We start from the raw sequence: 56039 nt of genomic DNA, 5'->3' as shown, positions 1-56039 counted from the left end.
ACCCACCACGTGACAGCGATCGTCGTCCAGGCCGGCGCCGCCCAGTTCCTCACCGCCGACCCCGCCCGCACCACCGAAAGCCTCACCACCATCGCCGACACCGGCCGCCGAGCCCTGACCGAACTCCGCGACCTCCTCGGCGTCCTCGACCCCGCCCGCCTCCCCGCCGCCACGCCCACGTTCGCCGGTCCACCCTCGCCGTCTCCCGCGAGCCGAACCTCCCGCTCCGCCCCTCCCAGCCACCCTTCCCCCTGGCCCGACCACTCTTCCCCTGCCAGCCACCCCTCTCCCGCTTCCAGCCACCCCTCTCCTGTTGCGAGCCACCCCTCTCCCGCTTCCAGCCACCCCTCTCCCGCTTCCAGCCACCCCTCTCCGCTCCACCCCTCTCCTGCTGCGAGCCACCCCTCTCCGCTTCCCAGCCGCCCCTCCTCATTTAATCGACAGCCTGGAATATCCGATATTTCGCTTCTTATTGACCGGAATCGCGCCTCAGGACAGCCGGTCGAGCTGATCGAAGACGGACAAGCGCCGGAGCTGAGCGAAGGGCGGCAGATCACCGCCTATCGCGTGGTGCAGGAATCGCTGACCAACGCCATGAAATACGCGACCGGCGGCCGGACCGTCGTGCGGCTCGGCTATCGGCCCGACGGCGTGCACATCGAGGTCACCACCGAGCCGGTCGCGGTCTCGGCCGGCAATCCGGTCGGCGGTTCCGGGCGCGGGCTGGCCGGGCTGCGCGAGCGGGTCGAGGTGTTCGGCGGCGAGCTGACCGCCGGCCCGCGGCGCGATCGGGTCTTCGCCGTCAACGCCCACATCCCCGCGGAGGCATCGTCGTGACGCTCAAGGTGCTGGTCTGTGACGACCAGGCCCTCGTACGCACCGGGTTCGTCACCATCTTCGACGCCCAGCCCGACATGACCGTGGTCGGCGAGGCCTCCGACGGCAGGGCGGGCGTCGACCTGGCCCGGCGGCTGCGGCCCGACGTCGTGGTGATGGACGTGCGCATGCCCGTGCTGGACGGCATCGCGGCCACGACCGAGCTGGCCGGCCCCGCCGTCGCCGACCCGATCAAGGTCCTGGTGGTCACGACCTTCAACCTCGACGAGTACGTCTACGCGGCGCTCAACGCCGGGGCCAGCGGTTTCCTGCTCAAGGACGCGACCCCGCCCGACCTCGTGGCGGCGGTCCGCACCGTGGCGGCCGGCGAATCGCTGCTGGCGCCCGCGGTCACCGGCCGGCTGATCGGCCGCTTCGCCCAGCGCATCCGCCCGGCCACGGTCTCGGACGGCTCCGCGGCGGCCGAGGCGCTCACGCCGCGCGAGCTCGAGGTGCTGCGCCTGCTGGCCACCGGCATGTCGAACAACGAGATCGCGGGCGCGCTGGTGATCGGCGCCGAGACCGTGAAGACGTACGTCTCCCGCATCCTGACCAAACTCGCCCTGCGCGACCGGGTGCACGCCGTGGTCTACGCCTACGAGACCGGGCTGGTGCGCCCGCAGTAGCTAACTCTTGCCCGCGCCGACCGTCTCGACCGGGGTCGGCTCGGGGGTGTCGAAGCCGGTGCGGGTCATCGTGCCCCAGACCGCGGGCCGGCCGTGCCACGCCGCGATCGCGCCCCACACCTGCCAGACGGCCAGCACTTGGCGATAACCGAAGTTCTCCAGCACCGCCGCCACCACCCCGCGCAGCATGTCGCTCCAGCGCGGATACCGGTGGAACGACACCTCCTCGATGAACAGCGCGACCAGACTGACGAGCAACCCATAGCCGTACGCGACCAGCGCGAAGCGCCACGCGAAACCGATGTCGATCGCCTCCGCCCAGAGCCCGAGGGGCAGCAGCACCAGCGCCGCGAGCTCGACGAACGGCGCCAGCAACTCGAAGATCAGGTAGTACGGCAGCGCCACCAGCCCGATCCGCCCGTAGCGCGGGTTGAACACCATGTGCCGGTGCTTGGTCAGGATCTCGGCGATCCCGCGATGCCAGCGGCGGCGCTGCGACCCGAGGACCTTCCAGTGCGACGGCGCCTCGCTCCAGCTCACCGGCTCGGCCACGAAGATCACCCGGTAGTCCTCGCCCCGATCACGCAGGTAGTGGTGCAGGCGGACGACCAGTTCCGCGTCCTCGCCGATCGTGTCGGTCGCCATCCCGCCGATCGCCACCAGCAGGTCGCGCCGGAACACGCCGAACGCGCCGCTGATCACGACGAGGCCGCCGATCCGGGACCACCCCGTACGGCTCATCAGGAACGCCCGCAGGTACTCGACGATCTGGATGCGCACCAGCCACGTACGGGGCATCCGGACGTCGACGACACGCCCCGCGACCACCTTGCAGCCGTTGGCGATCCGCACCACGCCACCGCACGCGGCCACCCGCAGCGGGTCGTCGGCGAACGGCTTGGCCACCGAGAGCAGCGCGTCCGGGTCGAGCACCGAGTCGGCGTCGACCATGCACACGAGCGGATGCCGGGCCAGGTTGATCCCGACGTTGAGGGCGTCCGACTTGCCGCCGTTGGTTTTGCGGACCACGGTCAGCGACCCGGTGTCGCCCCGCGGGACGTGCACGGAGAGCACCTGAGACTCGTACGGGACCTCGGACGGCACCACCCGGGGCACCTCCACCAGATCGAAGTGCTCGCGGAGCTTGTCGAACGTGTCGTCCGAGGAGCCGTCGTCGACCACCACGATCTCGTAGCGGGGGTAGCGCAGCGCGGTCATCGCCTGCACGGCCGGGACGATGCCGGCGCCCTCGTTGTAGGCGGGGACGATCACCGTGACGGGCAGGGTGAGCGGGCTGCGGAACATGTCGTCGGAACCGGCGAACGCGGCCCGCCGCAGGTGCTTGGCGAACTCGACCGACGCCAGCACGATCATGATCAGGTAGCTGCTGTTGAGCGCGATGAAATACGCGAACACTGCGTAGTCGGCGCCGCGCAGCACGGCAAGCACGTAGTCGCGGGTCACTGCGCATTCACCAGCTCGGGCTGCATCAGGGCCAGCGCCTCGCGGCAGTGGTCGTTGTCGCGTTCGCGCAGCTCGGACTGCCCGGGCGGGCCCAGGCGGCGCAGGCTCTGGGCGGCCTCGTGGGCGATCTGGAACTCGGCGTCGTCGAGATGGGCGGCCAGGGCCGGGACGGCGGCCGGGGCGCCGAGGTCACCCAGCGCGCGGGCGGCCGCGGCCCGCAGCAGGTCGGGGGCGGGCGGGTCGAGCGAGTCGATCAGCGGTTTCAGGGCCCCGCGGGCGCCGAGCCGGCCGAGGTTGGCCGCGGCCGCGACCCGCACGTCGAGAACCTCGTCGTCGGCCAGCACACGCGCCATGCGGGCGACGGCGCCGGTCGCCCCGATCAGGCCGAGCGCGTCCAGGCAGACCGCACGCACCCGCGCCTGCGGATGGTCGAGCGCCGCCGACAGCACCACCTCGGCCTCGCGCCCCATCTGCACCAACGCGTGCGTGGCCAGCAGCGAGGGCACCGGGTCGTGCTGATCCAGGCTGGCGATCATGCGCCAGGCCGCCTTGGCATCCCCGATCCGGCCCAGAGCCCGTACGGCCACCACCCGCACCTCATGATCTCGATCGGTCAGCAGCCCGCACAGCTCCGGCACGGCCTCGCGCAACTCGAGATCGCCCAGCAACTGCGCCGCCCGCGCCCGCCGGACGCCGCTGCGCGCATGCAGATCGTCCAGCGCCGCCCGGGCCGCGCCGCGGTGCAGGAACACCGACACGAGCGCCGAATGCGCGTCGCCGCGCAACTTGCCCAGCAGCCCCAGCGCGGCGGGCAGGGCGGCCTGCCAGGCGTCATCAGGGATGGCGATCAGATCCTCGGAGCCCTCCTCGCCGTTGTCGGCCACGAACGCCAGCAACGATCGGCGCGGGCCGGCGGCGAGCGCGGCCAGGCGGCGGTTCCGGATCCGGCGCCAGACCCTGACGACCACGATGCCGGCCGCCGTCCCGGCCACCACGGCGAGCAGAACCAGCATGGTCACGCTGAACAGCTCGAACAAAGCCAACCTCCCCGCAGGCGGCCCCCATCGGGCTAATACGAGAAATATATCCGTTTCGCGCCGATAGGACCGGGCTTAGCCGGGGCTCGCCCACCACTCGCCGATCGTTCGACTCCGCCGCCGATACGCAGACCCCACCCGCCACGTCGTGACCGCACACAGTCCGCCACTGCGCAAGCCGCCCCCGCTTCGCGACCGCACACGGTCCGCCAATGCGCGGGCCGCCCCGCTTCGCGACCCCACATGTCCGCCTCTGCGCAGGCCCCCGTCCGCCGCGTCGCGATCGCGCACGATCCGCCGGTCGCGGCGCTCGGCGTCGGGCACGGCAGCACCATGCCGTCGGCCGGCTCGGTGCAGCGGTCACAGTGGGCTAGCCATCCTAGGAACCTAGTTTGCTATCTGCCCGGCTCCTCCCCCGCGGTTTATTCAGCGCTTGGGGCGGGGTTCCCTCGGGCTCGGGCGGGATCCGGGGGCGAATCTTGCGCGGCTCGGCCGAATTTTGGACGGAAGTTGTACCGGGCTCGGGCAGCACTCAAGGGCTCGGGTGAGTTCGGGGTAGGACTTCCGCGAGGTTTAGGCGGCGCTCGGGGCGGGCTCAGACGGGCTCCGACGGGAGCGTGATCGTGACCGTCGTGCCGACGTTCTCGGTGGATTGCACGGTGATCGTGCCGCCGTGGTTGTCGATGATTGTGCGGACGATGGCCAGGCCCAGCCCGGTGCCCGGCACGGCCTGTTTGATCGCGTTCGTGGCTCGGAAGAAGCGTACGAACAAAGCCTGCTGCTCGTCGGCGGGGATGCCCATCCCGGTGTCGGCGACCGTCAGCACCGCCCGGTTGTCCAGGCATTCGGCGCGGACTGTGACCGTGCCGTCGGCCGGGGTGAACTTGACGGCGTTCGAGAGCACGTTGTCGAGCACCCGGTCGAGCTGGGCGCCGTCGCCGTGCACCGGTAGCGGGCCGCGGATGTCGAGGTGCAGGCCGACCGAGCTCTTCGCCGCGACCGGCCCCACCCCGATCAGCGCCTTGTCGATCGCCTTGGCCAGGTCGAGCGGGGTGCGGTCGCTGCTGTAGCTGCCCGACTCGATCTTCGACAGGGTCAGGATGTCCTCGATCAGGTCGCGCAGCCGCTTGGTGTTGCGCGTGATCACCTCGAGCATCCGCTGCTGCGCGTCGCTCAGTTCGCCCGGCTCGCTGTCGCGCATCAGCTCCAGATAGCCGGAGATGCTGGTCAGCGGCGTGCGCAGCTCGTGCGAGACCGTCGACATGAAGTCGGTCTTGACCGTGTCGAGGGCCTGCAGGCGGGCGCTGACCTGCCCCTCGTGCCGCCGGATGTGCTCGCTCTGCTCGGCCGCGGCATTCACGGCCTCGGCCACGGCCCGGATCTCGGCCGGCCCACTGGTCACGTCCGCACGGGCGTCAAGCTTTCCTTCCCGTACGGAATCAAGGGTCTCGACGACCGCACCGAGGGGCCGGGTGATGCGGCGGCTGGTGCGCACGGCCGTGACCACGGCGGCGACGGCGGCCGCGACGGTCAGCACCGAGACGACCGCGATCGCGGCGGCCTGCAGCAGGTTGGCCTGGTCGCGGAGCTGGTCGGCGCGGGCGGCCAGCGTGAACCGGAGCTCGTCGTTGGCCGTGATGAAATCCTGGAACAGGGGTTTGCCCTGCTCGGCGAGGTCGATGGCGGCCTGGCTGCGGGGCGGTTCGAGGCGCTGCCGCTCGGCCACGGCCCACCACAGGTTCGCCTTGCCGATCTGGTCGGCGGCCACGACAGCGTCGCGGCCGACCTCCCGGCTGAGCCGGCGCAGGTCGTCACTGGCCACCGTGAAGTCGCTGCGCGCCACGTAGTAGGTGTCGAGCATCTGCTCGTCGCCGGTGAGCAGATAGCCGCGCAGCCCGCGTTGGGCGTCGGTGAGCACCGCGCGCAGCCCGGCGTTGGCCAGCTGGGCCGGTTGCACCTCGCCGGTCAGCTGCTGCACGGCCCGGTGCTGCACCAGCACGGCGGCCAGTTCGGCCAGTCCGGAGCCGATGATGAGCGCGACCAGAATCGCGAAGGTCCGGCTCAGCAGCCTTCCGACGGAGCCGTCACGTCGCATCGTCCCGACGTGCGCCCGCCCGCCCGGGCCTCACGCCCGGGCCCGGCTCAGCAGGGCCTGAATCCGGGACACCAGCTCGCGTGGGCTGAACGGCTTGGTCACGTAGTCGTCGGCGCCGGCGCTGAACCCGCCCTCGACGTCCTGTTCCTGCACGCGGGCGGTCAGCATGATGATCAGGATCCCGGCCGTGGCCGGGTCGGCCCGCAGCATGCGGCACACGTCGATCCCGGACAGCCCGGGCATCGACACGTCCAGCACGGCCAGCGTGGGCTGCCGGCTGCGCGCCTGCTCGATCGCGGTCTGCCCGTCCTCCACGGCGATAACCTCGAAGCCCGCCTGCTCGAGCTTGAACGCCACCAGATCGCGGATGTCTGCGTCGTCGTCGGCGACCAAGACCACCGTCACGGCAATCTCCCTCGGTTTGGCTGCGGCGCTTTCGCTACTTATCGGGACCATATCCGGTTAGTCCGAGTTGTGAGGCCGCTCCGGGAATGCCGACGTGGCTCAGACAAATCGACCGGTGCTCTGCAACCGACGCGCAACGAGGGTGCAGCAGACCTGCATCCCCGCTCGGGTGTTCTGGTTGCAGACCCCACTTGCTCCGCCCGGCAGGAGGTTCCGATGAGCGTCGTCCTCGAGGACATCAGGTCCGAAGCCCTTTTCGTCTCACACGTCCAACGGTCCCAGCGACCGACCCCCGAGCTGATCCGCCAGGCGGTGACCGCCACGGTCGACCGGCTGGGCGAGGCCCGCTGCGCCGAACTGGTCGCCCAGGAATTCGGCGAGCACCCCGACTGCGCCATCGGCCGCATGCGCTGGGCCCGGACCGCGGTCCGCTCCGCCTTCGCCGCATAAGCCCCGAGGAGCGCGCCCACCCCGACCGGGCCCACTCCGCCTTCGCCGCACACGCCCCACGGAGCGCGCCCACCCCGACCGGGCCCGCTCCCCCTTCGCCGCATACGCCCGGAGGAGCTCACCCCGACCGGGCCCGCTCCGCCTTCGCCGCATACGCCCCGAAGAGCTCGCCCGGGCCCGCTACGCTCCCCCGCATTTGCCCCGAGAAGCTCGCTCGGGGGATTTTTGGGACGGGTCTGGTGCGAGGCTCGCACCGGCCCGTAGTCTCGGCCGCATGTTGAACGCGCGACTGAACTGGTGGCCCGCCTGACCGGCGGCCACGATCCTCGCGCGTAACTCACCACGCGGCCGCCTCCCCGAGGCGGCCGTTTCTGCATGGTCCGTCCTCGGCCGGCGCCGCCGAGACCCGGAAGAGGACCACCATGCGACCCTTCGCCCTGCTCCACCGTGACGGCGCCGACCACGTCGAGGTGCTCGCCGGTGACGTGATCACCGTGCCTGCGCTCGACGACATCCCCCTGCATCGCGGCCGCCCGACGCTGGCCGTGATCCCCTATCGGCAGATCGCCGAGCGCGGCTTCGACTGCGTCGACGACGGCGCGCCGCTGGAGTGCCTCGTCGTGCGCTCGTCGCACCACGAACCGCTGGACGCCTTTCCGCCCGGCCCGCTCAGCATCAGCGACGCCGGGTTCGACCTCTCCGACGACGAATACGGCACGATCGTCGAGGACGTCCTGCGCGACGAGATCGGACACGGCGAGGGCGCCAACTTCGTGATCCACCGCGTCTTCACCGCCGCCGTCGACGGGGATCCGGTCGCCGCCGCCCGCGCCGCCTTCGGCCGGTTGCTGGCCTCGGAACAGGGCACCTACTGGACTTTTCTCGTGCACACGGGCACCCGCACGCTGGTCGGGGCCACACCCGAACGGCACGTCAGCGTGGCCGACGGCATCACGATGATGAACCCCATCAGCGGCACCTTCCGCAACGGCTCGGGCCGGCTGCTCGACTTCCTGCGCGACGAGAAGGAGATCGAGGAGCTCTACATGGTGCTCGACGAGGAGCTGAAGATGATGGCCACCGTCGCCGAGCACGGCGGCCAGGTCGCCGGGCCCTATCTGAAACAGATGAGCCACCTCACGCACACGGAGTATCTGCTGGCCGGGCGCGGCTCGCTCGACGTGCGGGACGTGCTGCGGGAGACCATGTTCGCCCCCACCGTGACCGGCAGCCCGATCGAGAACGCCTGCCGGGTGATCGCCCGGCACGAGCGCCGGGGCCGGGGCTACTACGCCGGGGTGCTGGCTCTGCTCGATCATGACGACCAGGGCCGCCAGACGCTGGACGCGCCCATCCTGATCCGCACGGCCGAGATCTCGCCCGACGGCGCCCTGCGCGTGCCGGTCGGGGCCACGCTCGTGCGCCACTCGACCGCGGCCGGCGAGGTCGCCGAGACGCACACCAAGGCGGCCGGCGTGCTCGCGGCCCTCGGCGCCGTCCCGTCGAGGCCGTCGCCCGCCCGCGTCGAGGCCGAATCGCCCGAGGTGCAGGCGGCCCTGGCCGCCCGCAACGACGACCTGGCCCGCTTCTGGCTCGACTCCCGGGCGCCGGGCGCGCTCGTCGTGCCCGGCCTGGCCGGCCGCACGGCCGTGATCGTCGACGGCGAGGACACCTTCACCGCGATGCTGGCCCACCAGCTCAAGGCCCTCGGCCTGGCCGTGACCCTCGTCCCCTGGACCGCCGCGACCGAGTCCGCACAGACCCGCGCCGAGCCCGCACAGACCCGCGCCGAAGCCGGCCGACCCGAGTCCGGCCGCGCCGCGCCGGACCCCTACGGTCGCGCCGAGGTCGACATCATGGGGGCGGATCTCGTCATCGCCGGGCCGGGGCCGGGCGATCCCGGTGACGTCGCCGACCCGAAGATGGCGGCGATGCGCGCGCTCGTCGCGGCCCGGCTGGCCGAGCGGAAGCCGCTGCTCGCGGTCTGCCTCGGCCACCAGATCCTGGCGTCGCTGCTCGGGCTGCGCCTGCACCGGCGGGACTCGCCCTATCAGGGTCTGGCCCGAGAGGTCGACCTTTTCGGCACGCGGCGCCGGGTCGGCTTCTATTCCAGCTTCGCCGCGCTCTCGCCCGCCGCGGAGCTGGACACCCCGTACGGCCGGGTGGAGATCGCCCGGGACCCCGCGGACTCGGCCGTGCATGCTCTGCGCGGGCCCGGATTCGCCGGGGTGCAGTTCCACCCCGAGTCGGTGCTCAGCCGGGACGGATTGGCGGTGCTGGCCGAACTTCTGCCACAAGTCCTCTCCGGAGTGATTAGCCCGGCCACGAACGGGTAGCGAAGAGGATTGCCGGTGGTTCAAGGGGATCGAGAGCCTCCGCTTGGGCCACCGGCCCCATTCACCCGGCGAGCACATCGTCCAGCACCTGGAGGAAGCGCTCCGGCTGCTCGAACATCACGGCGTGGCCGGCGCCGGGCACGACCACCAGCTTCTTGGTGGGTGCCCGCAACTGGGCGTACCACTCGTCGAAGAGCACTTGAAGCCCGCGCATCTCGTCGGCGCCCATGACGAACCACGCCGGCACCCGCAGGCTCGACGCGTCGCGGCGCAGGTCGATCTGCTGCATGCGGGGATAGCTCACCTCCCAGGTGTCGAGCATCGCGTTCAGCACGTGGATCTTCTGCAGCAGCGTGAACTCGCGCACCCCGAGCCCGAACTCCAAGGGCCGCTGGTCGTACGCCTCATTCTCGTGGAGCATGATCGGCTCGTAGGCCCAGACCTCCCCGTACGGCGGCGGGCCCTGCCCGGTGAGCCGGCGGACCACCTCGTCACGGCCACCGGCCCGTGCCCAGGCCAGGATGTCGTCGTAGAAGATGCGGTCGCTGGCCGGCAGGTTCACCGCCTGCCCCGAACCGATGTAGGCCCGGAACTTCTCCGGATGTCGCTGCACCGCGAGCACCGACAGCAGCGAGCCGCCGGAGTGCCCGTACAGGAAGATCTGGTCTTGGCCGAAGCGCTCGCGCAGATAGTCGGTGACCTCGAGGATGTCGTCGACCAGACGATCGACGGTGACGCGCGAGGCCGGGTCGAGCGCCGGATAGGACGAGCCGCCGCCGCGCCGATCGAGCGTCGCCATCACGAACCGCTGCTCGACGGCGGCCAGATGGGTGCGGACGTTGCCGAGCTCGGAACCGCCGGGCGCCCCGGGCACGAAGAGCAGCACCGGCGCGTCGGCGTGGGCGCCGCGGATCATGACACCGAGCCGGCCCACCCGCGCCAGCTCGGCCACGCCGCCCGAGATGCCGGCCGTGCGGGCGGGGACGGCGACCGCCGCCGTGAACAGCAGGAGGGCAGCGGCGGGCAGCGCGTAAAGCACGCGGCGTCTGACCCCGCGACCGGCCCACACACCCAGCAGGAGCGGCAACAGGGTCAGCACCGCCTGCACCCCACGGCCCGCGAGCAGGACGACGACGCCGAAGGGGCTGCCGTGCGGCGGCCCGGTGGACGGGCCGGCCACCCCGGCGCGGACCAGCTCGAGCGCGAACAGGAAGGCGACCGGCACGACCAGCCACATGAGACGGGAACGGCCGAACCGGCCGGCGGCCCACCCGATCGCCGCGCTGACCGCGACCGAGCAGAGCGCCTGGGTGATGGTGAGCGGGCCGCGCGGGGTCCACCACCCCGCGACCGCGCCCCATGCGGCTGCGGGCAGGGACCAGAGAAGCGCCGGGAGAAATGTCATGCCGGTGAGGATCGCGGCCGGCGGCCGGAAGCACAGCCGTCTTCGGTACGGGGTCGACCCAGTACTTTGGTAGGTCCTCAAGCCGCTCCGAGCCTCGTACGCTTCGCACATGTCGTCGCTCCTGTTCGCCTTGCTGGTGCCCGGTCCCCCGGGCAGCCGGCAAGCGAGGCTGCGCGACCGCACGGCCGACGTCATCGCCGTGCTGTCCGCCCTGGCCTACGGCGCGCTCATGGTGCCGCTGGGCGACGCGACCTCGGCCCACGCGGCGATCCCGTGGCAGGCCGACGTGGCGATCGGCGTCGCGTGCACGCCGGCCCTGCTGGTACGCCGCCGCCGGCCGCTCGCACTGTGCCTGGCCCTGCTCCCGTTCGGCGTCGTCTCGGTGATGGCGACCGGCCCGATCCTGGTCGCGCTGTTCACGGTCGCGATCCGGCGCCGGGCGCGCCTGGTGCTGGCCCTCACGGCCGTCCACATCGGCACCGGCGTTGTTTATTACGCCCTCCAGCACAACCCGCCCTTCGACCTCTGGGTCGACCTGCTGATGCGGTCGATCACGGGGCTGGCCGCCGTCGGCTGGGGCCTGTTCCTGAAGGCCTATCGGCACCTGACGTCGTCGCTCCGGGCCGAGGCGACGAACGCGCAGGCCCAGGCCGAGATGCGGATGGATCGGGCCCGGCTCACCGAACGCACCCGCATCGCCCGCGAGATGCACGACGTGCTGGCCCATCGCATGTCGATGGTGAGCCTGCACGCCGGCGCGCTCGAGGTCCGCACGGATGCCACCCCCGACGAGATCGCCACGGCCGCCCGGGCCATCCGCGTCAGCTCCCACCTGGCCCTCGAGGAGCTGCGCTCGGTGATCGGCGTCCTGCGCCAGCCCACCGGCGGCGAGAGCCCGCACGGCGAGGGCGACGCCCGCGCCGGCACGCCCGCACCCCAGAGCACGCCCGCGGCAAACCCGAGCAAACACGCGACGGGCCCGAGCACGCACGCGGCAGACCCGAGCACACAAGCGACCGGCCCGCAAAACACGGCGGCCGCGAGCGGTCACGCCACAGGCCCGAGCGAGCACACGAAGGGCCCGAGCAAGCACGACACGATCGTGATGATGGCCGAGGCCCTGGAGCGGGGCGCGCGAAACGGCGGCGGCCGCGTCCACGTCGAGCCGCCGCAGCCGCGCTTTTCCGATCTGCCCGATTTGCTGACCGAGGCACGTTCGTCGGGCATGAAGATCGATTTGGTGTGGCTCACCCCGGGGTCGGTACCCTCCGTGGAACTGGAGCGCACGGCGTATCGCGTCGTGCAGGAGGGCCTGACCAACGCCCGCAAGCACGCACCCGACGGCGACGTCGAGGTGCGGCTCGACGGCGGGGGCGGCCGTGATCTGCGCATCCTGGTCACCAACGCGCTGCACCACCACGGCGAGCGGCGCGAGGATGTGCCGGGTTCCGGCACGGGCCTGACGGGGGTCGGCGAGCGGGTGGCGCTCGCCGGGGGTCGAGTGGAGTACGGCGCCGAGGGCGACCGTTTCCGTCTGGAGGCATGGCTGCCTTGCCACGAGCAGTAGTCGACGACGCAAAGGCACCGGCGAGCGGATCCGGCCGGCGGCCGGTGCGGCTTGTGATCGTCGACGACGACCAGTTCGTGCGAACCGGAATGCGGCTGCTCTTCGGCGGCAAGCACGGAGTCGAAGTGGTCGGGGAGGCGGGCGACGGCGACGAGGCGGTCACCGCGGTGCGGGCGCACTGGCCCGACGTGGTGCTGATGGACATCCGGATGCCGCGGGTGGACGGGGTGGAGGCGACCCGGCGGATCCGCAAGCTGCCCAACCCGCCTGAGGTGGTCATCCTGACGACCTTCGACGTGGACGAGTTCGTGGTGGAGTCGATCCGGAACGGGGCGTGCGGGTTCCTGCTCAAGGACACCCCGCCCAAGGAGATCATCGCTGCGGTGCTGTCGGCGGCGCGGGGCGAGGTGGCGATCTCGCAACGGATGCTGCGACCGCTCGTCGATCTGGTCGCGAGCACGGCCGAGGGGTCCCGGCGGTCCGAGGCGATCAAGCAGCTCGGCACGCTGACCGACCGCGAGCGACAGGTGGCGATCGGGCTGGGCCGCGGCCTGTCCAACGCGGAGATCGGGGCCACGCTGGGCATGGGCGTGTCCACCGTGAAGGGGCACGTGTCGCGAGTGCTGGGCAAGCTGTGCATCAACAACCGCGCGCAGGCCGCCGTGCTGATCCACGAGGCCGGCCTGCTCTGACCGCGGGCGGAGCGCGGGCGTGCGCGGCCCAAGCAAGCGGGCACGCAGTAAAGCGTGCGAGCGTGCACGCAGCAAAGCGAGCAAGCGGGCACGCAGCAAAGCGGGCGCGCGGGCACGCAGCAAAGCGGGCAAGCGGTCACGCAACGAGCGCCCGGCACGGTGGCCGGGCGCTCGTCGGAGATGCCGTCAGGAAGTGGAGACGGTCCTGCCCTCGGCGAGGGTGATGTTGCGGCCGTCCTTGGGGTCGAACAGGTGGATCTTGTCGAGGTTCATCCAGATGCGGGCGTCCGACCCGTCGCGCACGCGGGATTCGGCCGACAGCCGCGTGACCAGGTTGTCCTGGGGCGGCAGGTCGGCCCCGCCCGCGTCCGCGGCCAGGTCCTCCAGGTCGGCCGCGACAGCATGCTCGCCCTCGACGGTCAGGTAGACGTATTTGTCCGAGCCCATCGACTCCACCAGGTCGACCGGCGCCGTGAACTCGAAGCCCTTGCCCCGCTGATGCTCCTCGATCAGCCCGGCGTCCTCGAAGTGCTCGGGCCGGATCCCCAAAATCAGCTCCCGCGACGCCCCGCCCAGCGCGCTACGCATCCGGTCGTTCAGCGGCAGATCCCCCAGTGCCGTCCGCAGCTGAGACTCCTCGACCTTGGCGGCCAGGAAGTTCATCGACGGCGACCCGATGAACCCCGCCACGAACAGGTTCACCGGATTGTCGTACAGGGTCTGCGGGTCACCGACCTGCTGGATGTAGCCGCCGCGCATCACCACGACCCGGTCGCCCAGGGTCATCGCCTCGGTCTGGTCGTGGGTCACGTACACGGTCGTGGTGTTCAGCTGCTTCTGCAGGCGCGACACCTGCGTCCGCATCTGGACCCGCAGCTTGGCGTCCAGGTTGGACAGCGGCTCGTCCATCAGGAACGCCTTGGGCGAGCGCACGATCGCCCGCCCCATCGCCACCCGCTGCCGCTGCCCACCCGACAGGTTGGCCGGCTTGCGGTTCAGATACTCGGTCAGTTCGAGAACGCGAGCCGCCTCGGCCACCTTCTCCTCGATAAGAGACTTGTCCATTTTCGCCAGCTTGAGGGGGAACGCCATGTTCTCCCCCACGGTCATGTTCGGATACAGCGCGTACGACTGGAACACCATCGCGATGTCCCGGTCCTTGGGGGCCTTGTCGTTGACCCGCTCCCCGCCGATCCGCAGCTCCCCCGACGTGATGTCCTCGAGCCCCGCGATCATGTTGAGCGTCGTCGACTTCCCGCAGCCCGAGGGCCCGACCAGGATGATGAACTCGCCGTCGGCGATCTCCAGGTCGACCTCGTGCACCGCGGTCGTCCCGTCCGGGTATTTCTTGGTCACCTTGTCGAGAACAATGTCAGCCATCGCTACCTAACCCTTCACGGCGCCGGAGGTGAGACCCGCGACGATGCGCCGCTGGAAGAACAGCACGAACAGGATGATCGGGATCGTGATCGTCACGGCGGCCGCGGAGATCGCCCCGGTGGGGTCCTCGAACTGCGAGGCGCCGGTGAAGAACGACAACGCCACCGGGACCGTGCGGGACTGCTCGGTCGACGTCAGCGAGATGGCGAACAGGAAGTCGTTCCAGCAGAAGATGAAGACCAGGATCGCCGTGGTGAAGACGCCCGGGGCGGCCAGCGGCGCGATCACCTTGCGGAAAGCCTCGCCCTGGGTGGCGCCGTCCATCTTGGCCGCCTTCTCCAGGTCCCACGGGATCTGCTTGAAGAACGCGGACAGGGTGTAGATCGCCAGGGGCAGGGCAAAGGTGATGTACGGCAGGATCAGGCCGGGCCAGGTGTCGAAGAGCCCGAGCTGGCGTTCGATGTTGAACAGCGGCGACACCAGCGACACCTGCGGGAACATCGCGATCAGCAGCGAGACGCCGACGAGCGCCTTCTTGCCCGGGAAGTCGAGCCGGCTGATCGCGTACGCGGCCATGGTGCCGAGCACGACGGCGATCACGGTCGAGATCAGCGCGATGCCGATCGAGTTGATCAGGGCCCGCACGAACTGGTCCGTCTGGAAGATCAGCTTGTAGTTGTCCCACGTCCACTCGCGCGGGATGAAGTTGCCGTCGGTGAGCGTCGCGGTCGTCTTGAACGACAGCGAGACGATCCACAGCACCGGGATCAGCGCGAACACGACGACGATCGCGTCCAGCAGACCCCATTTGACCTTGGCGGAGGTGGTCTCGGTGGCCATCAGCGCCTCCCGTCCTCGTCGCTGCTACCGGGGGCCGCCGTGCCGAACAGCTTCACGAAGATGAAGGCGATGATCGCGACGGTGAGGAAGATGAGCACCGACATGGTCGAGCCGATGCCCAGGTTGAGACCCTTCATCAGGTTGTTGTAGGCGATCATCGAGACCGACGACGTCTCGTTCGCCCCGGCCGAGAGCACGTAGATGTTGTCGAAGATCCGGAACGCGTCGAGCGTGCGGAACAGCAGCGCGACCAGGATGGCCGGCTTCATCACGGGCAGCATCACCTTGGTGAACCGCTGCCACCAGGAGGCGCCGTCCATCGAGGCCGCCTTGAGCAGGTCGTCCGGCACCAGCGCCAGCCCGGCCATCAGCAGCAGGGCCATGAACGGCGTGGTCTTCCAGATCTCGGCGAAGATGATGATCGCGAGGGCGCTGGCCCGTTCGGTGAGCGGCGCCCCCTCCGGTGAGAAGAGGTTGGCCAGATAACCCGTGCCCGGCGTCCACGCGTAGCGCCAGCTGAAGGCGGCGACCACGGTCACGATCCCGTACGGAATGAGCGCGCTGGTCCGCACCAGGCCGCGCCCGATGAGCGTGCGGTGCATGATCAGCGCGAGCCCCATGCCCAGCACGAGCTCGACCGTGACCGAGATGACGGTGATCAGCATGGTCACGCCGAACGCGGTCCACCAGTAGTTGTTGGACAGCACCGTCGCGTAGTTGGCCAGGCCGATGAACTCCCGATCGTCCGGGAACTTGAGGTCGTAGCGCTGCAGCGACAGCCAGATCGAATAGATGATCGGGTACGCCGTCACCGCCACCATGACGATCGCCGCGGGCGCGCAGAGCAGCCAGCCGAGCTTGCGCTCCTGCTTCTTGCCCTCACTGAGCGCGGGCCGGGAGCGCCGGGAAGGCTGAGAATCAACCGAAGGCCGAGTAGCAACGCTCACGGCAGCACCCCCTTGGAGTCGATGGCGTCCTGGATCGACTTACGAAGCGAGTCCGCCGTCTGCTGCGGCTGGATCGACGCGGGCGGCGACAGCTCGGCCGACACCACGGTCGACAGGTTCTGGTAGGCCGGGGTCCGCGGCCGCGGCGCCGACGTCTTCAGCTCCTCCAGCAGCACGTCCTTCATCGGGTAGGCCTCGTTCATCGACGGGTCGTTGTAGACCGCCTCGATCGACGGCGCCTGGCCCGAGTTCACCGCGAGATACAGCTGGCTCTCCGGGCCGCGCAGGCACTGGATCGCCTCGAACGCCAGGTCCGGGTGCTTGCTGTACGCGCTGACGGCCTGCTCGGAGCCGCCGATGGTGGTCTTGCTGGGCGTGTTCGCGTCGATCGCCGGGTAGCGGGCCCAGCCCACCTTCTTGGCCAGGTCGGGCGCCTCCTGCACCATCGACGCCCACACGAACGGCCAGTTCAGCTGGAACGCGCCGCCGCCGGACTGGAACGCCCGCCGCACGTCGTCCTCGACCGCGTTGGAGAACGACGGGCTGGTCACGCCCGCGCTCGCGAACGTCTTGAGGGTCTCGAGCCCCTTGAGCGCGCCCTCGTCCATCACGGCCTTCTTGCCGCTCTCGTCGACCACGCTGCCGCCGGCGCTGGCCACCAGGCTGTTGTAGAGCACGACCAGGCCCTCGTACTGGGCCCCCATGGTCATCACCTGGTACGGCTTGCCCTCACCCTTGAGCTGCTGGGACATCTTGATCATCTCGTCCCACGTCTTCGGCGGCGTGGGCACCAGATCCTTGCGGTACCAGAGCAGCTGGACGTTCGTGTTGTTCGGCGCGGCGTACAGCTTGTCGTTGTACTGCGCGGAGGCGACCGCCGGTTCGAGCGTCTCGCTCTCGACCTCGCTCTTGAGCTCCCCGGTGATCTCCCGGATCCAGTTCGCGCTGGCGAACTCCTGGGTCCAGGTCACGTCCATGCCGAGGATGTCCATGCTGTCGTCCTTGGCCGCGAGCCGGCGCACCATCTGCACCCGCTGGTCGTCGGCCTGCCGCGGCAGCACCTGGTACGAGATCTTGTACTTGCCCGCCGCCTCCTGGTTGCACCGGTCGACGACGCTCTGCATGTTCTCGACGGGTGAGTTGTAGAAGTTGAGGACGGGCACTCCCCCGTCGTCGGATCCGCAGGCCGCCATGGGCGCCATCAGGGTCATCGCGGCCCCCGCCGCGAGTGCCCGGGCGCGCAGGGTGCGCCGTTGCGGATGTCGGTCGTTGATCGCCATTGACCCTCCATCCGGCCAGAAAACGTCAAGTGATCACGATCACTCGACGGCCAGTGCTTGGTCTGCCCCACACGGTGACGAAACAAACCAGAAATGCATTCTCCGCATCTACGCTTGCCCGCATGGAAGCCACGTTCTTCTTCGATCCGGCCTGCCCGTTCACCTGGACCACGTCACGCTGGCTGGTGTCGGTCGCCCCGTCGCGCGACCTCACCATCCGCTGGCGGGCCATGAGCCTGCTGGTGCTCAACGGCGACAACATCCCCGACCGGCACCGGCCCCGCGTGACCGCCTCGTTCCGGGCTTTGCGGCTGGTCGAGGCGTTGCGGGCCGATCAGCGGGACGACACGATCGCCGCCTTCTACGCCGCGATCGGCACCCGGGTGCACGACGACGGCGCCACCCTCGACGACACGCTGGTCGAGCAGGCGGCGGAGGCGGCCGGGGTCGACGGCGCGAAAACGATCCTCGATGACGCGAGCTGGGAGACCGCCGTACGGGAATCTCATGAGCTGGCCCTGAAACTCGCCGGCCCGGGCATCGGCTCGCCCGTGCTGCACCTCGACGGGGCGCCTCGCGGCCTGCACGGGCCGATCATCGGCGACGTGCCGCCGGAGAACGATTCGCTGGCCCTGTTCGACTCGGTGTCCACCCTGATGCGCATCGAAACGTTCAGTGAGGTGAAACGCGGCCGGTAGTTCGCGCGTTTAACGGCGTGACGCTGATGGGTATCGGCGTCACGCCGCGATCTACAACGGAGGAAACAATGGCCGAGCCGCAGGTCACGCTGGATCCGCGCACGCTCAACGTGGTGGAACAGAAGCTTCGGGGGCCGCTGGAGGAACAGCTCACCTCAGCCCTGCAGGCCGCCACCGACAAGACCCGGCACTCGTACGCCGGGGAGAGCGTCGAGCAGGTGACCACGCAGCTTTTCGAGCGTACGAAGGACGGCCTGCACCCGGACATCGCGGCCGGCTTCCACCCCGATCACGCCCAGTTGCGCCGCGTGGCCGAGGCGATCGTCACAGGTCACTGACGATCGACCGGATCGCGTCCATCGCCTTGAGCCGGGCCGCGCCCTCGCCGAGCAGGGCGTCCGGCACGATCAGCTCGTCCAGACCGTTCCCCGCGTACGCGGCGATGTCGTCGGCCAGTTTGGCCGGCGACCCGCCGATCACGTGGGGCGCGTCCGCCGGCAGCGGCCCGTCGACGACGGTCAGGGCCTGACCGGTCCGCGCGATCGTCTTCGGGTCGCGCCCGAGGTCCGCGCAGTGCTGGTCGAGCACGGCCGACTTGTGCGCGACGAACTCCGGCCGCCCCCAGCAGTTCCACTCGTCGGCCCGCTCGGCCACGATCCGCAGCATCCGCTTCTCGCCCTTGGCCCCGATCATCAGCGGCAGGGGCTGCTGCACCGGCTTGGGCTCGTTGACCGCGCCGGTCACCCGATAGTGGTCGCCGTGCACCGTCGTGCGGGGCGTTCGCAGCAGCCCGTCGAGGATCCGCAGCGCCTCCTCGAACCGGTCGATCCGCACCTTGAGCGAGCCCAGCTCGATCCCGTACTGCTCGTGCTCGTTGAGCTGCCAGCCGGCGCCGACGCCGAGCACGAACCGGCCGTCGCTGATCTGGTCGACGGTCGCGGCCATGTTCGCCAGCACGGCCGGGTGCCGGTAGGTGATGCCGTAGACGAGCGTGCCGATCCGCACCCGGGGCACGGCCGCCGCCAGCGCCGCCACGACCGAGCCGCATTCGAGGACCGGCCCGGTGTCGTCCTCGCCGGGGCCCACATTGGGCATGAAATGGTCGGCGAACCAGACGCCGTCCCAGCCGGTCTCCTCGGCATGCCGCGCCTGCTCGAGGACGGCCGCGTAGCTCTGCCCGGCGCCGGGCCAGATGGAAAGTCGCATGCCGTCACGGTCGCACGGCCGCCAGCACGTGGTCGACCAGCCCGTCCGCGTACTCCTCGGTGAGCGGCCCGGTGCGCAGCTGCCAGCGGTGGAAGATCGGCCCGAAGATCAGCTCGACGGCCACGTCCAAATCGGCCCCCGTACGGATCTGACCGCGCTCGCGCGCCGCGGCGAGCCGATCCCGTACGGCGTCGAGCTGGGGCCGCAGCAGCCGGTCGCGCACCTGGCCCGCGAGGTCGTCGTCGGAGAGCATCTCGACGGTCAGGGCCCGGGTGGTGGCGGACAGCCGTGGGTCGGCGAACTCGGCCACCGTGGCCCGGACGAGCTCGCGCAGGTCGGCCTCGAGATCCCCGCTGTCGGGCAGCACGACCGGCGTCGCCTCCCCGGTCAGCGCCTCCAGCACGACCTCGCCCTTGCGCCGCCACCAGCGATAGATCGTCTGCTTGCCGACCCCGGCCCGGGCGGCGATCGCCTCGATCGTCACCTTGGCGTAGTCGGTCTCGGCCAGCAGGGCCAGCGCCGCGTCGAGGATCGCGCGGCGGGACTGCTCGTTACGGCGGGCGGCATCGGGCACGAGCCCATCCTATCCTATGCGAGACGAGACGTCTCGTCTTGACGAATGAACGAGACGAGACGTAGCGTCTCGCACATGGCTCACATCGCGATGGTCAGCATCCCGTTCCACGGTCACGTCAACCCGAGCGCCGAGGTCATCCGCACGCTCGTGGCCCGCGGGCACCGGGTCACCTACGCCAACGACCCGCGCTTCGCCGAGCCGGTCGCGAACACCGGGGCCGAGCTCAAGCCGTACGGGTCGAGACTGCCGACCAATGACGACGAGTGGAACGGCGACGCGATCGACCAGCTCACGCTCTTCCTCGACGACGCGATCGCCATGCTGCCGCAACTGCGCGACGCGTACGCCGGGGATCGCCCCGACCTGTTCCTCTACGACATCGCCGGCGCCCCAGCCCGGCTGCTGGGCGAGCAGTGGGGCATCCCTGCCGTCCAGCTCTCCCCCACGTACGTGGCCTGGGACGGCTACGAGCAGGAGATGGCCCCGATGATCGACGGCATGCGGGCCGACCCGCGCGGCGCCGGCTACTACACGCGATTCACCGAGTGGCTGACCGCTGAGGGCTCCGCCACCCGCGACAGCCTGGCGTTCCAGGGCCGCCCCGAGCGCGGCCTGGTGCTCATCCCCCGCGCCCTGCAGCCCCACGCCGGCCGCGTCGACCCGGCCGTCTTCGACTTCGTCGGCCCGGTCTTCGGCGACCGCTCGGCCCAGGGCACCTGGAGCCGCCCCGCCGGGGCCGACCGGGTGCTGCTCGTCTCGCTGGGCTCGGCCTTCACCAACCACCCCGGCTTCTATCGCCGCTGCGTCGAGGCGTTCGGCGACCTCCCGGGCTGGCACACCGTGCTGCAGATCGGCGACCGCGTCGACCCGGCCGAACTGGGCGAGGTGCCTTCCTCGATCGAGGTGCGCTCCTGGGTCCCGCAGCTGGCGATCCTCGAGCAGGCGGACGCCTTCCTGACCCACGCGGGCATGGGCGGCGCCAGCGAGGGCCTCTCCTGCGGCGTCCCGATGATCGCCGCGCCGCAGGCGGCCGACCAGTTCCAGAACGCCGAGCAGCTGGCCGCCCTGGGCATCGGCCGCACGATCGACCTCGCGACGGTCACGGCCGCCGAGCTGCGCGACCACCTGCTGACCCTGACCTCGGACCCGGTCGTGCGTGCCCGCTGCGCCGAGATCAAGCAGCAGGTCCGCGCGGAGGGCGGCGCCGACCGGGCGGCCGCCCTGATCGAGAAGCTGCTGTGAACCCTGCGCCTGCAATAGTTGCACCCGCCCTATAGTAATGTTGCACACGCGCTATATCGGCGAATGCACTAACCGGCGGGAGGCCACATGTCGCAGCGACTCTTCGAGCCCATCACGTTGCGCGGGATCCAGATCCGCAACCGGATCTGGGTCCCGCCGATGTGCCAGTACGCCGTGGAGGAGCACGACGGCGTCGCCACCGACTGGCACCTCGTGCACCTCGGTGCGCTGGCGCGGGGCGGCGCCGGCGTGGTCATCGTCGAGGCGACCGGCGTCGTTCCCGAGGGACGGATCTCGCCCAAGGACCTCGGCCTGTGGAACGACGAGCAGCGGGACGCGCTGGCCCCGATCGTGCGGTTCATGCGGTCGCAGGGCGCCGTCGCGGGCATCCAGCTGGCCCACGCCGGACGCAAGGCCAGCGCCTGGCCCGAGTGGGGCACCGAGCAGACCGACGGCAGCATCCCGCTCGACGCGGGCGGCTGGGAGACCGTCGGCCCGTCGGCCGTCGCGTTCCCCGGCCTGCGGGTCCCGCGCGAGCTCGACGAGCAGGGCATCGCCGAGGTCGTCCGGGCCTTCGCGGCGGCGGCGCGGCGGGCGGTCGAGGCCGGCTTCGAGCTGCTGGAGATCCACGGCGCCCACGGCTACCTGGTGCACGAGTTCCTGTCGCCGATGAGCAACCACCGGACCGACGCGTACGGCGGCCCGCTGGAGAACCGGGCCCGGCTCCTGCTCGAGATCGTCGACGCGGTCCGGCACGAGGCGGGCGAGTCGGTCGTGCTGGCCGTCCGGCTGTCCGCGACGGACTGGGCCGACGGGGGCGTCACGTCCGACGAGACCGTGCAGGTGGCCTCATGGCTGGGTGAGCGCGGCGTCGACCTCGTCGACGTCTCCACCGGCGGCAACGTGCCGGCGGCGATCCCGGCCGGGCCGGGCTATCAGGTTCCGTTCGCCACGGCGGTCCGCGCGGGCAGCAAGCTTCCGGTCGGCGCGGTCGGGCTGATCACCGAGGCCCGGCAGGCCGAGCACATCCTGCTCACCGAGCAGGCCGACGTCGTGCTGGTCGGCCGCGAGATGCTGCGCGACCCCAACTTCCCGATCCGCGCGGCCCAGGCCGTCGGCGCGACACCGCCCGTTCCCGCGCCCTACCGCCGCGGCTTCCGTCAGGCGACCGCGGCTTGAAACAGGCGCGCTCGGCTCGGCTTCCGCTTGGCGACCGCGGCCCGGAACAGGCGCGCTCGCCTCGGCTTCCGCTAGGCGACCGCGGCCTGGAACAGGCGCGCGAGGCCTCGCAGCTCGGGCACCTCCTCCGCCTCGTCGAGAAGCCGCTCGAGCACCCGGTCGTGGGTGGGCCGGGACTGCTCCAGCAGGCTCTGCCCGGCCGCGGTCAGCTCGGTGTAGATGCCGCGGCGATCGTCGGCGCACAGGATGCGCGTCAGCAGGCCCCGGTCCTCGAGGCGGTTGACGAGCCGCGTGGTCGCACTGCCCGACAGCGCGGCCGCGCGGGCCAGCTGCTGCATCCGCATGTGCCAGCCGTCCTGCCGGTTCAGCGCGTCGAGCACGGTGTATTCGACGACCGAGAGCTGATGCTCGGCCTGCAGCTCACGCTCCAAAGCCGACTCGATGAAACCGTGCAGGGCGGCCAGCCGGCGCCAGCCCTGGGCCCGCACCTCGACCGCGTCGTCAGAAATCCCCATCGTGCTTCACCTCGCCGCGAGAATATCAGCCGACACGGATAGAACGCGCATGCAACTAACGGCCCGAACGCCCGGCTCCTGTCGCGGAGCCGGGCGTTCGACGGGTAGTGAGGTCAGCCCCGGTTGCCGCGGTCGTTGCGGTCCCCGCGGTCGTTACGGTCGTTGCCCCGGTCCCCGCGGTCGTTGCGGTCGTTGCGGTCCCGGCCGCCACGGCCGTCGTGGTCCCGGCCACCGTGACGGCGGTCCCGGTCGCGCATCCAGTCGTTGCGGTGCGTGCCCGGACGGAAGAACCGGAACTGGCCCGGGCGTCCCTGCCGGAACTGGCCGGCCCAGACGGGCCGGAACTGCGCCGGGAAGCCCCGGATGACCTGGAACGGCCGGCCGAAGCCGAACGAGTTCCAGTTGTCGTAGTCGGCGACGTCGAGGGCCCAGGCGCCCCGGCGAGGCCCGAAGCGTACGGGGGTGCAGTCGAAGTCGTCCCAGGCGCCGCTCCGCTCGCCGTAGACGCCGGCCAGCTGGCAGGCGCGCAACGACCGGTAGAAGCCGACGACCTGACTCTCGCCTCGCCACACGTTGTGGCTGGCCGTGGCCTTGCTCTCCGGGGCCGCGGGCGCGGCCGGGGCGGCCTGAGCCGGACCCATGCCCACGGTCAGGGCGGTGAGAACGCCGAACCCGCCAAGGGTGAGGGCGCGAGTGAGCTTGTTCATCAGAATCCTCTCATACCCGTTCATTTCGCTTCTTGCCCTAAGAAACGGTCGCCTGCCGATCCGGGAAGTGGATCTAGCGGACAGGTCGTGGCGCAGAACGGGTGGCCGAGGAGGCCGGTCGGTGGACCCCTTCCGGGTGGGTAGGCCGCGGCGAGTCAGGCGAGGTTCCGGGTCGGCCACCGGGCCTGGTCGGCCTCGAGCAACGCCGGGTCGCGCGGGGGCGGCACCTCGCCCAGGATCTCGAGCCGGGTGATTCGCTCGATGCGGAAGCCGCGGATCGCGTCACGAGCCGGCACCACCCCGTGAGCAGCCAGGCGTCCCCCGCGCGCAGAAGTCCCATCGTCTCGACGTCGCGGACCGTGCTGGTGGTGGGATCCGGCCCGCCGTCCTCGTTCTCCCCCAGGTAGGTGAGCCGCACCACCCGCCGGGCCGCGATCACATCGGAGAGGATCCCGAGCGGCACCACGTCGTCCGTCAGGGGGCGGGCGTCGATGACCTGCATCGCCCCGAGCATCTCCTGCACGGGTGCGCGATGCTCCTCCTGCATGACGGCGGCGATCTTGGCGCGGGCCCGACGGGCCGCCCCCTGATACGGCGAGGAATCCAGGAGGGCGAGCCCGGCGAGCACCGCCAGCGACTCGGTGGCCGACAGGTTCAGCGGCGGCAGCGAGTACTCGCGAAGGATCGAGTAGCCCCCGGCCGCCCCGTGATCCGCGTAGATGGGCACCCCGGCCAGCTGGAGCGATCCGATGTCGCGCTCGATGGTGCGGGACGACACTCCGAACTCGCCGGCGAGCCGGGCGGCGGACCAGGGCCGGCGCGCCCCACGAAGCAGGTCGACCAGGGCGTACTGCCGTTCGGCGCGCTTCATCACTCGAGTCTGGCAAACGTGTCCGGTGTCGTACGTCAGCTCCGCATGCTCCGCTGTCCGCCAACGGACCAGACCCGCCGGATCCGGCCGTCCCCGGCGAAGTCGAACACGTCGACGCCACCCGCGCGCCGGCCGGCCGCGTCGACGTCCCACAGCAACCGGCCGTGCTCGCCGTCGATCGCGTCGGCGATCCGCGTGAAGACGACGCCCGGATTCTGCTCATGCCACCAGTCGAGATACTTCGCAAAGTCCTCCGCCGTACGGATGTCGTCCGCGGGGGTCGACCCGTCGCGCTCGGTCACCGCGAAGTGAATGCGGAAGTCGTCGGCGCAGATCTGCCGGGCGATGCCACCGTCGGTGTTCCACATCGTCAGCCACAGGTCGAGCGAGTGCCGGGCGGGGGAACTGGGCGTGGGGTTCGTGCTCTCCGTCATGCGCCCACTCTCGGACGCCGGCGCGACAACGGTATGTCGGTGTTCCCCGCAGAGCTCCGCCGCCCACGCCCGGCCGGCTCCCGGGCGTCACAGCAGCTTGCGCAGCTCCGGCTCGAAGGCGGCCGGGTCCTCGGCGAAGCCGATGTGGCCACCGGGGAACATCACCGGCTCGCGGCCGAGCATCGCCGCCAAGGCGCGCGACGAGCGGTCACACAGTTCGCCCGCCGAGTCCTCGCCCAGGCCGATCAGCACCCGCGTCGGCACCGAGAGCAGCCGCTCGATGTCGGGCCGGAAGCCGACCGTGCCGCGATACATGTTCCGATACTGGAAGGCGTCGTCGGCCAGCTCCTGCTCGGACGGCTCACCACCGGCCATCATCTCGACCACCTCGTCCGGCAGTCGCAGGTTGGCGACCTCCATGAACTTGCGGAACGTGGCCAGCCGGTCGCCGGTCTCGAAGATCGCCAGCATCTCCTCGGTGCCGGCCCACAGGGCCTCGCGGTCGGGCAGCACCTCCAGCAGAGGCGGCTCGTGCGCGACCACCGCATCCACGCTCTCCGGATGCCGCTCGGCCAGGGCGAGCACGCTGACCGCCCCGCCGCTGGAACCCAGCGCCAGCTTCGCCGGGCCCCGGCCGACGTGATCGATCAGGGCGGCCAGGTCGGCCGCGCGCTCCCGCGGGGTGGACGGCGCGTCCCGGTCGCGCACCGAGCTGCGGCCGATGCCGCGCGGGTCGGTGGTCAGCACGCTGTGGTCGGCCGCCAGCATGCCGGCCAGGGCGGCGAAGGCCCCGGCGGCCATCGGCGCCCCGGCCAGCACCACCAGGGGTCCGTCGCCGCGCAGCTCGTAGTAGAGGTCGGCGTCGGTTCGGCTGAGGTGGGTCATCGGGAAGTCCTCCCAGGTCGGAACGGTCGTCATGGGTAGTGACGGCGGCGACCGGGCAGAATCGTCGGGTGAGCCAAGACATTTTTCTGGACCGTGCCCGGACGGGCGACGAGGAGGCCTTCGCCGCTCTCGTTCAGCCGCTGCGCCGCGAGCTGCACGCGCATTGCTATCGGATGCTCGGTTCGGCCCACGACGCCGAGGACGCCCTGCAGGAAGCCTTGCTGCGGGCCTGGCGCGGGCTGACCGGCTTCGAGGGGCGCAGCTCGCTGCGGTCCTGGCTCTACACCGTCGCCACCCGGGTCTGCCTGGACGCGGCCGAATCCCGCTCGCGGCGGGCACTGCCCATGGATCTCGGGCCGGCCAGCACGTCCACGGTCCTCGACGATGCCCCGTCGGCCGAGACCGCGTGGCTCGGGCCGTACGGGGACCTGGGTCTGAGCTCGGGGACCGCGACGCCGGAAGCGCGCTACGAGCAGCGCGAAGCGATCGAGCTCGCGTTCGTCGCGATGCTCCAGCACCTGCCGGGCAACCAGCGGGCCGCGCTGGTGCTCTTCGACGTGCTGGGCTTCTCGGCCGGCGAGATCGCCACGATGATGGACACCTCCCCCACCTCGGTCAACTCGGCACTGGCCCGGGCCCGCACGATGGTGTCGGCCCGCGTGCCCCCGGTGAGCCAGCAGCGGACCCTGCGCCAGGTCGGCGACGCGAAGTTGCGCGAGGCGGTGACGACCTACTCGCGTGCCCTCGAGGCGGGCGACACCGACCTGCTGGTCTCGCTGCTCACCGAGGACGTCACCTGGTCCATGCCACCACTGCCACACTGGTATTCGGGGCTGCCGGCGGTCACCGACTTCGCCGTCCAAGTACCACTGACCGGCTGCGGCGAATGGCGGCATTCGGAGCCGATCAGCGCCAACGGCCAACCGGCGATCGGCGGCTACCTGCGCTCCGAACCCGGCGGCGAGTTCCGGGCCTGGTCGATCGACGTCCTCACGCTGCGCGGCCCCCTGGTGTGCGAGGTCACCTCGTTCATCGGACCCGAACATTTCGCGGCCCTCGGACTGCCGCTCGCCCTACCTCCGACGGCGGAACGCGTCCAGCCCGTGCACTGAACGGCCGCGGGTTCAGGCTTGTTCGAGGGCCCGGCCGACTCGGTACAGCGTCGCCTCGTCGAAGTGGCGGCCGACGAGCTGCAGGCCCACCGGGAGCCCCTCGGCCGTCCCGCAGGGGACGCTGAGGGCCGGGTGGTGGGTGATGTTGAACGGGGTGGTGTTGGCCGACATCTCGATCGCGGCCTGCACCGAGGCGCCCGGCCCGGCCGCGGGGTCGGGCAGGGGGCGGGCGGTCTGCGGCGTCGTCGGCGTCACCAGGACGTCGTACCGCTGCAGGGCCTCGTCGTAGGCCGCGCGCAGCGTACGGGTGCGGTTGATCGCCTTGGCGTAGTTCAGGCGCCCCTGGTGAGCGTCGACATAGCGGCCGACCAGCGTGAACAGCATGACGTTGGCGGGCCGCCCGGCGACGGTGTCACGCCGGTCGAACAGGTGCCGCATCATGTCCACCGGGTAGTGGTCGGCCCGGCCGAACGCGAACCCCTGATTGCGCAGCACCGTCTCGGCCATCCCCTCGATCGCGATCGCCGTCCAGAGCGCCGGACCGAGCGCGTGCAGGGGCACCGAGACGTCCTCGACGACAGCTCCGAGGTCACGCAGCGACTCGGCCGCCGCCCGCACGGTGTGGTCGACCGCGGCTTCGGCGTCGGGACCCCCGAAACCCTCCCGCAGGATTCCGACCCGCAGCCCGCGTACGCCGTGGTCGAGCGCACCCAGATAGTCGCCGGCGCGAACGCCGCTCTGCCGGGGGTCGATGCCGTCCGGTCCGGCGAGGACGGTGAGGAAGCGGGCGTTGTCGGCGACAGTGCGGGTCATCGGTCCGACGTGGTCGAAGAATCCGTCCAAGGGCGCGATGCCGGTGTACGGCACCAGACCGTACGTCGGCTTGAGCCCGACGACACCGGACCAGGAGGCGGGCATCCGGATCGACCCCGCCTGGTCGGCCCCGAGTGTCATGTCGGCTTGGCCGGTCACCAGGGCCACGGCGCTGCCGCTGGACGACCCGCCGGAAGACGTGCCGATCCGGTGCGGGTTGTGGACCGGCCCGCTGTACGCGGTGTGGCTGCCCCCGGACATGCAGAAATACTCGTTGGTGGTCTTGCCGACGATCTCCGCGCCCGCCTCGAGAGCGCGGGTGACCACCGTGGCGTCCCCGGCCGGCACGAAGCCGGCCAGCACGTCGGAGCCGTTGGCCATGGGCAGGCCGGACACCATGATGCTGTCCTTGACCCCGAGCCGGACCCCGGCGAGCGGGCCGGCCGCGGCGCCGGGAATCGAGGCGCGGACCTCCCAGGCGTGGTGCGGGTCTTCCTCGGCCGAGGGCACGCGGTAGGCGACGGCCCCGCGCCCGGGCAGAACCGCGGGCTCGGGGACGGCCTCGACGGCGTCGTAGATCCCGAGCATGCCCGTGATCATCGCGGTGTATTCCTTGGCGGCCTCGGCGACGGCCGGGTAGCCGAGCTCTTGCGCGAGGGCGGAGATGTCGGCCGTGGTCGGCTTGGGAACAGTCACGGGGGATCCTCCAGGCGGCGATCATAAACTGCTAACACGGCAACGTTAGCGGTTAAACATGGCCTGGTGACAAGGGGCGCGACGACAGAAGTGGCCCACGCCTCAGCATGGACGAAGTCCGATTGACGAGCGGCGGCGGCCGGAATTATGCCGGCGGACCGTTCCGATCGGCGTCCTGCGACCGAGCCAGACGATCGAGCCAGTGGTGCATCAGGCCCCGTTCGGCCGGATGCAGCTCGCTGCTCGTGTCGAGCAGGACGTTCAGGGCGGCGGCGGTTCCCACGACGCCGGCGTCGGGCGCCTCGGGCCGGTCCGACACGATCGAGCGGATGAGCATCTCCCGCATCCGTGCGGATTCGTCGAGCGAACGGTTCTCCTCGGGAACCGTCAGCAAGGTGAATGTCGTACCGACCCCGGCCGCGGTGACCGAGAACGCGGCGAACTCCTCGTCGACGCGCAGCAGCCCGGCTTCCGCGAGGCGGCGGATGGAGTAGCGCAGACCCTCATTGGCGGCCACGGCGGCGAACGACGGTGTGGCCGGATCGGCGCGGCCATACATGATCGAATACAGATAGGGATTCGCCAGCCCGAAGGCGACGTGCTGATCCCAGCCCTTGCGGAGGATATCGACCGGATCGTCCGACTGCTCGAGACCGCGATAGCCGCGCTGATGGATCAGGAACCCCTCGCGCGCGACCGCGTCGAGCAGCCCGTTCATGCTGCCGAACAGCCGATAGATCGTGGGCGGCTGAACGCCCGCCGCGTCGCAAACCGCACGGGTCGACAGCCGCTCACTTCCGCCCTCCGCGAGCAGACCCATCGCGGCAGCGACGATCCGCTCCGCCGTCGAGGCAGTTCCGGGCGACGATGTGGGCTCGGGCATGGCAGAGCAATGATACGGACCGGGCCCCGCCGGGACGATCGACTCACCGATCGGGGCACATGAAAGGCCGCCGCCGCGGGCCCCATCATCCTGAACGCCTCCTGACCCGCGTCCGTCCGAACGCGGCGCCTTGGGCTCGTGGTCATGGCGAGCCCAGGGTGAGAATGGCGCGTGATCACTCGAGTGACGACGGCCGACTCGCGGCTCTTCGATCTGGCCGCGGCGACCTTCGGGACGGCTCCCGGCGGGGGCCGGGCGTTTCTTGAAAGTCCAGGCACTGTGGCCTTCGTGGCCCACGACGGTGACGACGTTCTCGGGTGGTGCTGGGGCTATCACCTGGTCCGGCCGGACACCTCTGCGATGCTCTACCTGCACCGGCTGGAGGTGCGGCCTGAGCACCGGCGGCAGGGTATCGGCCGGGGGCTGCTCCGGGCGTTCATGTCGGCCGGTGTGCGGGACGGCGCCAACAGGATGTTCTTGACGACGGGTGAGGCGAATGCCGCCGCCCGGGCGCTTTACGAGTCGATGGGCGGCGGCCTGGCCACGCAGGGCCCCACAGTCAATTATTGGTTCGAGTTGCGGGCGGACAGCCCGGCCGTTCGGCCGCCCGCGTGCCGAGCCCTGGTGCTCAGCGGCATGGCCGGGGTGGGGAAGTCGACGGTGGCCGCCGCCGTCGGGCGAGCGATGACCGAAGCCGGGCAGGCCACGGCGGTCGTCGACACGGACCAGTTGGCGCAGTTCGGGCCGCCTCCGATAAATCGCTTCGCGGGCTACGACGAGCTCAAGTGCGCCAATCTCGCCGCGGTGTGGGCGAACTTCAAGGCGGCCGGCGCGCAATTCCTGGTCGTTGCCGCCGTCATCGAGACCGCGGCCGTGCGGCAGCGCTACCTGGCGAGCCTCGCGGACTGCGAGGTCCGGGTGGTCGGACTGGTCGCTGATGTCGGCACCGTGCGCGATCGCCTGCGCCGGCGCGACACGGGGTCCAAGCTCGAACGTCTTCTCGACTCGCTGGACCGGCAGGGGCTCGCCCCGATCGACACCGCCGTCGCCGACTTCACGGTCACGAACGACCGCCCTCCCGCAGCGATCGCCGACGAAATCCTTCAGCGGGCAGGATGGACCGGCGGAGTCGGCGGACCCACCTGAAAAGCGGGCGAACCGAAGACTTGGGCTACGTCATCGGGTGTCACCCAGCCCCGAGCTGTCAGGCGGTCGGCGAGGGACCAGGCGTGTTGCGTACCCTGCTCGCGCAGGACTCCCTTCAGCGCTTCGAGGTAGCGGTCCCGTTGCCAGCCGGCGGGGTCGGCGTCGAATCTTTCGCAGTGGGCGATCCACTGGTCGAACGTGGCTTGGATCTGCTCGCCGTCGGTGAGGCCGAAGCCGTGGAGGTGCTGCAGTCCCATCAAGGTGATCGGGTCCGCGATGGGTTCGGGCGGGTCCTCGACCCACAGCCGGACCCGTTCGTGGGTTTCCGACCGGCTGCTCCGGCCGTCGAGCAGGTCACGCCACCAGGCCTCGACGTCCTCGCGTGAGGGCGCTCTCACCGGCCGGTAGACGGACCTGTTCTGCGGATCCCAGATGGTCAGCCCGTACTCGAGGGCCAGTTCGTGGATGAGCTCCAGGGCCGGGTCGCTCCGGTCGCTGTAGCTCGACCGGGGTATCCCAGCGTCCAGATGTCTCGCATTCTCGGCTGAACGGCCGAGCCCCGTCCATGCGGCGGTGGGCTGCGGGTTTCTTATGATCTTGCGGTGCACCCTGCTGTTTCTCCTGTTCCGGGGCCCGGGCCCGCGAAGCGCAACACGACCTGGTGGTGGTTTCTCGTCCCCACGTTCACGTGCGGGTTCGGGGCCTTTGCCATGGTTTTCACCGGTGGCTACAAGCTGAAGTCGCGGGCGCACATGGCCGCGGCGGTGGCCTATCTGGTGGTGACCGTCGGGTTCGCCTGTGGTGCGGGGCTGACCGCGCCGGACGATCCCAGCGCCGATCGGGGCACGGCGTACGACCTCGCGATGGCCGCGTTTCTGCTGATCGTGTGGCTCGGTGGCACCCTGCACACCGTCTTCCTGCAGCTCAAGGTGGCCAAGCAGGTGCCACCCCCGCCGGCGGTGGCGGCCGCGGCCTGGCGGGTGCAGCGCCGGGAGGAGGCGCGGGAGCTGGTGCGGTCCAACCCTGGCATGGCGTGGGAGCTGCGGATCGGACGGCCCGACATCGAAGGCCGGCAGTACGACGACGGCGGGCTGGTCGACGTCAACCACATGCCGGCGGCCTGGCTGGCGTACTCGTTGCAGATTCCGCAGCCGCTGGCCGATGAGATCGCCCTGCAGCGCGGGCTGCGGCAGGGCTTCACCAGCCCGGACGAGCTGGTCGTCTACTGCGCGGGGATGACGCCCGAGCGGATGGCCATGATCCGTGACCTGCTGTTGTTCCGCCCGCTCTGAGGGGCGGCCGCCGGGCAGATCGGGCATTCGCGGGTGACGCCGCAGCGGCCGCAGAACTGGTTGGTCTTCTTGAAACACAGGAAGCCGAACAGGAAGCCGGTCAGCAGGGCGGCTCCGACGGCGATACCGAGAATCATGAGACTCTCCCTCCGCGCTTTCTCCTCACACGGTGTTCGGAGCCGTCCGGTTCATAGACTCCCCCTATGGAATTCGGTGTCGGTTATTTCCCCACGCACGACGGCATGCGGCCCGGCGAGATCGCCCGGCGGGTCGAGGAGCGGGGGCACTCGGCCCTGTTCTTCGCCGAGCACACGCACATCCCGGCGAGCCGGGCGACGCCCTGGCCCGGCGGTGAGCGGCTGCCGCAGAAGTACTGGCACACGTACGACCTGTTCGTGGCGCTGACCGCGGCGGCCGAGGCGACCAGCCGGCTGCGGGTGGGCAGCGGCGTCTGCCTGGTCACCGAGCGCGATCCGATCACGACCGCGAAGGAGGTGGCCAGCGTCGACCATCTCAGCGGCGGGCGGTTCGAGTTCGGCGTCGGGCTGGGCTGGAATCGCGAGGAGATGGCAAACCACGGAACAGATGCCCGCGTACGGGTTCCGGTCATGACCGAGCGCATCCAGGCCATGCGCGAGATCTGGCGGCACGACGAGGCCACCTTCCACGGCGAGTACGTCAACTTCGACCGCATCTGGTCGTGGCCCAAGCCGGCCCAGCGCCCGCACCCGCCGATCCTGATCGGGGGCGGCGGCCCGACCGTGCTCGACCGGGTGCTCGCGTACGGCGACGGCTGGTTCCCGCAGTGGCGCGACGAGAACGTGTTCGAGCGGATCGCCGAGCTGCGCGCCCGCGCCGACCGTTACCTGCAGGTGCAGATGCTGAGCGTGCCGCCCGACCCGAAGGCCCTGGAGCGCTGCGAGCAGGCCGGGATCGACCGGGTGTCGGTGTGGCTGCCGTCGGGGCCGTGGAGCGTGGTCGAGCCCGCCCTCGAGAAGTGGGAGGCGGCGATCGGCGAGCTGACCGGACGGTGACCCCCGCCGAACGGTTCGCCTCCGTCCCGGTGGCCCGGCTGGCGACGGTCGGAGCGGACGGGATGCCGCACCTCGTGCCGATCGTGTTCGCGCTCGTCGAGGGCACGATCGTCTTCGCGGTGGACGGCAAGCCGAAACGGTCGCGGGCGCTCAAACGGCTGGCCAACATCGCCGCCGAGCCGCGGGTCAGCGTGCTCGCCGACCATTACGAGCAGGACTGGTCGCGCCTGTGGTGGGTGCGCGCCGACGGGACGGCGCGCGTGCTGGATGCGTACGGGAAGGCTCTCGATGTGTTGAAAGAGCGCTATCCGCAGTATCGGGAGACGCCGCCGGACGGGCCGTTCGTGGAGATCACGGTCGAGCGCTGGTCGGAATGGGTCAGCCACGCGTGACGGCGCGCAGCTTGTCGGGGTTGGCCATGTTGAAGATCTCGCGGATCAGCCCGTCCTCGTCGAGGTCGAACGTCAGGGTGGCGACCACGCGGCCGGCCCCGGTGAAGAGCACGCCCACCGTCCCGTTGAGCTCGACCACCTCGGCCCGCATGTCGGCAGGAGCAATTCCCTCGTACGGGACCTGGGAGACCCCGGCCATCCACGCGGCCACCCGTGCGGCGCCCGAGACGGGTTTGCGGGCCTGACGCACCTTGCCCCCGCCGTCGGTCCACAACGTGACGTCCGGGGCCAGCAACTGCATCAGCCCGTTGATGTCGCCGCCGGTCGCCGCGGCCAGGAAACGGTCGGTGACGTCACGCTGCCGGCGGCGGTCGGCGACGAACCGGGGACGCCGCGCCCGCACGTGCTCACGGGCCCGGTGCGCGGCCTGCCGTACGGCGTCCTCGCTGCGGTCGACGGCGGCCGCGATCTCCCCGTACGGGAAATCGAAGACCTCGCGCAGGACGAACACCGCACGCTCGAGCGGGCCGAGCGTCTCGAGCACCACCAGCATGGCCGTCGAGATGTCGTCCTTCGAGACGTCCTCGGTGGTCAGCACCGGCTCGGGCAGCCACGGGCCGACGTACGTCTCGCGCTGGTGCCGGGCCGAGCGCAGCTGATCCATCGCCTGGTTGGTGACGATGCGGGCCAGGTACGCCTTCGGGTCGGCCACCTCCGAGCGGTCCGCCGCCGACCACTTCAGCCAGGCTTCCTGCACCGCGTCCTCCGCGTCGGTGGCCGAGCCGAGAATGCGGTAGGCGATCGCGAATAGCAGCCGCCGATGCTGGTCGAAGACGGTCATCGGGTGAACCGGCCCCCGCGCGGCCACCACGACGCCAGACCCGGCTGCTTGAGCATGCGGGCGTAGGTCGGCCAGGGCGAGGCGCTCACCGTCTCCTTGTACCAGACGGCGGCGCGACCGGTCAGGTAGCCGCGGCGCGGGCTGTCGTCGGGGTGCGTGAACTGCACGACGGCGTCGCGGCGGCCCAGGCTGATCGGCGCGTGGTAGTAGCCGAACCGGAACGGCCGCGGCTCCCGGCCGTCCAGCTCGCGGGCGATCGCCTGCGCGGCGTGGACCCCGGTCGGCATCCCGCCCTGGCACGTGCCGTGCATGATCCCGTAGCGCTGCCGGACGGCGGCGGCGTCCCCGACGGCGTACACGTGGGGGTGGGACGTTGATCTGAGGACCGGGTCGGTGACGATGCGGCCGCGCTCGTCGACCGCGAGCCCCGCCGCGGCGGCCAGGGGCGAGACCCGGGTGCCGGCCGTCCAGACGATCACGTCGGCGTCGTCCGGGAGCACCTTGACGATGTCGGCGCCGGTTTCCACCCGTACGTCCAAACGGGTCAACACGCCTTGAAGATAGGACCGGGCCTTGGGGGTGAGCGTCGCACCGGGCTCGTCGCGGCCGCGCAGGTGGACGGTCAGGTGCGGGTGGCGCTCGGCGATCTCGGCGGCCGTCTCGACGCCGGTCAGGCCCGTGCCGCAGACCAGAACAGTGCCCGTGTGCAGGTCGTTGAGGCGCGCGGCCAGGGCCTGGGCATCGGCGAAGCTGTCCAGCGTGTACGCGTGCTCGGCCGCCCCGGGCACGTCACTCGTGTCGGCGGTGCTGCCGAGCGCCCAGACCAGGGTGTCGAAGTGGAGGGTGCGCTCGTCGTCGACCCGGACCGTACGGGCGCCGGCGTCCACCGCGGTGATCCAGCCGGGGATGAAAGTGAAGCCCGCGGTGGCCGCGAGCCCGGCGAGGTCGAAGTCGGCCGTGGCGTGGCCGGCGGCGGTGGAGTGCAGGCGCAGCCGCTCGGTGAAGCGGGGAGCGGCGTTGACCAGGGTGATGCGGACGTCCTCGCGCTTGCGGGTGCGGCCGGCGAGATTGGTGGCGGCGGCGAGGCCGGCGTAGCCCGCCCCGAGGATCACGATGTCAGTCATGCCCGCGAGACGGCCACCACCGTCACGGCTGTGACGCCGAGTGGTCCATGTCACGTCCGCTTCGAAGGATCTCCAGGGCGACGGCGACGGCGGCCTCGAAGGCGACCGGATCTTCCGTGGACGCCGCGACCTGGAACGTCGTCAACGCCATGCGCACCCGCAGCAGCTCCTTCGGCCCCGCGCCGGCCGGGGCGAGGGCCCGCACCAGCTCGGCGGTGCGCTCCCGGACCTCCGCACCGATCGGCAGGTCGCGGACCTCGGCGTAGTTCTGCCGGACGAGCAGGACGAAACCGAAACCCCACTGCTGCTGGAAGGCCGCGTAACGGCGCAGCAGCGCCTCCTCGTCGGCGGCGGTCAGCGGCCGGCCCCGCTCGGCGTCGGCGACCAGGGCGACCACGACGTCGGCGTAGCCGCGCAGAAGCGCGGTGAGGATCTCTTGCTTGGTGCGGAAGTGGAAGTAGACGGCCGCCTTGGTGACCCCGAGCCGGTCGGCGATCTCCCGCAGCGAGGTGACCTGATATCCCTGCTGGGCGAACAGTTCCAGGGCGACGGCGAGCACCCGGTCGCGGGTGTCGGTGCGCCGGTTGTCGGCCCTCACGGGATCAGGACGTGCTTGCCGCGGGCCCGGCCCGACTGGCTGGCGGCCAGGGGCTCGCGCCAGTCCTCCAAGGGGTAGGTGCCGGCGATCGGCATGAAGAGCGTGCCCTGCGCGGCGAGCTCGGCATATCTCGTGAGCACGTCGTAGCGCATGGTCATGCCGGTGCTGCGCACCCCGTGCTCCGTCAGCGCGGCGAAGTCGGTCGCGGTGACGATGTGGGCGGGGTCGGTGACGGTGGTCAGCAGTTCGGGCATCGTGCCGGCCGGCGCGCTGTCGAAGACGAGGTCGACCGGGCCGCCGGCCAGGTCCGAGACGCGGCGGCCGAGCCCTTCGCCGTACGGAACGACCTGGGCCCCGGCCGCGCGCAGCCGGTCGGCGAAGGCCGGGCCGGCGCCGGCGATGACGCGGGCGCCGGAGAGCAGCGCGAGCTGGGCGCCGGCCAGCCCGATCGTGGTCCCGGCCCCGCTGATCAGGACCGTCTTGCCGGAGACGTCACCGAGGACGTCGAGGCCGCGCTGGGCGGTCTCGAAGGCCATCGGCAGCGCGGCCGCCTCGGCCGCGCTCAGCCCGGCGGGCCGGGGATGCCAGTCGGTCATGATGGCCTGCTCGGCGGCGCCGGCCGAGGCCCCGGTGTAGCTGGACGGCCCCAGGACCGGGTCGCCGAGTGCGACCCCGGTGACGCCGGGACCGATGGCGTCGACGATGCCGGAGATCTCTAGGCCGATGCCACGCGGCAGCACCCCGTCGTGCAGGCCACCGCAGATCGCCCAGTCCGCAGGGGTCAGACCGCAGGCTTCGACGGCGACGCGGATCTCGCCGGGACCCGGCTCGGGAACGGCGATGTCGTCCAGCCGCAGGACGTCGGCGGGAGCGCCGTAGGAGTGAAACCGGAGGGCACGCATGCAAACTAGCTTGCCGACCGGCTAGCTTTCTTGTCAAGCGGGCCGGTGACCGGGAAGGCCGGGTTCAGTCGGTGAGGTCGCGGCGGATCGTCCAGAGGGCGATCGCCAGGGCCAGGGTTGTCCAGCCGGCGAAGAACAGCAGGCCGAGGGGGTTGTTGCCGCCGGCCGCGCTCATGAACGTCGTGAACGGGAGGGGCTGTTTGAAGCGGAACGCCAGCCCCTCGGCGAAGACGAACCACGTGCCGTAGCCGATGAACAGCGGGACCGGGCGGCGCAGCAGCGTGCCGCTGGCCACGCCGAAGACGGCGAGGAAAGGTACGGCCGCCAGGGTGCCCGCGAACTGGGCCAGGTCGCCCGAGAGGATGGTCGTCACGCCGCTCACGGCCGTCATCACCAGGCCGATCAGGGTGGCGGCGAGGCACTGGGCGAGCAGGGCGACCCAGCGCCGCGGCCGGCCGAGGAACAGCAGCATCGCCGTACGGTGCTGGTAGTGCTGGGTGGTGGTGACGACCGCGGTGCCGAAGACGCCGAGCGCCACGAAGAGCGACCAGAAGTCGACACTGAACAGCGCGAACGACATGCCGAGGACGATCGCGGCGCCGATCGAGATCCAGTTCGACGGGACGGTCAGGGTGCGGTGGAGCTCGCTGCGCAGCACGGCGATCATGCGGCGGCCGCCAGGTCGAGGAACAGCTTCTCCAGGCTCGGCGTCTCCACCGTCAGCTCGTACAGGGGAACTTGGACGTGCAAAGCGAGCTCGCCGGCGTCCTCGGGGCTGATCCCGGTCACGAACAGCCCGCTCCCGTCGGTTCGCACCGCGGCGCCCGCCTGCTCGAACACCTGCCACAACCGGTGCGGGTCGCGACCCCGTACGCGCAAATGGGACTCGAACGACAGCGGCGCCGCCAGCCGGACCTGGCCGTCGGCGATGATCACGACGTCGTCGATGAGCAGCTCGAGCTCGGCCAGCAGGTGGCTGGAGATGAGCACGGTGCCGCCCGCCTCGGCGTGGTCGCGCAGCAGCCCGCGCAGCCAGGCCATGCCGGACGGGTCGAGGCCGTTGGCCGGCTCGTCGAGCACCAGCACCGGCGGCTCGCCGAGCAGCGCCGTGGCCACCGCGAGCCGCTGCCGCATGCCCAGCGAGTAGTCGCCGGTGCGCATGGTTGCGGCGCCGGCCAGGCCCACGTATTCCAGCAGGTGCTCGGTGCGCTGCTTGCCGACCCCGCTCAGCAGCGCCTGGGTGTGCAGGTGGCCGCGCCCGGTCTGCCCGGGGTGTATCAGGCCCTGCTCGAGCACGGCCCCGACCTGCCGCAGCGGGTCGGTCAGGTCGCGGTAGCGTTGCCCGTTGATCAGGGCGCTGCCGGAGGTGGGCCGGGTGAGCCCGAGCAGCATCCGCAGGGTGGTCGTCTTGCCCGAGCCGTTCATGCCGAGGAAGCCGGTGACGCGCCCGGGGGCGGCCGTGAAGGTCACCTCCCGTACGGCCTCGACCTTGCCGAACCGTTTCGTCAGCGCATTGGTCTCGATCATTGCCGAGCATTATGGCGGGCAACGTTGAGTACGCAAGCTCAACCACTTCCCGGGGCGCCCGGCAAGGATCTGTGGCATGACGTACCCCTGCCCGCACTGCGGAACGCCGGCCTCGCCGGAGAGCGGCTGCCCGTCCTGCGGCCGCGGCCCCGACCCGGACGCGATCGAGGTCGTCCGGGCGGACGCCGAGATCGCCGAGCTGAACCGGCAGCTGCTGGCCGCCCGGCTGGTCGTCTCCGGGCTGGAGACCACGCTGGGGCAGGTATGGAACCGGCGCCAAGCCGCCGCCACGCGAGTCCGAGCCGGCATCGTCCCGGAACATCCGACGAAAGAAACGAGTGGCCGTCTCGTCCAGACCATTCTTTTCGCGCTCGGCGGCCTCCTGCTGGCCGTGGCCGCGATCGTCTTCACCGCGGTGGCCTGGGCCCAGTTCGGCGTGGGCGGACGGGCCGTCGTGCTGGCCGGGTTCACCGGCGCCGCCCTGGCCGTGCCGTTCCTGGCGCTGCGCCGCCGCCTGACGGGCACGGCCGAGACCTTCGCCGCCATCGGCCTGCTGCTGATGCTGCTGGACGGGTACGCCGCCTGGTACGTCAACCTGTTCGGCGTGGCCGACGGCTCCGGCTGGGGCTACGCGGGCGCGGTGTTCGCCGTCACGGCCGCCGTCGCCGCCGGATATGAGCACGTCACCGGCCTGACCGGTCCCCGCTTCGCCGCGCTGCTGACGGCCCAGCCGGTGCTCCCGGTGCTGGTCGCGGCGGCCGAACCCGGCCCGGCGGTCTGGGGCTTCACCTTCGCCGCGGTGGCCGCTCTCAACGTCGCCGTCCTGGCCGTCAGGCGCGGCGGTCTCGGCCTGACCGCCGTCCTCGCGGGCAGTCTGGCCGCCCTCGTCGCGGCCCAGTTCGCCCTGGCCGGCCTGTTCGACACGGAGGACCCGGCGCTGGCCGCCGCCCGCGGCGCGGCGTTGCTGACCGCCGCGCTCGTCGTGCTGGCCGGAGCCCTGGTCGCCGCCGCTCCGGTGGCCCGGCAGATCGCGAGCGGCCTGCTGGTCGTGGCGCTGGCCGTCGCCGCGGGCCGGGTGGCCGTGCTGCTGGCCCCGGCCGAGCTCAACGCCCTGCCCGTGATCGCCGCGGTCGTGCTGGCGCTGGCCGTGCTGGTCATGGTCGTGCCGCAGGCCGGTCTGGGCGCCCGCCTCGGGGCCGTCGCCGCTTTGTCCACGCCCGCCGCGTTCGCCTTCGGCTGGACCATGGTCGAGGCGTTCCGCATGCTGCTGCTCGCCCACTTCGACGAGGCGCAGCCGAGCGAGGGGTGGTCCCTGCCGATCGCCCTGGCCCTGCTCGGCGCGGCCGCGGTCGTGCTGATGCCCGCGGCCGGGCGGGTCACCGCGGCCCTGGCCACGGTGGGCCTGATCGTCCTGACCGGCCTGCAGCTGCCCTGGTGGTGCGCCCCGATCCTGGCCCTGGCGGTCGTCGCGGCGGCCCTGGCGGTGACGCTGCGGGTCAGCCGCTCCGCCGTCTTCGTCGCCCTCCCGCTCACGGTGTACGCGATCGCGGCCGGCTTGGCCGAGCCCGGTGTGGCCGCTGCCGTCTTCGCCGCCGTGGCCGCGCTCGGCTGCGCCACCGCGGTCCTGGCCCGGGGCGATCTGCGCACCGGCAGCCTGCTGGCCGGTCTGCTGGCCGTGCCCGCCGCCGCCTGGATGGGAGCGGCCGCGCTCACCGACGACCTCCTGCCGCAGGCGCTCGCCGTCCTGGCCGCGTCGGCCCTGGTCACCGTGGTCCGCAAGTGGCCGGCCGAGGTCGCCGCGCACACCGGCGCGACGCTCGCCCTCCTGCTGGTCGTCGAGGACGCCGAGCGCGCCGCCATCGTGCTCGGCCTGTGGGGCCTGGTGCTGGGGGTGCGGGCGCGACGCCGGGGCTACCTGCTCGCCGCCGTGGCCGCCGAGGTGGTCGCCGGCCTCCTGGTGCTCGCGGCCAACGGCGTCACCACGCTGGAGGCGTACACGGTGCCGGCGGCCGCCGTCGCCCTGCTGGCCGGTCTGCTCTTCGGCCGCGGCGCCTCGAGCTGGGTCGCCTACGGCCCGGCGCTGGCCGCCGCGCTGCTGCCCAGCCTGGCCTCGGTGCTCGCCGCCGACGACCAATACCTGCGGCGGCTGCTGCTCGGGGTGGCGGCGGTGGCGATCCTGGTCGCCGGGGCGGTCTTCCGGCTGCGGGCGCCCGTGCTGGCCGGCGGCGGGGTCCTGGTCGTGCTGGCCCTGCACGAGCTGGCCCAGCTGTGGGATCTCATCCCGCGGTGGATCCCGCTGGCCGTGGCCGGGCTGCTGCTCGTGCTGATCGCCACCACGCTCGAGCGCCGCCGCCACGACCTGCACCGATTCCGCAACGTGATCCAGAAGATGAGCTGACCGACCCTCCTCAACAACCGCCACCGTGTGCCGATCAGTGGGGCTCAGTCGGACCCCACGCACGGATCGGAGCACGGATGTCGGCCAAGCGCATGCAGGCGTGTTTCGGCGCCTGGATCGTCGCCCTGACCGTCGTGTTCTACACGTTGCCGCAGTACAGCATGTATACGTGGGCCACGATCGGGCTGTCGGCGTCGGCCATGGTGCTCGTCGGCATCCGGGTGCATCGGCCCGCGCGGCGGCTGCCCTGGTTCCTGTTGTCGGCCGTCGTCGCCAGCTTCACGCTCGGCGACACGACCTACAACGTGCTCACCGACTTCCTCGGCGACACGAACCCGTTCCCGTCCCTGGCCGACCTGTTCTATCTGGCCGTCTATCCGATGCTGGCCGCGGCGCTGCTGATCTTCATCCGCGCCCGCTCGGGCACCGACAACCGCGCCGCCCTGCTCGACGCGCTGGTGCCCACGGCCGGCATGGGCCTGCTCTCGTACGTCTTCCTGATCTCCCCGTACGTGCACGACACCGACCTGACGTTCCTGGAGAAGGCCGTCTCCTGCGGTTACCCGCTGGGCGACGTGCTGGCCCTGGCCATGTTCGCCCGGCTGCTGACCGCGGGGGGCCGCAAGCCGGTCGCGCTGACCGTCCTGTTCGTCGGCGTCTCCAGCCTGCTGGTCACCGACGTGCTCTACGGCCTGCGGCAGCTCGCCGGCACGTGGCAGGTCGGCGGCCCGGTCGACGCCGGCTGGGTGCTGTTCTACACCGCCATCGCGATGTCGGCCCTGCACCCCTCGATGCGCGAGCTGACCTTCAGCGAGCGGGTCACCCCGACCCCGGCCGGCGGCCGCCGCCTGGCCCTGATGTCGATCGCCGCCCTGATCGCCCCGGCCGTCCTGTTCATCGAGGACCTGGGCGGCGGGGTCAAGGACGCCCCGATGATCGCCACCGCGTCCGGCGTGATGTTCCTGCTCGTGATGGCCCGTGTGGCCGGCCTGATGCAGTCGCAGCGCGAGACCGCGGCCCGCGAGCGCACCCTGCGCCTGACCGGGGCCGACCTGGTCGCGGCGAGCAGCGTCGTCGAGGCCGGGGCCGCGCTGCGCCAGGCGATCGCCGACATCGTGCCGGACGGCGAGGACTACCGCTTCCACATGCGCGGCGTCGACGCCGACCCGGGCACCCCGACCGGCGTCATGTCGACCAGCCTGGTCTGGCTGGCCGACCTGCCGGCCGCGGTCCGCGCCGAGCTGGGCGACTTCGACTGGGTGCTGCGGGCCGAGTCGATCGCCGCCGGTCGTACGGCCGACGGGCCGCCCCGCCGCCACCAGGTCTACCTGTCCGGCTCGGAGGAGCTGCTGACCGCGCTCGAGCCGTCCTTCGAGGCGCTGATGGCCCAGGGCACGATGGCCGTCGAGCGGATCACCCTGACCGACGAGGTGAACCGGCGCAGCAGCGAGGACTACTTCCGCGCCCTGATCCAGAGCGCGTCCGACGTGATCCTCATCGTCGGCGACGACGAGACCATCCGGTACGCCAGCCCGTCCGCCCTGCCCGTCTTCGGGCGCACCGACCTGGTCGGCATGCCGCTGGCGAAGCTGATCGCGGCCACCGACCACGCCGAGCTGCGGCACCTGCTCGACCAGGTGCGCGACGGCCGCGGCCCGCGCGACGGCGTCGACCTGACCGCCATCTCGGGCGACGACCTGCTGCTGCAGGTCGAGTGCACGTGCCGCGACCTGCGCGACGAGCCGGCCGTGGACGGCCTGGTCGTCACCATCCGCGACGTCACCGAGCGCCGCCGCCTCGAGAACGACCTGGCCCACCAGGCGTTCCACGACGCGCTGACCGGCCTGGCCAACCGCGCCCTGTTCCAGAACCGGCTCGAGCACGCGGCGACGTACGCCGCCGAGCGCCGGCACGAGGTGGCCGTCCTGTTCGTCGATCTCGACGACTTCAAGGAGGTCAACGACACGCTCGGGCACGCCGCCGGCGACCAGTTGCTGACCGCCGCGGGCCGGCGCATCACCGAGGCCGTCGGGCCGCTGAGCACCGTGGCCCGCACCGGCGGGGACGAGTTCGCCGTGCTGCTCGACCACGTCGGCGGCGACGACGAGCCCGAGCGGATCGCCGAGCTGATCGTGGCCGTGCTGGCCCAGCCGATCGAGGTCACCGACGCCACCGGCGCCACCCACCTGGTCAACGGGGCCGCCAGCGTCGGCCTGGCCACCAGCGGCGAGGCGGCCGGGATCAGCGAGCTGCTGCGCCGGGCCGACGTGGCCATGTACGGCGCCAAGACCGAGGGCAAGAACACCTGGCAGCGCTACCAGGACCAGATGCACGAGGCGATGCTGCGCCGGCTCGAGATGCGCTCCGCGCTCAACGAGGCGGTCGCGGGCGGCCAGATGCGGCTGCGCTTCCAGCCGATCGTCGACCTGCCCACCGGCGAGGTGGCCGGCCTGGAGGCGCTCGTGCGCTGGCAGCACCCGGCCCGCGGCCTGCTCGGCCCGAACGAGTTCATCGAGCTCTCCGAGGAGAACGGCTCGGTCGTGGCGATCGGCGGGTGGGTGCTGCGCGAGGCGCTGCGCACCTTCGCCGAGTGGCGGCGCACCGAGTTCGGCAGCCACATGCGCTACGTCAGCGTCAACGTCTCGGCCCGCCAGTTCCGTACGCCCGGCTTCGTCGACGAGGTGCGCTCGGTCATCGCCGACACCGGCGCGCGGCCCGAATGGCTGCTGCTGGAGGTCACCGAGAGCCTGGTGCTGCACGACGCCGACCAGGTCTGGCGCGACCTCGGCGAGCTGCGCGCGATGGGCGTCCGGATCGCCATCGACGACTTCGGCACCGGCTACTCGTCGCTGAGCTACCTGAGCCAGATGCCGGTCGACGTCCTGAAGATCGACAAGTCGTTCATCGACGACATCCTCGACAGCCGGCAACAGATGGCGCTGGTCGAGACCATCGTCAACCTCGCCCGCACGCTCGAGCTGTCGGTCGTGGCCGAGGGCATCGAGCTCGACGGGCACCGCGCCGCGCTCAAGGAGATGGGCTGCTCGTACGGGCAGGGCTATCTCTTCTCGAAACCGATCACCTCCGACGAGTTCCAGGAATACCTCCGCTCCCGTAAGACCTCCACCCCCGTTCTGGAAGGAAAGTCATGACCCACGCTCCCACCCCTGGTGACGGTCTCGAGTTCGTCAAGCGCGACGGACGCTGGGCCGACCTGGAGCGGCTCCGCAGCGGCAACCCGATGTACGACGCCACGATCGAGGAGATCAAGGGCCGCCGGATCCGCGTGGGCGACCACTGGCTGGCCGACTTCGCGTCGTGCAACTACCTCGGCTTCGACCTGGAGCCCGAGATCATGGACGCGATCGCCCCCGAGGTCGCGCGCTGGGGCACCCACCCGAGCTGGTCCCGCCTGCTCGGCAACCCCGCCCTCTACCCGCAGATCGAGGAGAAGCTGACCGCGCTGCTCGACGCGCCCGACACGCTCGTCCTGCCCACGATCACGCACATCCACATGTCGGTGCTGCCGATCCTGGCCGGCAAGGGCATGGTCTTCCTCGACTCGCAGGCCCACAAGACGATCTACGACGGCTCCATGTACGCCCGCGGCCTCGGCGCGACGGTCGTGCGGTTCCGCGCCAACGACCACGAGCACCTGCGCGAGCTGCTCAAGGCCGCGCCGGCGGGCGTGTCCAAGATCGTGGCGATGGACGGCGTCAACAGCATGACCGGCAACGCGCCCGACCTGAAGGCGTTCGCCGCCGTGGCCCGCGAGTACGGCGCGCTGCTGTACGTCGACGACGCGCACGGCTTCGGCGTGATCGGCGAGCGGGCGGCCAACGAGAAGAGCCCGTACGGTCTCAAGGGCAACGCGATCGTCAAGTACTCGGGCGAGACGTACGACAACGTCGTGCTCGTGGGCGGCTTCTCCAAGTCGTACTCGTCGCTGCTGGCCTTCCTGGCCCTGCCGACCTGGCTCAAGAACCACCTCAAGGTGTCGGCCCCGCCGTACCTCTACTCGGGTCCGGCCCCGACCGCGTCGCTGGCCACGGTCAACGCCGGCCTCGACCTCAACGAGAAGCGTGGCGACGACATCCGCGCCGACCTCTACCGCAAGACGATGAAGGTGCTGGACCACGTACGGGGCCTGGGTGTCTTCACGCCGAACACCGGCACCACCCCGGTGATCGAGCTGCCGCTGGCCGCGGGCGAGGACATCGACGCCGTCGGCAAGCTGCTGTGGGACCGCGGCATCTACGTCACCCTGGCCGCCTACCCGCTCGTGCCCCGCGACCAGGTCGGCTTCCGGGCCCAGGTCACGGCGGCCAACGACGACTCCGAGCTCGACGAGCTGAACGCCGTGATCACCGAACTGCACGCAGCGGGCAAGCTGCGCCGCGTCGAGCAGTGATCTTCCGCGGTCCGCTGGCACCGCTCCGGCACCGCCAGTTCCGGCTCCTGTGGACCGGGATGAGCGCCTCGCTCGTGGGCGACGGGGTCCTCCTCGTCGCCCTCGCGTGGCAGGTCTACGACCTGTTCGGCACGCCCGCCGCCATGTCGGCGGTGGGCGTGGCCCTCTCCTTGCCCCAGGTCGCGACGCTGCTGTTCGGCGGCGTGATCAGCGACCGGCTCGACCCGCGCAAGGTCATGCTCTTCTCCGACCTGATCCGCCTCGCGGTGATGGCGGCGCTGGCCGCGCTCTCGCTCACCGGTCAGCTGACCTCGCTGTGGCAGATCCTCGCCCTGACCGCGCTCTACGGCGCGGCGGCGGGCTTCTTCGGCCCGGCCTTCGACGCCACCGTGCCCAAGCTGGTGCCGGCCGGTGACCTGGTCGCGGCGAACTCGCTCGACCAGTTCGTCCGCCCGGCCGGGGCGCAGATCTTCGGGCCCATGCTGGCCGGCGCGGTCATCGCGATCGGCGGCTCGGGCTGGGCGTTCGCGGTCGACGCGGTCACGTTCGCGCTGTCGGTGGCCTGCCTGCTGCTGATGCGCAAGCTGCCCCTGGTGGCGGCCGACCCGGGCGACGAGCCGGCCGAGTCGATCTGGCAGGAGATGAAGTCGGGCATCCGCTTCGTCCGCAGCCAGGTGTGGTTGTGGGGCACGTTCCTGTCGGCCACGTTCACCTACCTGCTCTTCGTGGGCCCGACCGAAGTTCTTCTCCCGTACGTGGTGAAGCACGAGCTCGGCCTCAACGCGTCGGCACTCAGCCTGATCCTCACGTCCGGCGGCATCGGCGCGATCGCGGCGGCCATGACGGTCGGGTGGATCGGCATCCCCAAGCGGTTCATGTCTTACACGTACGGGGTCTGGGCCGTCGCCACGCTGGCCGTGGCCGGCTACGGCGCGGCGAGTCAGACGTGGCAGCTCGCCGTGGCCTGCGTGCTGGTCAACGGCCTCGAGGCGGCCGGCACCGTGGCCTGGGCGACGACCAAGCAGCGGTTCGTCCCCGAGCACATGCTGGGCCGGGTCTCCAGCGTCGACTGGTTCGTCTCGACCGCCCTGCTGCCCCTGTCCTACGCCCTGGCCGCCCCGGTCGCCCACTGGATCGGCGTCCGCCCCACCCTGATCGGCGCCGGCCTGCTGGGCGCGGTCGTGACCATCGGATTTTTGTTCCTGCCCGGCATGCGCCGCTTGGAGGAGAACGCCATGTACGAACCCCGCCACATGTCCGACGACGAGGAACCCGCCACGTCGGCCGACTACGAGCCGCGCCACCTGGTCTACATCGAGCACCCGTCGCCGGCCCCGGCTCCGGCCGACGTCGCCGCTCCGGCCCCGGCTCCGGCCGACGTCGCCGCTTCGGCTTCGGCTCCGGCCGACGTCGCCGCTTCGGCTCCGGCTCCGGCTCCGGACGCCGATTCTGCTGAGGAGGCCGCCCCGGCCGCCGACGATCGCGAGCCGGTCCCCGCATGACCGGCGGCGGCCCGGCCCAGGCCGTGCACGACCTGAGCGAGGCCTTCGCCGCCCGCGACCTCAACGCGGCCCTGGCCTGCTTCACCCCCGGCGACGACATCGCCTACGCCGGCTCGGAACTCACCGAGACGGCAACCGGCCGCGCCGCCCTGACCACCCTGCTCGGCGACGTCTTCCTACGCCCCGAGTCGTACGCGTGGAAGGCCGGCGACATCGTGATCCACCGCTTCGGCGACCACGCGTACGTCTTCGCCGAGGCATCCGGCGTAGCCCGCCCCGACGAAGGCACCGAAGAGAACTTCCCCTACCGGGTGTCGGGCCTGGTGGAGCAGGTGGGCGGCCGCTGGCTCTGGCGTCACTGCCAGGGCGGCGAACCATCCACCTGAGACCCGGCACCCCAACGCGGGGATCTGGGGAAACGGCCGGCCGGTGAGGCTCTCACCGGCCGGCCGTTCAGGTGTTCCAATCAGATCTTCGGTCGCTGACTAACCGCGGCCGATCCGACGCAGCACCCAGGAACTCCACATCAGACGGCGCACACCGAAGCGGTAGCGGGTAGCGAGTTGAAATCGGGTGGCGATCGCACCCACCTCGCGTGGGCCGAAGTCCTTCAGGACCATTCCCGCTGCGGTGGTGACCGGCGGCGCCGACCAGGCCTCGACACAGGCCGGCGCGACCAGTGCCGAGATGTCGCGCACGCAGCCGTCAAAGACCGTGACGAGGGCGCGGCTGTCGGTGGCGATCCAGCCGGCGATCTGCGCACGTTCCTCCTGCAGGGTATGCCCGCGTTCGGCGAGGGCGGCCCGGGTGGCCGGCTCGTCGTCGGTGCGGCGGCGGATCCGGTACGGGTATTCGCCCCAGGCGACCAGGTACCGCACCGCCTCGGCGTACCGATCGCGCCGCAGGCTCGCGTTCGCCCGCATGTTGCCGGACACGGTGGTGATGAGCGCCGCGACGACCCCGGAGGTGATCACCGCGACCAGGACGGTGACACTGGCCGGTGTCGCGGCCGCTCCGGGCGCCGCCGCAACCATGTGCATCACCATTGCGTCTCCCGTCGCGACCAGCCGGGCAGCCGGCGTTCCACAGTCACCTTATGATCATTTAACGGTGCGAAGGTGACCGATTTCTGACAGCCGCGGTCGATGCCGGGAACAGTATTCTGAGCGCCCGACACAGCACCGTGCCGTTGAGGAGCGCGATGTCAGGCCGTACCGATGCCCGCCCGGCCGCCGGATCTGGCCTGATCTTCGTACGGTCGTCGACCGACAGTGCGCGGCAGTTCTTCGCCGCTCTCGGAATGACCGGCAACGAGCCGTTCTGGACCACGTCCGGGCACGAGCGCGCGAAGGAGATCATGCGCGGTCTGCTCGTGCGGATCGCCGCGCAAGGCGCCGTTCCCATCCTGCTGAACTCGTACCCCATGTTGCGCACGGTGGCCAAGGCAGTGGCCGACATCGCGGCGGCGTTCGACCAGCAGATCTCCGAGGACGAGGCGCGCCGGTTCGTCCGCGACTGCCTGGCCGCCCGGCCCGTGATCACCACGCTGCAGGCGACTCGCAAGACGATCGCGGGCCTGGTGCAGGCGGCGGTGGCGCCCACCGTGGCGGGATACGCCGGGATGTCCGCAGTCGACGGCGCCTGGTCGGCCGCGCACGCGCGCACCGTGGGCCGGGCCGCCGTGGCATATTACGGCGGCGGCGCGAAGGGGTCAGTTCGAGCGTTGGCCCGGCGCATCGCCAAATCCGGCGACGAGTACGACCAGCAGCGACGTCGGCGCACCACACTGCCCACCTCGGTCGAGGCGGAACACCACCGCCGCCTGACTGAGCTGGCGCGGTCCGAGGTCGGGTGCGTCGCGCTGCGGTATGTGCTGCGCCGGCACTCGGACCTTGCGAGCGATGTGTACGACTTCATGGCCGCCAATGAGATGACCTCGCTCGGCGAGTTCACCGCGCAGCGATTGCGATTGCTCGACGACGAGTCCGGCACGGCGGCCCGGCTGTGGCGGTCGCTGCTCGAGGAGCTCGATCTGGCCGCCCTGGTCGGCATGGTGACCGCCCCGGCCCCTCCGGACGCCGCCCTGGTCCGGCGGCTGCTGGCGGTGACGCCCGGGGACGGCCTGCTGGTGGAGCCGCTCAACCGCGCCGACGCCTACCACCTGCCCAGCTCCAGCCCGGCTGAAGGCGTGCTGTACGTGCCGCATCCTCGGGCCGCGCGGGTGCTCTATCCGGCGGCGACCTACCACCGTGACATCTTCCTCGGCAAGGTCACCGAGGCGGTCCGGCTACTCGCCGGACTCGGTGCCCGCCAGGTGCACATCGAGCACGAGGACGGCCACTCCGCCGATTGGCTCGGCTCGCTCGGCGCACCTCAGTGGGGTGCCGAGGTGCACACCGGTGGGGAGCACTCGGTGAGCGGGTCGCTCCTGCTGTCCGCCCGGTTCCCCGGCCACTCACAGCCGACGGTGCCTGACGACCTGCTGTGGTACGACTACGAACCCGGCTGGCAGGCCTTCGGCGAGGGACGAATTCGGCACCGCCAGCGCGACGGCCGGCTGGTGGTGTCACACACTGAGGACACGCGGCTGGACAGCCGGGTCTCGGCGAAAATGGTCCAGCTCGGCCTGGACACCAGCGTGCTCGCGCAGCTGCACACCCGGCAGACCACGACGTGGACGCTGTCCGCAGTGTTCCCCGAGGACTGACAACGGCGATGTGGCGGAAACCGATCACCGACGCCATGCTCGAGACCTGGTCGCGGGCGCCGGACCGGCAAGCGGCGGATCAGACGTTCATGCGGTACTGCGACCTTCTGCGCGCGGCCCTGCAATACCTGCCAGTGCGATATCGCCTCGTCGCCCAGGGCTCCTACGCCAACCGGACCAATGTGGCTCTGGGGCCGGAGCTGAGAGCCGCCCTTCGACGGATCGACGAAAGTCCCGAATTGCCGCGTGGCGACATCGACATAGTGGTCGAGATCGCCGACCCGGCGTTCCACGTCGAGGGCGCCTTCGGGCACGAGGTTGCCGCGTACCGGAGGTGGCACGGCCTACGGGAGCACCTCAGCGCGGCCCTCAAAAGAATGGACCCCGGATCTCGGATCACATCAGGCCCACGAGCGATCCGAATCGTCCCCCCCAACGGTGATTTCGAGGTCGACATCATCGTCGCGTTGCGCTGCGCGGACCGGCCCGGCACGCTGGTGTTCTGGACCGTCCCGGACAACTCGGCGATCGAGGACACAGTCCGGGTCCTGGCCTACCCGGAGGCCCACCGCCAAGCGATCGACGACGGCGACGTCCAGCTGCGGCGCCAGTTCCGGCCGCTGGCGCGGGCGCTGAAGGCGGCGACCGCGTACGCCCGGGCGTATCCCTGTCGCGAGCAACGCCGCCGGCCGACCGGCGGCATGATCGACCCTCATAAGTTCACTGGACTGCGCTCTCAGTACACGGCCGGCTGGCATCTGGAGAGCCTGCTGCACAATCTGGGCCCAGAGGTGATCCACGGCAGAATACCGGCCGCGTTCGACCGGGTCGTCCGCTTCATCCACCGGCTCGAGTACGCCGATTTCGCCCGCCTCGACCTGCAACCCATCGTCGGGCACGCCGAAGAGGACCCGGACTGGCAGGCATGGCGGGCCGCACCGCTGTACCTGTTGATGTTCGAGCTGGCCTGTCAGCGCACCGCCCGGGCATGGTGAACGCCCGGCTCCACCGGGAACCGGGCGTTCGACGGACGCGGGTCAGGAGGCGTTGAGGAGGATGGCGCCCAGGACCATGCCCAGCACGGCGCCCACGGCGCCCGCGGCGGCGGCGTACCAGCCGAGGGGGCGGTCGCCCAGGTAGCCGCCGACCAGGCCGAGCACGATGGCGACCAGGCCCATCACCGGCGGCAGGAACAGGACGGCCAGCGCGGCGAACACGAAGGCGATGATGGTGCAGACGCGGGCGCCGGTCACGGAGCCGGTGCGGCGGGAGGTCATCTGGGACATCGGAGCTTCCTTCCCCGTCAGGAGTGGTTCGTTGGTGTCCTTTGTGTACCCCCGGCGCGGGCGCGGCTAAACAATCATCGGCGGCGCAGGGTGAGGATCAGGTCGACTACCAGGGCCGTCCAGCCGGTCTGGTGCCACGCGCCGAGGCCGGCGCCGTTGTCGCCGTGGAAGTACTCCGGGAAGACGATCAGGTCTTTCCAGTCGGGGTGGGTCTGCAGGATGTGGTTGGCGCCGTAGATCGGGCGCTTACCCGAAGAGTCAGGCAGGAACAGGGAGATCAGGCGGCGGGAGACGTCGTCGGCCACCTCGGCCAGGGGCACCTTGCGTTGCGAGCCGGTCGGGTATTCGGCCTTCATGTCGTCGCCGAAGAAGTCGGCGTATTCGCGCAGGGCCTCGACCAGCAGATAGTTGACGGGCATCCAGACCGGGCCGCGCCAGTTGGAGTTGCCGCCGAACAGGCCGCTCGTCGATTCGGCCGGTTCGTAGCCGACGGTGAAGTCCGAGCCGCCCAACGAGACGGTGAACGGCTTCTCCAGGTGACTGCGCGACAGGGTCCTGATCCCGTACGGGGAAAGGAACTCCTCGGGATCCAGCATGCGGGCCAGAATGCGGAGCAGTTGCTCCTGGCCGACCATCGAGAGCAGGCGCTGCTGGCGGCCCTCGGGTGAGATCCGGCGCGCGCTGATGACGTCGGCGTATTCGCCTTGCGAGGCCTGCAACCACCGTAGGCGCGCGTGCAGCTCGGGCAGCCGGTTGAGGGTGGCGGCGGAGAGCCTGGTGGTGGCCGCGAGCGGCAGCAGGCCGACGATCGAGCGCACCTTGAGCGGCAGCTTGTGACCGTCGGGCAGGCGCAGCTGGTCGTAGAAGAAGCAGTCCTCGTCGTCCCACAAGCCTTGCCGATACGCGGCCTCGGCGATGTACGCGAAGTGCTCGAAGAACTTCGTCGCCATGTCCTCGTACGTACGGTCGTGCAGGGCCAGCCGGATCGCCATGTCGAGCAGGTTGAGCGCGTACATGGCCATCCAGCCGGTGCCGTCGGACTGCTCGAGCACCCCGGCCACGGGCAGCGCGGCCGAGCGGTCGAACGGGCCCACGTTGTCGAGCCCGAGGAAGCCGCCCTCGAAAACGTTGTTGCCACCCACGTCCTTGCGGTTGACCCACCACGTGAAGTTGAGCAGCAGCTTGTGCATGACCCGGGCCAGGAAGTCGTGGTCCCGCCCGCCGTCGATCTCGAAGACCCGCAGCGCGGCCCAGGCGTGCACGGGCGGGTTGACGTCGGCGAAGGACCACTCGTATGCGGGGATCTGCCCGTTGGGGTGCATGTACCACTCGCGCAGCAGCAACAGCAGCTGGCTCTTGGCGAAGGCGGGGTCGACGCGGGCGATCGACACGGTGTGGAAGGCCAGGTCCCATGCCGCGTACCAGGGGTATTCCCACGGGTCGGGCATCGAGATGACGTCGAAGCTGTTCATGTGCCACCAGGCGTTGTTGCGCCCGTAGCGCCGGCCGGGCGGCGGGGGCGCCGAACCCGGGTCGCCGGTGAGCCACTGCTTGACGTCGAAGTGGTAAAACTGCTTGCCCCACATCAGCCCGGCCACGCCCTGCCGCGCCACGGCCGCCTCCTCGGGCGAGGCCGCGGCGGGGATCAGGTCAGCGAAGAACTCGTCGGCTTCCGCGCGCCGGGAAAGCATCACCGACGACCAGCCGTCACCCAGGTCGAGCGGGCCGAGCTCGTCCTCGTCCTGGGTCAGGCGCAACCGGATCGTCCGGCTCTCCCCCGGCTCCAACGTCAGCAGGTAGTGCAGGGAGCCCTTGGTGCCCTCGAGGTCCGGGTTGATCGTGGGCGCGCCGGACACCAGGTAGTCGTTGATGCCGTCCTTGGGATACAGGCTCTTGCCGGGCTGACCCCACAGGCGTTGCGCGTTGGTCTCGTTGTCGCACAGCAACGGGGTCGCTTCCGAAGAACCGACAAGAACGATGTGCCCGAGCGTGCGGTGCCGGCCGGCCAGACGCCCCGGGCTGCCTTTCAGCACCGGGACGGGACGGTTGGGCAGGCCCCACGACCAGGTGTTGCGGAACCACAGCGTGGGCAGCACGTGCAGCGAGGCGGTCTCGGGTCCGCGGTTCGACACGGTGACGGCGACGCACATGTCGCGCGGCGAGGCCTTGGCGTAGTCGACGGTGACGGCCCAGAACCGGTCGTCGTCGAAGATGCCGGTGTCGACCAGCTCGTACTCCGACTCCTCGCGGGAGCGCTGGCCGTTGACGCGCACCAGTTGGTCGTACGGGAAAGGCTCTTGGGGGTAGTGATAACGCCAGGTCATCCACGAGTGGGTGGGCGTGGAGTCCTGATACCACCAGTATTCCTTGGCGTCCTCGCCGTGGTTGCCGCCGTCGCCGCCGAGGCCGAACATGCGCTCCTTGAGGATCGGGTCGCGCCCGTTCCACAGGGCCAGCCCGAAGCAGAACGTCTGGCGCTCGTCGCAGACCCCGGCCATGCCGTCGTCGTTCCACCGGTACGCCCGGGAGCGCGCGTGGTCGTGCGGAAAATAATCCCAGGCCGTGCCGTGTTCGCTGTAGTCCTCCCGGACCGTGCCCCACGCGCGTTCGGCCAGGTAGGGCCCCCAGGCCCGCCACGGCTGCTCACCCGAGTCCGCCTGCGCCAGCCGGGAACGCTCCCCCACGCGGTGCCTCACCCCTACATAATCCGACGACTTCTCAGAGTCTCACTGCCCGGTGTTACATGTGATGACACCGTCTGATTCTGCCCGACAACGAGAGGTCATCGGATGGCTACGTTCGGCTCACAGACGTGCGGGCGGCTCGACGAGGGCGCCACCCGCGAATGGCTGGTTCCGGACGGGTGCGGCGGCTATGCGATGGGCACCGTGAGCGGCCTGCGCACCCGGCGCTACCACGGGCTGCTCGTCGTGGCGGGCGACAACCCGGCCCGCCGGCACCTGGGCCTGGCCTCGCTCGACCCGGTGCTGACGTTGCCCTCCGGGGTTTCCGTACGCCTGGCCACGCACGAGTGGGCGGACGGGACGATCGCCCCGCGCGGGCACGAACTGCTCGCCGGGTTCACGCTGGTCGACGGTCTGCCGCGGTGGCGGTGGCGGATCGGCGACGTCGTGCTGGAGCGCGAGCTGGCCATGATGCTCGGGCGCCCGGCCGTGGCGGTGGTGCACCGGCTGCTCGGCGGCGGGCCGGTGGGGCTGTCGCTGGAGGCGATCTGCACCTGGCGGGACGGGCACGGCGAGCGCACGGCGGACGGTCCGGCCCCGGTCGTCGAGGCCGTCGAGGGCGGCGTCACGGTCGAGGGGGCGTACCGGTTGCGCGGCCCCGATTTCCGTACGGCGGGTGCCTGGTGGCACGGGGTGCGGCATCGCGAGGAGGCCGAGCGCGGGCTCACCCCGGTCGAGGATCTCTGGTACGCCGGGAGCTTCCACGCCGAGCTGCGCGAGCCGGGCGACACGGCGGAGGTGTCGGGCTGGGCCGGCGACCTGGCCGACGTCCCACCCCCGGCAACCCGGGTCGTCGACGCCGCCCATCAGCGGAACCGGCGTCTCTCCCCGCTCGCCTTGGCCGCTGACGCCTTCATCGTACGCACCCCGAGCGGCCCGGACGTGGTGGCGGGCTATCCGTGGTTCGGGGCGTGGTCGCGCGACACGATGCTGAGCTACGAGGGCCTGTTCCTCACGACCGGGCGCGCCGGCGAGGGGCGGGCGCTGCTGCGGGCGTACGGGGAAACGCTCTCGCGGGGAATGCTGGCCAACACGGCCGACACCGGCGACGTGGAGTACAACACGGCCGACGGCACGCTCTGGTTCCTGCACGCGGTGGACCGGCACGTGACCACGACGGGCGACACCGACCTGGCCGAGGAGCTGCGCCCGGCCCTGCTCGGCGTGATCGACCACCATGTGCGGGGCACGCGCTACGGCATCGCCTGCGACCCGGCCGACGGGCTGCTCACCCAGGGTGCCGACGGCGAGGCCCTGACGTGGATGGACGCCCGCGTCGACGGCGTGCCGGTCACCCCGCGGCGGGGCAAGGCGGTCGACGTCAACGCGCTCTGGATCAACGCGCTGGCCGGCTTCCCCACCCACAAGCGCCTGTACGACACCGCCCGCGCGAGCTTCGCCCGCCGGTTCCCGTCCCCGGCGGGCTGGCTGCACGACGTGGTCGACGGCCCGGACGGCGACGACGCGACGCTGCGCCCCAACCAGCTGCTGGCCTGGTCGCTGCCGTACGCGCCGCTGCGGCCCGGCCCGGCCATCCTGCGGACGCTCGGCGCGGCCCTGCTCACCCCGCTCGGCCTGCGCAGCCAGGCCCCCGGCACGCCTGGTTATCACGGCGCCCACCGCGGCACCCCGGCCGAGCGCGACGCGGCCTATCACACGGGCACGGTCTGGCCCTGGCTGCTCGGCCCGTACGCCACCGCCTGGCACCGCTTGGGCGTCGAGGTGGTCGCCGACATCGACGCCCACCTCGGCGAGTACGGCCTGGGGTCGATCTCGGAGACCGCCGAGGGCGACGCCCCGCACACCGCGACCGGCTGCCCGTTCCAGGCGTGGTCGGTCGCCGAGGTGCTGCGGGCCAGCTACCTCTGACGGGCCTCGAAGTCGAGGGTCGGCGCGGGCAGCGACATCGTGAACTCGGTGCCCCCGTCCGGGGCCGGGCGGGCGGTCAGGGTGCCGTCGTGGGCGTCGATGATCGCCTTGGTCACGGCCAGGCCCAGGCCGGTGCCCTTGATGCCGGCCTGGGTCGCGTTCGAGGCTCGGAAGAAGCGGCTGAACAGGTGCGGGTACTGCTCGGCGGGGATGCCGATGCCGTTGTCGCTGATCGTGATGACCACGGCGTCGCCGTCGTGCTGGGCCGTGACCGTGACCGTGCCACCCTCGGGCGTGTACTTGACCGCGTTGGACAGCAGGTTGTCCAGGGCCTGGCGCAGCCGCTGCGGGTCGGCGTAGACGCTGAGCTCGGGCTTGATCGAGGCGTGCACGGTCAGGTTCTTGGCGGCCGCGCTCGGCTGGTGGGCGTCCACGACGTCGTGCAGCATCGCGTCGGCCGGCATCGGGCACGGGTTGATGCTGATGTGTCCCGCGTCGAGCCGGGCCAGGTCGAGCAGGTCGTCCACGAGATCCTGCAGGTGCCGCGTGGTGCGGTCGACGACCGACGCGTGCTTGCGCTCGGCCCCCGAAAGCTCCGGGCTGTCCAGGAGAATTTCCGTGTACGCCTTGATGACGCCGACCGGGTTGCGCAGCTCGTGGATGACCAGGGCGGACAGCTCGTCCTTCATCCGGTCGAGCTGACGCAGCTGCTCGACCTGGTCGCGTTCCTGGTCGAGCAGGCGCTCGCGCTGGTCGGAGAGCTCGTGCCGCTCGGTGACGTCGGTCGAGAGCCCGTCGACGAACAGCTTGTCGCCCTCCTTGCGCGCGGCGGCGCGGGTCCACACCCAGCGGACCACGCCGTCGAAGCCGACCACCCGGCACTCGACCTCGGCGTGCTCCCCGGCGGCGAGCTTGCCCTTGAAGTCGTCGAGGATCGCGACGTCGTCGGGGTGGACGCGCTCGCCCAGCGTCGTCGGGTCCTCGACGGTGACCTCGCGGCCGAAGACCGCGCGGCCGTTGGGGCTGCCGTAGACGAGACGCGCCTGTT

Annotated in this window: 53 protein-coding genes (2 of these 53 cut by a window edge); 23 read left to right on the top strand and 30 right to left on the bottom strand. The window is 71.1% G+C overall.

Annotation, left to right across the window (positions count from 1 at the left end; genetic code table 11):
- Positions 1 to 837, top strand: the 3' portion of a protein-coding gene (locus tag JKJ07_RS13895) for a sensor histidine kinase (protein WP_202991928.1). Its footprint begins 600 nt before the window's first position; 837 of the gene's 1437 nt are visible here — the last part of the coding sequence; its start codon lies off the left edge, out of view; its stop codon occupies positions 835 to 837.
- Entirely contained in the window at positions 834 to 1502 is a 669-nt protein-coding gene (locus JKJ07_RS13890; RefSeq protein WP_438871406.1) for a response regulator, read from the top strand. The genes JKJ07_RS13895 and JKJ07_RS13890 overlap by 4 nt, the downstream gene beginning before the upstream one ends.
- Here the strand turns inward: JKJ07_RS13890 and JKJ07_RS13885 are convergent, their stop codons facing one another.
- From JKJ07_RS13885 to JKJ07_RS13870, 4 genes are all read right to left on the bottom strand, one after another.
- Positions 1503 to 2966, bottom strand: coding sequence for a glycosyltransferase family 2 protein (locus JKJ07_RS13885; protein ID WP_307834254.1), 1464 nt, complete (start codon positions 2964 to 2966; stop codon positions 1503 to 1505).
- Positions 2963 to 3979 carry a HEAT repeat domain-containing protein gene (locus JKJ07_RS13880; protein ID WP_236029053.1) on the bottom strand — a complete coding sequence of 339 codons (1017 nt, stop codon included), beginning with the start codon at positions 3977 to 3979 and terminating at the stop codon, positions 2963 to 2965. The genes JKJ07_RS13885 and JKJ07_RS13880 overlap by 4 nt, the downstream gene beginning before the upstream one ends.
- 619 nt (positions 3980 to 4598) lie before the next feature.
- On the bottom strand, positions 4599 to 6098 hold the full coding sequence (locus JKJ07_RS13875) for an ATP-binding protein (RefSeq protein ID WP_202991926.1): 1500 nt from the start codon (positions 6096 to 6098) through the stop codon (positions 4599 to 4601).
- A 30-nt stretch (positions 6099 to 6128) separates the two neighbouring features.
- The gene (locus JKJ07_RS13870) at positions 6129 to 6503 is read right to left on the bottom strand and encodes a response regulator transcription factor (RefSeq protein WP_202991925.1); all 375 of its coding nucleotides are present in this window, start codon (positions 6501 to 6503) and stop codon (positions 6129 to 6131) included.
- A 216-nt stretch (positions 6504 to 6719) separates the two neighbouring features.
- Here JKJ07_RS13870 and JKJ07_RS13865 point away from each other — a divergent pair, with 216 nt between their 5' ends.
- The gene (locus JKJ07_RS13865) at positions 6720 to 6953 is read left to right on the top strand and encodes a hypothetical protein (protein ID WP_202991924.1); all 234 of its coding nucleotides are present in this window, start codon (positions 6720 to 6722) and stop codon (positions 6951 to 6953) included.
- A 422-nt stretch (positions 6954 to 7375) separates the two neighbouring features.
- The gene (locus JKJ07_RS13860; protein ID WP_202991923.1) at positions 7376 to 9289 is read left to right on the top strand and encodes an anthranilate synthase family protein; all 1914 of its coding nucleotides are present in this window, start codon (positions 7376 to 7378) and stop codon (positions 9287 to 9289) included.
- A 61-nt stretch (positions 9290 to 9350) separates the two neighbouring features.
- Here JKJ07_RS13860 and JKJ07_RS13855 read toward each other — a convergent pair whose 3' ends face one another.
- Positions 9351 to 10694: an alpha/beta fold hydrolase gene (locus tag JKJ07_RS13855; protein ID WP_202991922.1), complete on the bottom strand. Its 1344-nt coding sequence runs from the start codon at positions 10692 to 10694 to the stop codon at positions 9351 to 9353.
- Positions 10695 to 10803: 109 nt separating this feature from the next.
- On the opposite strand from JKJ07_RS13855, the gene JKJ07_RS13850 reads away from it, so the two are divergent.
- Together JKJ07_RS13850 and JKJ07_RS13845 are read left to right on the top strand one after the other, a co-directional pair.
- Complete coding sequence (locus tag JKJ07_RS13850; protein WP_202991921.1) at positions 10804 to 12261, top strand: histidine kinase; 1458 nt, start codon at positions 10804 to 10806, stop codon at positions 12259 to 12261.
- The gene (locus JKJ07_RS13845) at positions 12237 to 12953 is read left to right on the top strand and encodes a response regulator transcription factor (protein WP_202991920.1); all 717 of its coding nucleotides are present in this window, start codon (positions 12237 to 12239) and stop codon (positions 12951 to 12953) included. The genes JKJ07_RS13850 and JKJ07_RS13845 overlap by 25 nt, the downstream gene beginning before the upstream one ends.
- Positions 12954 to 13139: 186 nt before the next feature.
- On the opposite strand, the gene JKJ07_RS13840 is transcribed toward JKJ07_RS13845, so the two are convergent.
- The 4 genes from JKJ07_RS13840 to JKJ07_RS13825 are packed head-to-tail and all read right to left on the bottom strand — an operon-like array spanning position 13140 to position 17400.
- Positions 13140 to 14333 (bottom strand): ABC transporter ATP-binding protein, encoded by a 1194-nt coding sequence (locus tag JKJ07_RS13840; RefSeq protein ID WP_202991919.1) that lies wholly within the window; start codon positions 14331 to 14333, stop codon positions 13140 to 13142.
- A 6-nt stretch (positions 14334 to 14339) separates the two neighbouring features.
- Positions 14340 to 15173 carry a carbohydrate ABC transporter permease gene (locus JKJ07_RS13835; RefSeq protein WP_202991918.1) on the bottom strand — a complete coding sequence of 278 codons (834 nt, stop codon included), beginning with the start codon at positions 15171 to 15173 and terminating at the stop codon, positions 14340 to 14342.
- Complete coding sequence (locus JKJ07_RS13830) at positions 15173 to 16120, bottom strand: carbohydrate ABC transporter permease (RefSeq protein WP_307834252.1); 948 nt, start codon at positions 16118 to 16120, stop codon at positions 15173 to 15175. The genes JKJ07_RS13835 and JKJ07_RS13830 overlap by 1 nt, the downstream gene beginning before the upstream one ends.
- A complete protein-coding gene (locus tag JKJ07_RS13825) occupies positions 16117 to 17400 on the bottom strand; it encodes an ABC transporter substrate-binding protein (RefSeq protein WP_202991917.1) in 1284 nt (427 codons plus the stop codon). Before JKJ07_RS13825 ends, JKJ07_RS13830 begins: the two co-directional genes overlap by 4 nt.
- A gap of 122 nt (positions 17401 to 17522) precedes the next feature.
- On the opposite strand from JKJ07_RS13825, the gene JKJ07_RS13820 reads away from it, so the two are divergent.
- Both JKJ07_RS13820 and JKJ07_RS13815 read left to right on the top strand, forming a co-directional pair.
- On the top strand, positions 17523 to 18098 hold the full coding sequence (locus JKJ07_RS13820; RefSeq protein WP_202991916.1) for a DsbA family protein: 576 nt from the start codon (positions 17523 to 17525) through the stop codon (positions 18096 to 18098).
- 68 nt (positions 18099 to 18166) lie between these two features.
- The gene (locus JKJ07_RS13815; RefSeq protein WP_202991915.1) at positions 18167 to 18436 is read left to right on the top strand and encodes a hypothetical protein; all 270 of its coding nucleotides are present in this window, start codon (positions 18167 to 18169) and stop codon (positions 18434 to 18436) included.
- Here JKJ07_RS13815 and JKJ07_RS13810 read toward each other — a convergent pair.
- Both JKJ07_RS13810 and JKJ07_RS13805 read right to left on the bottom strand, forming a co-directional pair.
- On the bottom strand, positions 18423 to 19304 hold the full coding sequence (locus tag JKJ07_RS13810; protein ID WP_202991914.1) for a TIGR03560 family F420-dependent LLM class oxidoreductase: 882 nt from the start codon (positions 19302 to 19304) through the stop codon (positions 18423 to 18425). The genes JKJ07_RS13815 and JKJ07_RS13810 overlap by 14 nt on opposite strands.
- A 4-nt stretch (positions 19305 to 19308) precedes the next feature.
- Positions 19309 to 19878, bottom strand: coding sequence for a TetR/AcrR family transcriptional regulator (locus JKJ07_RS13805; protein WP_202991913.1), 570 nt, complete (start codon positions 19876 to 19878; stop codon positions 19309 to 19311).
- 45 nt (positions 19879 to 19923) lie between these two features.
- On the opposite strand from JKJ07_RS13805, the gene JKJ07_RS13800 reads away from it, so the two are divergent.
- Positions 19924 to 21123: a macrolide family glycosyltransferase gene (locus JKJ07_RS13800; protein ID WP_438871404.1), complete on the top strand. Its 1200-nt coding sequence runs from the start codon at positions 19924 to 19926 to the stop codon at positions 21121 to 21123.
- 87 nt (positions 21124 to 21210) lie between these two features.
- A complete protein-coding gene (locus JKJ07_RS13795; RefSeq protein ID WP_202991911.1) occupies positions 21211 to 22302 on the top strand; it encodes an NADH:flavin oxidoreductase/NADH oxidase in 1092 nt (363 codons plus the stop codon).
- A gap of 71 nt (positions 22303 to 22373) precedes the next feature.
- Here JKJ07_RS13795 and JKJ07_RS13790 read toward each other — a convergent pair whose 3' ends face one another.
- The 5 genes from JKJ07_RS13790 to JKJ07_RS13770 all read right to left on the bottom strand — a co-directional run bounded on the left by JKJ07_RS13790 (position 22374) and on the right by JKJ07_RS13770 (position 25747).
- The gene (locus tag JKJ07_RS13790; protein ID WP_202991910.1) at positions 22374 to 22817 is read right to left on the bottom strand and encodes a MarR family winged helix-turn-helix transcriptional regulator; all 444 of its coding nucleotides are present in this window, start codon (positions 22815 to 22817) and stop codon (positions 22374 to 22376) included.
- A gap of 113 nt (positions 22818 to 22930) precedes the next feature.
- Entirely contained in the window at positions 22931 to 23524 is a 594-nt protein-coding gene (locus tag JKJ07_RS13785) for a hypothetical protein (RefSeq protein ID WP_202991909.1), read from the bottom strand.
- Positions 23525 to 23597: 73 nt separating this feature from the next.
- Positions 23598 to 24395: a helix-turn-helix transcriptional regulator gene (locus tag JKJ07_RS13780; protein ID WP_202991908.1), complete on the bottom strand. Its 798-nt coding sequence runs from the start codon at positions 24393 to 24395 to the stop codon at positions 23598 to 23600.
- 35 nt (positions 24396 to 24430) lie between these two features.
- The gene (locus JKJ07_RS13775; RefSeq protein ID WP_202991907.1) at positions 24431 to 24829 is read right to left on the bottom strand and encodes a nuclear transport factor 2 family protein; all 399 of its coding nucleotides are present in this window, start codon (positions 24827 to 24829) and stop codon (positions 24431 to 24433) included.
- 87 nt (positions 24830 to 24916) lie between these two features.
- Positions 24917 to 25747, bottom strand: a complete 831-nt coding sequence (locus tag JKJ07_RS13770) for an alpha/beta fold hydrolase (RefSeq protein WP_236028969.1) — start codon at positions 25745 to 25747, stop codon at positions 24917 to 24919.
- A 35-nt stretch (positions 25748 to 25782) separates the two neighbouring features.
- Here JKJ07_RS13770 and JKJ07_RS13765 point away from each other — a divergent pair, with 35 nt between their 5' ends.
- A complete protein-coding gene (locus JKJ07_RS13765) occupies positions 25783 to 26826 on the top strand; it encodes a sigma-70 family RNA polymerase sigma factor (protein ID WP_307834251.1) in 1044 nt (347 codons plus the stop codon).
- A 12-nt stretch (positions 26827 to 26838) separates the two neighbouring features.
- On the opposite strand, the gene JKJ07_RS13760 is transcribed toward JKJ07_RS13765, so the two are convergent.
- Positions 26839 to 28335 (bottom strand): amidase, encoded by a 1497-nt coding sequence (locus JKJ07_RS13760; RefSeq protein ID WP_202991906.1) that lies wholly within the window; start codon positions 28333 to 28335, stop codon positions 26839 to 26841.
- 145 nt (positions 28336 to 28480) lie between these two features.
- Positions 28481 to 29218: a TetR/AcrR family transcriptional regulator gene (locus JKJ07_RS13755; RefSeq protein WP_202991905.1), complete on the bottom strand. Its 738-nt coding sequence runs from the start codon at positions 29216 to 29218 to the stop codon at positions 28481 to 28483.
- A 171-nt stretch (positions 29219 to 29389) separates the two neighbouring features.
- Here JKJ07_RS13755 and JKJ07_RS13750 point away from each other — a divergent pair, with 171 nt between their 5' ends.
- Positions 29390 to 30364: a GNAT family N-acetyltransferase gene (locus JKJ07_RS13750; protein ID WP_202991904.1), complete on the top strand. Its 975-nt coding sequence runs from the start codon at positions 29390 to 29392 to the stop codon at positions 30362 to 30364.
- Here the strand turns inward: JKJ07_RS13750 and JKJ07_RS13745 are convergent.
- Positions 30322 to 30972, bottom strand: coding sequence for a hypothetical protein (locus JKJ07_RS13745; RefSeq protein WP_202991903.1), 651 nt, complete (start codon positions 30970 to 30972; stop codon positions 30322 to 30324). The genes JKJ07_RS13750 and JKJ07_RS13745 overlap by 43 nt on opposite strands.
- Between JKJ07_RS13745 and JKJ07_RS13740 the strand changes: the two genes are divergently transcribed.
- Positions 30967 to 31656, top strand: a complete 690-nt coding sequence (locus tag JKJ07_RS13740) for a hypothetical protein (RefSeq protein ID WP_202991902.1) — start codon at positions 30967 to 30969, stop codon at positions 31654 to 31656. The two genes, JKJ07_RS13745 and JKJ07_RS13740, sit on opposite strands and share 6 nt — an antisense overlap.
- Here the strand turns inward: JKJ07_RS13740 and JKJ07_RS13735 are convergent.
- Positions 31587 to 31793, bottom strand: a complete 207-nt coding sequence (locus tag JKJ07_RS13735; protein WP_202991901.1) for a hypothetical protein — start codon at positions 31791 to 31793, stop codon at positions 31587 to 31589. The genes JKJ07_RS13740 and JKJ07_RS13735 overlap by 70 nt on opposite strands.
- A 66-nt stretch (positions 31794 to 31859) precedes the next feature.
- Between JKJ07_RS13735 and JKJ07_RS13730 the strand changes: the two genes are divergently transcribed.
- Entirely contained in the window at positions 31860 to 32690 is an 831-nt protein-coding gene (locus JKJ07_RS13730; protein ID WP_202991900.1) for an LLM class F420-dependent oxidoreductase, read from the top strand.
- Positions 32687 to 33082, top strand: a complete 396-nt coding sequence (locus JKJ07_RS13725) for a TIGR03668 family PPOX class F420-dependent oxidoreductase (protein ID WP_202991899.1) — start codon at positions 32687 to 32689, stop codon at positions 33080 to 33082. Before JKJ07_RS13730 ends, JKJ07_RS13725 begins: the two co-directional genes overlap by 4 nt.
- Here the strand turns inward: JKJ07_RS13725 and JKJ07_RS13720 are convergent.
- The 6 genes from JKJ07_RS13720 to JKJ07_RS13695 form a co-directional block, all read right to left on the bottom strand.
- Entirely contained in the window at positions 33069 to 33923 is an 855-nt protein-coding gene (locus JKJ07_RS13720) for an RNA polymerase sigma-70 factor (protein WP_202991898.1), read from the bottom strand. The genes JKJ07_RS13725 and JKJ07_RS13720 overlap by 14 nt on opposite strands.
- Positions 33920 to 35047, bottom strand: a complete 1128-nt coding sequence (locus JKJ07_RS13715) for an NAD(P)/FAD-dependent oxidoreductase (RefSeq protein ID WP_202991897.1) — start codon at positions 35045 to 35047, stop codon at positions 33920 to 33922. Before JKJ07_RS13715 ends, JKJ07_RS13720 begins: the two co-directional genes overlap by 4 nt.
- 22 nt (positions 35048 to 35069) lie before the next feature.
- The gene (locus tag JKJ07_RS13710) at positions 35070 to 35645 is read right to left on the bottom strand and encodes a TetR/AcrR family transcriptional regulator (protein ID WP_202991896.1); all 576 of its coding nucleotides are present in this window, start codon (positions 35643 to 35645) and stop codon (positions 35070 to 35072) included.
- Positions 35642 to 36547, bottom strand: a complete 906-nt coding sequence (locus JKJ07_RS13705; protein ID WP_202991895.1) for an NADP-dependent oxidoreductase — start codon at positions 36545 to 36547, stop codon at positions 35642 to 35644. Before JKJ07_RS13705 ends, JKJ07_RS13710 begins: the two co-directional genes overlap by 4 nt.
- Before the next feature lie 64 nt (positions 36548 to 36611).
- Positions 36612 to 37214, bottom strand: coding sequence for a hypothetical protein (locus JKJ07_RS13700; RefSeq protein WP_202991894.1), 603 nt, complete (start codon positions 37212 to 37214; stop codon positions 36612 to 36614).
- A complete protein-coding gene (locus tag JKJ07_RS13695) occupies positions 37211 to 38074 on the bottom strand; it encodes an ATP-binding cassette domain-containing protein (RefSeq protein ID WP_202991893.1) in 864 nt (287 codons plus the stop codon). The genes JKJ07_RS13700 and JKJ07_RS13695 overlap by 4 nt, the downstream gene beginning before the upstream one ends.
- Positions 38075 to 38150: 76 nt before the next feature.
- On the opposite strand from JKJ07_RS13695, the gene JKJ07_RS13690 reads away from it, so the two are divergent.
- The 5 genes from JKJ07_RS13690 (at position 38151) to JKJ07_RS13670 (ending at position 46771) form a co-directional block, all read left to right on the top strand.
- Positions 38151 to 40472 (top strand): SCO7613 C-terminal domain-containing membrane protein, encoded by a 2322-nt coding sequence (locus JKJ07_RS13690; RefSeq protein ID WP_202991892.1) that lies wholly within the window; start codon positions 38151 to 38153, stop codon positions 40470 to 40472.
- 77 nt (positions 40473 to 40549) lie between these two features.
- Positions 40550 to 43624, top strand: coding sequence for a putative bifunctional diguanylate cyclase/phosphodiesterase (locus JKJ07_RS13685; protein WP_202991891.1), 3075 nt, complete (start codon positions 40550 to 40552; stop codon positions 43622 to 43624).
- Complete coding sequence (locus tag JKJ07_RS13680; protein WP_202991890.1) at positions 43621 to 44883, top strand: aminotransferase class I/II-fold pyridoxal phosphate-dependent enzyme; 1263 nt, start codon at positions 43621 to 43623, stop codon at positions 44881 to 44883. The genes JKJ07_RS13685 and JKJ07_RS13680 overlap by 4 nt, the downstream gene beginning before the upstream one ends.
- Positions 44880 to 46385, top strand: coding sequence for an MFS transporter (locus JKJ07_RS13675; RefSeq protein ID WP_202991889.1), 1506 nt, complete (start codon positions 44880 to 44882; stop codon positions 46383 to 46385). The genes JKJ07_RS13680 and JKJ07_RS13675 overlap by 4 nt, the downstream gene beginning before the upstream one ends.
- Positions 46382 to 46771, top strand: a complete 390-nt coding sequence (locus tag JKJ07_RS13670) for a nuclear transport factor 2 family protein (protein WP_202991888.1) — start codon at positions 46382 to 46384, stop codon at positions 46769 to 46771. Before JKJ07_RS13675 ends, JKJ07_RS13670 begins: the two co-directional genes overlap by 4 nt.
- A 99-nt stretch (positions 46772 to 46870) precedes the next feature.
- Here the strand turns inward: JKJ07_RS13670 and JKJ07_RS13665 are convergent, their stop codons facing one another.
- Positions 46871 to 47419, bottom strand: a complete 549-nt coding sequence (locus JKJ07_RS13665; RefSeq protein WP_202991887.1) for a hypothetical protein — start codon at positions 47417 to 47419, stop codon at positions 46871 to 46873.
- 167 nt (positions 47420 to 47586) lie between these two features.
- On the opposite strand from JKJ07_RS13665, the gene JKJ07_RS13660 reads away from it, so the two are divergent.
- The gene (locus JKJ07_RS13660; RefSeq protein WP_202991886.1) at positions 47587 to 49092 is read left to right on the top strand and encodes a hypothetical protein; all 1506 of its coding nucleotides are present in this window, start codon (positions 47587 to 47589) and stop codon (positions 49090 to 49092) included.
- 35 nt (positions 49093 to 49127) lie between these two features.
- Positions 49128 to 50087 carry a nucleotidyltransferase family protein gene (locus JKJ07_RS13655; RefSeq protein ID WP_202991885.1) on the top strand — a complete coding sequence of 320 codons (960 nt, stop codon included), beginning with the start codon at positions 49128 to 49130 and terminating at the stop codon, positions 50085 to 50087.
- Positions 50088 to 50129: 42 nt separating this feature from the next.
- Here JKJ07_RS13655 and JKJ07_RS13650 read toward each other — a convergent pair whose 3' ends face one another.
- Both JKJ07_RS13650 and JKJ07_RS13645 read right to left on the bottom strand, forming a co-directional pair.
- Positions 50130 to 50378: a hypothetical protein gene (locus JKJ07_RS13650; RefSeq protein ID WP_202991884.1), complete on the bottom strand. Its 249-nt coding sequence runs from the start codon at positions 50376 to 50378 to the stop codon at positions 50130 to 50132.
- 74 nt (positions 50379 to 50452) lie between these two features.
- Complete coding sequence (locus tag JKJ07_RS13645) at positions 50453 to 53074, bottom strand: MGH1-like glycoside hydrolase domain-containing protein (protein ID WP_307834250.1); 2622 nt, start codon at positions 53072 to 53074, stop codon at positions 50453 to 50455.
- Positions 53075 to 53167: 93 nt separating this feature from the next.
- On the opposite strand from JKJ07_RS13645, the gene JKJ07_RS13640 reads away from it, so the two are divergent.
- On the top strand, positions 53168 to 54991 hold the full coding sequence (locus JKJ07_RS13640) for an amylo-alpha-1,6-glucosidase (protein ID WP_202991883.1): 1824 nt from the start codon (positions 53168 to 53170) through the stop codon (positions 54989 to 54991).
- Here JKJ07_RS13640 and JKJ07_RS13635 read toward each other — a convergent pair.
- On the bottom strand, positions 54982 to 56039 hold the end of the coding sequence (locus JKJ07_RS13635) for a PAS domain-containing sensor histidine kinase (RefSeq protein WP_202991882.1). The gene runs 1939 nt beyond the window's last position; only the last 1058 of its 2997 coding nucleotides appear in the window; its start codon lies off the right edge, out of view — the gene reads right to left on this strand; it ends in the stop codon at positions 54982 to 54984. The genes JKJ07_RS13640 and JKJ07_RS13635 overlap by 10 nt on opposite strands.

The organism is Paractinoplanes lichenicola (genome assembly GCF_016785085.1).
Lineage (GTDB): Bacteria > Actinomycetota > Actinomycetes > Mycobacteriales > Micromonosporaceae > Actinoplanes > Actinoplanes lichenicola.
The sequence above is the reverse complement of the archived record's forward strand: the minus strand, read 5'-3'. Positions and strand labels throughout refer to the sequence as shown.

Coding starts and splice junctions, on each gene's coding strand:
- JKJ07_RS13880 (WP_236029053.1), bottom strand. CDS start 3,979: ATGCTGGTTCTGCTCGCCGTGGTGGCCGGGACGGCGGCCGGCATCGTG.
- JKJ07_RS13875 (WP_202991926.1), bottom strand. CDS start 6,098: ATGCGACGTGACGGCTCCGTCGGAAGGCTGCTGAGCCGGACCTTCGCG.
- JKJ07_RS13865 (WP_202991924.1), top strand. CDS start 6,720: ATGAGCGTCGTCCTCGAGGACATCAGGTCCGAAGCCCTTTTCGTCTCA.
- JKJ07_RS13860 (WP_202991923.1), top strand. CDS start 7,376: ATGCGACCCTTCGCCCTGCTCCACCGTGACGGCGCCGACCACGTCGAG.
- JKJ07_RS13855 (WP_202991922.1), bottom strand. CDS start 10,694: ATGACATTTCTCCCGGCGCTTCTCTGGTCCCTGCCCGCAGCCGCATGG.
- JKJ07_RS13850 (WP_202991921.1), top strand. CDS start 10,804: ATGTCGTCGCTCCTGTTCGCCTTGCTGGTGCCCGGTCCCCCGGGCAGC.
- JKJ07_RS13845 (WP_202991920.1), top strand. CDS start 12,237: ATGGCTGCCTTGCCACGAGCAGTAGTCGACGACGCAAAGGCACCGGCG.
- JKJ07_RS13840 (WP_202991919.1), bottom strand. CDS start 14,333: ATGGCTGACATTGTTCTCGACAAGGTGACCAAGAAATACCCGGACGGG.
- JKJ07_RS13835 (WP_202991918.1), bottom strand. CDS start 15,173: ATGGCCACCGAGACCACCTCCGCCAAGGTCAAATGGGGTCTGCTGGAC.
- JKJ07_RS13825 (WP_202991917.1), bottom strand. CDS start 17,400: ATGGCGATCAACGACCGACATCCGCAACGGCGCACCCTGCGCGCCCGG.
- JKJ07_RS13820 (WP_202991916.1), top strand. CDS start 17,523: ATGGAAGCCACGTTCTTCTTCGATCCGGCCTGCCCGTTCACCTGGACC.
- JKJ07_RS13815 (WP_202991915.1), top strand. CDS start 18,167: ATGGCCGAGCCGCAGGTCACGCTGGATCCGCGCACGCTCAACGTGGTG.
- JKJ07_RS13810 (WP_202991914.1), bottom strand. CDS start 19,304: ATGCGACTTTCCATCTGGCCCGGCGCCGGGCAGAGCTACGCGGCCGTC.
- JKJ07_RS13800 (WP_438871404.1), top strand. CDS start 19,924: ATGAACGAGACGAGACGTAGCGTCTCGCACATGGCTCACATCGCGATG.
- JKJ07_RS13795 (WP_202991911.1), top strand. CDS start 21,211: ATGTCGCAGCGACTCTTCGAGCCCATCACGTTGCGCGGGATCCAGATC.
- JKJ07_RS13790 (WP_202991910.1), bottom strand. CDS start 22,817: ATGGGGATTTCTGACGACGCGGTCGAGGTGCGGGCCCAGGGCTGGCGC.
- JKJ07_RS13785 (WP_202991909.1), bottom strand. CDS start 23,524: ATGAACAAGCTCACTCGCGCCCTCACCCTTGGCGGGTTCGGCGTTCTC.
- JKJ07_RS13780 (WP_202991908.1), bottom strand. CDS start 24,395: ATGAAGCGCGCCGAACGGCAGTACGCCCTGGTCGACCTGCTTCGTGGG.
- JKJ07_RS13775 (WP_202991907.1), bottom strand. CDS start 24,829: ATGACGGAGAGCACGAACCCCACGCCCAGTTCCCCCGCCCGGCACTCG.
- JKJ07_RS13770 (WP_236028969.1), bottom strand. CDS start 25,747: ATGACGACCGTTCCGACCTGGGAGGACTTCCCGATGACCCACCTCAGC.
- JKJ07_RS13755 (WP_202991905.1), bottom strand. CDS start 29,218: ATGCCCGAGCCCACATCGTCGCCCGGAACTGCCTCGACGGCGGAGCGG.
- JKJ07_RS13735 (WP_202991901.1), bottom strand. CDS start 31,793: ATGATTCTCGGTATCGCCGTCGGAGCCGCCCTGCTGACCGGCTTCCTG.
- JKJ07_RS13730 (WP_202991900.1), top strand. CDS start 31,860: ATGGAATTCGGTGTCGGTTATTTCCCCACGCACGACGGCATGCGGCCC.
- JKJ07_RS13720 (WP_202991898.1), bottom strand. CDS start 33,923: ATGACCGTCTTCGACCAGCATCGGCGGCTGCTATTCGCGATCGCCTAC.
- JKJ07_RS13715 (WP_202991897.1), bottom strand. CDS start 35,047: ATGACTGACATCGTGATCCTCGGGGCGGGCTACGCCGGCCTCGCCGCC.
- JKJ07_RS13705 (WP_202991895.1), bottom strand. CDS start 36,547: ATGCGTGCCCTCCGGTTTCACTCCTACGGCGCTCCCGCCGACGTCCTG.
- JKJ07_RS13700 (WP_202991894.1), bottom strand. CDS start 37,214: ATGATCGCCGTGCTGCGCAGCGAGCTCCACCGCACCCTGACCGTCCCG.
- JKJ07_RS13695 (WP_202991893.1), bottom strand. CDS start 38,074: ATGATCGAGACCAATGCGCTGACGAAACGGTTCGGCAAGGTCGAGGCC.
- JKJ07_RS13690 (WP_202991892.1), top strand. CDS start 38,151: ATGACGTACCCCTGCCCGCACTGCGGAACGCCGGCCTCGCCGGAGAGC.
- JKJ07_RS13685 (WP_202991891.1), top strand. CDS start 40,550: ATGTCGGCCAAGCGCATGCAGGCGTGTTTCGGCGCCTGGATCGTCGCC.
- JKJ07_RS13680 (WP_202991890.1), top strand. CDS start 43,621: ATGACCCACGCTCCCACCCCTGGTGACGGTCTCGAGTTCGTCAAGCGC.
- JKJ07_RS13670 (WP_202991888.1), top strand. CDS start 46,382: ATGACCGGCGGCGGCCCGGCCCAGGCCGTGCACGACCTGAGCGAGGCC.
- JKJ07_RS13665 (WP_202991887.1), bottom strand. CDS start 47,419: ATGGTTGCGGCGGCGCCCGGAGCGGCCGCGACACCGGCCAGTGTCACC.
- JKJ07_RS13660 (WP_202991886.1), top strand. CDS start 47,587: ATGTCAGGCCGTACCGATGCCCGCCCGGCCGCCGGATCTGGCCTGATC.
- JKJ07_RS13655 (WP_202991885.1), top strand. CDS start 49,128: ATGCTCGAGACCTGGTCGCGGGCGCCGGACCGGCAAGCGGCGGATCAG.
- JKJ07_RS13650 (WP_202991884.1), bottom strand. CDS start 50,378: ATGTCCCAGATGACCTCCCGCCGCACCGGCTCCGTGACCGGCGCCCGC.
- JKJ07_RS13640 (WP_202991883.1), top strand. CDS start 53,168: ATGGCTACGTTCGGCTCACAGACGTGCGGGCGGCTCGACGAGGGCGCC.